At 54.5% G+C, this 56602-nt stretch carries 56 protein-coding genes and 3 pseudogenes (1 of these 59 cut by a window edge); 20 read left to right on the top strand and 39 right to left on the bottom strand.

Annotated elements, in window-relative coordinates; all coding sequences use genetic code 11:
* The 12 genes from AC2LB6_RS17550 to exaC all read right to left on the bottom strand — a co-directional run.
* A protein-coding gene (locus tag AC2LB6_RS17550) for an Hcp family type VI secretion system effector (RefSeq protein WP_039391933.1) crosses the window boundary here: on the bottom strand, positions 1 to 266 show its 5' portion. The gene continues 217 nt to the left of window position 1, outside the view; the window shows 266 of its 483 coding nt (coding positions 1–266); it begins with the start codon at positions 264 to 266; the stop codon falls past the left edge of the window.
* 241 nt (positions 267 to 507) lie between these two features.
* Complete coding sequence (locus tag AC2LB6_RS17545) at positions 508 to 720, bottom strand: hypothetical protein (protein ID WP_490094450.1); 213 nt, start codon at positions 718 to 720, stop codon at positions 508 to 510.
* A 138-nt stretch (positions 721 to 858) separates the two neighbouring features.
* Complete coding sequence (gene tssC / locus AC2LB6_RS17540; protein WP_090962033.1) at positions 859 to 2358, bottom strand: type VI secretion system contractile sheath large subunit; 1500 nt, start codon at positions 2356 to 2358, stop codon at positions 859 to 861.
* Positions 2355 to 2888, bottom strand: coding sequence for a type VI secretion system contractile sheath small subunit (tssB, locus tag AC2LB6_RS17535; RefSeq protein WP_008925979.1), 534 nt, complete (start codon positions 2886 to 2888; stop codon positions 2355 to 2357). The genes tssC and tssB overlap by 4 nt, the downstream gene beginning before the upstream one ends.
* A gap of 79 nt (positions 2889 to 2967) precedes the next feature.
* The gene (gene tssA, locus AC2LB6_RS17530; protein WP_490094463.1) at positions 2968 to 3984 is read right to left on the bottom strand and encodes a type VI secretion system protein TssA; all 1017 of its coding nucleotides are present in this window, start codon (positions 3982 to 3984) and stop codon (positions 2968 to 2970) included.
* Between the two features lie 16 nt (positions 3985 to 4000).
* A complete protein-coding gene (gene tagF / locus AC2LB6_RS17525; RefSeq protein ID WP_090962038.1) occupies positions 4001 to 4717 on the bottom strand; it encodes a type VI secretion system-associated protein TagF in 717 nt (238 codons plus the stop codon).
* A gap of 14 nt (positions 4718 to 4731) precedes the next feature.
* Positions 4732 to 8361: a type VI secretion system membrane subunit TssM gene (gene tssM / locus AC2LB6_RS17520; protein WP_490094449.1), complete on the bottom strand. Its 3630-nt coding sequence runs from the start codon at positions 8359 to 8361 to the stop codon at positions 4732 to 4734.
* 3 nt (positions 8362 to 8364) lie between these two features.
* Positions 8365 to 9603: a DotU family type VI secretion system protein gene (locus AC2LB6_RS17515; protein WP_490094448.1), complete on the bottom strand. Its 1239-nt coding sequence runs from the start codon at positions 9601 to 9603 to the stop codon at positions 8365 to 8367.
* A gap of 17 nt (positions 9604 to 9620) precedes the next feature.
* Positions 9621 to 10961 (bottom strand): type VI secretion system baseplate subunit TssK, encoded by a 1341-nt coding sequence (tssK, locus tag AC2LB6_RS17510; RefSeq protein WP_490094462.1) that lies wholly within the window; start codon positions 10959 to 10961, stop codon positions 9621 to 9623.
* Between the two features lie 5 nt (positions 10962 to 10966).
* The gene (tssJ, locus tag AC2LB6_RS17505; protein ID WP_490094447.1) at positions 10967 to 11464 is read right to left on the bottom strand and encodes a type VI secretion system lipoprotein TssJ; all 498 of its coding nucleotides are present in this window, start codon (positions 11462 to 11464) and stop codon (positions 10967 to 10969) included.
* A gap of 23 nt (positions 11465 to 11487) precedes the next feature.
* Positions 11488 to 12087 (bottom strand): SH3 domain-containing protein, encoded by a 600-nt coding sequence (locus tag AC2LB6_RS17500; RefSeq protein WP_490094446.1) that lies wholly within the window; start codon positions 12085 to 12087, stop codon positions 11488 to 11490.
* A gap of 1048 nt (positions 12088 to 13135) precedes the next feature.
* A complete protein-coding gene (gene exaC, locus AC2LB6_RS17495) occupies positions 13136 to 14656 on the bottom strand; it encodes an acetaldehyde dehydrogenase ExaC (protein ID WP_490094445.1) in 1521 nt (506 codons plus the stop codon).
* 232 nt (positions 14657 to 14888) lie between these two features.
* Between exaC and AC2LB6_RS17490 the strand changes: the two genes are divergently transcribed.
* Positions 14889 to 15452, top strand: coding sequence for a class I SAM-dependent methyltransferase (locus tag AC2LB6_RS17490; protein WP_490094444.1), 564 nt, complete (start codon positions 14889 to 14891; stop codon positions 15450 to 15452).
* On the opposite strand, the gene AC2LB6_RS17485 is transcribed toward AC2LB6_RS17490, so the two are convergent.
* Entirely contained in the window at positions 15440 to 16165 is a 726-nt protein-coding gene (locus tag AC2LB6_RS17485; RefSeq protein WP_490094443.1) for a glutamine amidotransferase, read from the bottom strand. The two genes, AC2LB6_RS17490 and AC2LB6_RS17485, sit on opposite strands and share 13 nt — an antisense overlap.
* Before the next feature lie 172 nt (positions 16166 to 16337).
* Here AC2LB6_RS17485 and AC2LB6_RS17480 point away from each other — a divergent pair, with 172 nt between their 5' ends.
* Together AC2LB6_RS17480 and AC2LB6_RS17475 are read left to right on the top strand one after the other, a co-directional pair.
* Entirely contained in the window at positions 16338 to 17222 is an 885-nt protein-coding gene (locus AC2LB6_RS17480; protein ID WP_490094442.1) for a DMT family transporter, read from the top strand.
* A 46-nt stretch (positions 17223 to 17268) separates the two neighbouring features.
* Entirely contained in the window at positions 17269 to 18648 is a 1380-nt protein-coding gene (locus tag AC2LB6_RS17475) for a CoA transferase (RefSeq protein WP_490094441.1), read from the top strand.
* A gap of 1 nt (position 18649) precedes the next feature.
* Here the strand turns inward: AC2LB6_RS17475 and AC2LB6_RS17470 are convergent, their stop codons facing one another.
* The 4 genes and pseudogenes from AC2LB6_RS17470 to AC2LB6_RS17455 form a co-directional block, all read right to left on the bottom strand.
* On the bottom strand, positions 18650 to 19216 hold the full coding sequence (locus AC2LB6_RS17470; RefSeq protein WP_490094440.1) for a TorD/DmsD family molecular chaperone: 567 nt from the start codon (positions 19214 to 19216) through the stop codon (positions 18650 to 18652).
* A gap of 27 nt (positions 19217 to 19243) precedes the next feature.
* Positions 19244 to 19435 (bottom strand): annotated as a pseudogene (locus tag AC2LB6_RS17465) (phosphatase); the annotation flags it as partial.
* Between the two features lie 469 nt (positions 19436 to 19904).
* A complete protein-coding gene (locus AC2LB6_RS17460; protein WP_490094439.1) occupies positions 19905 to 20594 on the bottom strand; it encodes a hypothetical protein in 690 nt (229 codons plus the stop codon).
* 610 nt (positions 20595 to 21204) lie between these two features.
* Positions 21205 to 21546 (bottom strand): annotated as a pseudogene (locus AC2LB6_RS17455) (phosphatase); the annotation flags it as partial.
* A 203-nt stretch (positions 21547 to 21749) separates the two neighbouring features.
* Between AC2LB6_RS17455 and AC2LB6_RS17450 the strand changes: the two are divergent.
* The gene (locus tag AC2LB6_RS17450; protein WP_490094438.1) at positions 21750 to 22742 is read left to right on the top strand and encodes a hypothetical protein; all 993 of its coding nucleotides are present in this window, start codon (positions 21750 to 21752) and stop codon (positions 22740 to 22742) included.
* A 55-nt stretch (positions 22743 to 22797) separates the two neighbouring features.
* On the opposite strand, the gene AC2LB6_RS17445 is transcribed toward AC2LB6_RS17450, so the two are convergent.
* The 3 genes from AC2LB6_RS17445 to ghrA form a co-directional block, all read right to left on the bottom strand.
* A complete protein-coding gene (locus AC2LB6_RS17445; RefSeq protein ID WP_490094437.1) occupies positions 22798 to 23640 on the bottom strand; it encodes a hypothetical protein in 843 nt (280 codons plus the stop codon).
* 705 nt (positions 23641 to 24345) lie between these two features.
* Positions 24346 to 25083: a phosphatase gene (locus tag AC2LB6_RS17440; protein ID WP_490094436.1), complete on the bottom strand. Its 738-nt coding sequence runs from the start codon at positions 25081 to 25083 to the stop codon at positions 24346 to 24348.
* A gap of 39 nt (positions 25084 to 25122) precedes the next feature.
* Positions 25123 to 26064, bottom strand: coding sequence for a glyoxylate/hydroxypyruvate reductase GhrA (ghrA, locus tag AC2LB6_RS17435; protein WP_490094435.1), 942 nt, complete (start codon positions 26062 to 26064; stop codon positions 25123 to 25125).
* Between the two features lie 210 nt (positions 26065 to 26274).
* Between ghrA and treA the strand changes: the two genes are divergently transcribed.
* Positions 26275 to 27960 carry an alpha,alpha-trehalase TreA gene (gene treA, locus AC2LB6_RS17430; protein WP_490094434.1) on the top strand — a complete coding sequence of 562 codons (1686 nt, stop codon included), beginning with the start codon at positions 26275 to 26277 and terminating at the stop codon, positions 27958 to 27960.
* A gap of 191 nt (positions 27961 to 28151) precedes the next feature.
* Entirely contained in the window at positions 28152 to 30251 is a 2100-nt protein-coding gene (locus tag AC2LB6_RS17425) for a TonB-dependent siderophore receptor (RefSeq protein WP_490094433.1), read from the top strand.
* Positions 30252 to 30318: 67 nt separating this feature from the next.
* Here the strand turns inward: AC2LB6_RS17425 and AC2LB6_RS17420 are convergent, their stop codons facing one another.
* The gene (locus AC2LB6_RS17420) at positions 30319 to 30567 is read right to left on the bottom strand and encodes a GlsB/YeaQ/YmgE family stress response membrane protein (protein WP_013357556.1); all 249 of its coding nucleotides are present in this window, start codon (positions 30565 to 30567) and stop codon (positions 30319 to 30321) included.
* A gap of 210 nt (positions 30568 to 30777) precedes the next feature.
* Here AC2LB6_RS17420 and AC2LB6_RS17415 point away from each other — a divergent pair, with 210 nt between their 5' ends.
* On the top strand, positions 30778 to 31512 hold the full coding sequence (locus AC2LB6_RS17415) for a flagellar brake protein (protein ID WP_490094432.1): 735 nt from the start codon (positions 30778 to 30780) through the stop codon (positions 31510 to 31512).
* A 96-nt stretch (positions 31513 to 31608) separates the two neighbouring features.
* Positions 31609 to 32739 carry a mechanosensitive ion channel family protein gene (locus AC2LB6_RS17410; protein ID WP_490094431.1) on the top strand — a complete coding sequence of 377 codons (1131 nt, stop codon included), beginning with the start codon at positions 31609 to 31611 and terminating at the stop codon, positions 32737 to 32739.
* A 51-nt stretch (positions 32740 to 32790) separates the two neighbouring features.
* Here the strand turns inward: AC2LB6_RS17410 and AC2LB6_RS17405 are convergent, their stop codons facing one another.
* The 8 genes from AC2LB6_RS17405 to AC2LB6_RS17370 all read right to left on the bottom strand — a co-directional run bounded on the left by AC2LB6_RS17405 (position 32791) and on the right by AC2LB6_RS17370 (position 41787).
* On the bottom strand, positions 32791 to 34209 hold the full coding sequence (locus AC2LB6_RS17405) for an L-fucose/L-arabinose isomerase family protein (protein ID WP_490094430.1): 1419 nt from the start codon (positions 34207 to 34209) through the stop codon (positions 32791 to 32793).
* A 20-nt stretch (positions 34210 to 34229) separates the two neighbouring features.
* Entirely contained in the window at positions 34230 to 35717 is a 1488-nt protein-coding gene (locus AC2LB6_RS17400) for an FGGY family carbohydrate kinase (protein WP_490094429.1), read from the bottom strand.
* A 2-nt stretch (positions 35718 to 35719) separates the two neighbouring features.
* Positions 35720 to 36664 (bottom strand): transketolase family protein, encoded by a 945-nt coding sequence (locus tag AC2LB6_RS17395; RefSeq protein ID WP_490094428.1) that lies wholly within the window; start codon positions 36662 to 36664, stop codon positions 35720 to 35722.
* On the bottom strand, positions 36657 to 37487 hold the full coding sequence (locus AC2LB6_RS17390; RefSeq protein ID WP_490094427.1) for a transketolase: 831 nt from the start codon (positions 37485 to 37487) through the stop codon (positions 36657 to 36659). The genes AC2LB6_RS17395 and AC2LB6_RS17390 overlap by 8 nt, the downstream gene beginning before the upstream one ends.
* A 133-nt stretch (positions 37488 to 37620) precedes the next feature.
* On the bottom strand, positions 37621 to 38727 hold the full coding sequence (locus tag AC2LB6_RS17385) for an ABC transporter permease (RefSeq protein ID WP_490094426.1): 1107 nt from the start codon (positions 38725 to 38727) through the stop codon (positions 37621 to 37623).
* A gap of 2 nt (positions 38728 to 38729) precedes the next feature.
* The gene (locus tag AC2LB6_RS17380; protein ID WP_490094425.1) at positions 38730 to 40244 is read right to left on the bottom strand and encodes a sugar ABC transporter ATP-binding protein; all 1515 of its coding nucleotides are present in this window, start codon (positions 40242 to 40244) and stop codon (positions 38730 to 38732) included.
* On the bottom strand, positions 40244 to 40843 hold the full coding sequence (locus AC2LB6_RS17375) for a DUF2291 family protein (RefSeq protein ID WP_490094424.1): 600 nt from the start codon (positions 40841 to 40843) through the stop codon (positions 40244 to 40246). The genes AC2LB6_RS17380 and AC2LB6_RS17375 overlap by 1 nt, the downstream gene beginning before the upstream one ends.
* Before the next feature lie 2 nt (positions 40844 to 40845).
* Positions 40846 to 41787, bottom strand: a complete 942-nt coding sequence (locus tag AC2LB6_RS17370; protein WP_490094423.1) for a D-ribose ABC transporter substrate-binding protein — start codon at positions 41785 to 41787, stop codon at positions 40846 to 40848.
* Between the two features lie 183 nt (positions 41788 to 41970).
* Here AC2LB6_RS17370 and AC2LB6_RS17365 point away from each other — a divergent pair, with 183 nt between their 5' ends.
* On the top strand, positions 41971 to 42927 hold the full coding sequence (locus AC2LB6_RS17365; RefSeq protein ID WP_490094422.1) for a sugar-binding transcriptional regulator: 957 nt from the start codon (positions 41971 to 41973) through the stop codon (positions 42925 to 42927).
* 10 nt (positions 42928 to 42937) lie between these two features.
* On the opposite strand, the gene emtA is transcribed toward AC2LB6_RS17365, so the two are convergent.
* Positions 42938 to 43567 (bottom strand): membrane-bound lytic murein transglycosylase EmtA, encoded by a 630-nt coding sequence (emtA, locus tag AC2LB6_RS17360; protein ID WP_490094421.1) that lies wholly within the window; start codon positions 43565 to 43567, stop codon positions 42938 to 42940.
* A 164-nt stretch (positions 43568 to 43731) separates the two neighbouring features.
* Here emtA and ldcA point away from each other — a divergent pair, with 164 nt between their 5' ends.
* On the top strand, positions 43732 to 44655 hold the full coding sequence (gene ldcA, locus AC2LB6_RS17355) for a muramoyltetrapeptide carboxypeptidase (protein WP_490094461.1): 924 nt from the start codon (positions 43732 to 43734) through the stop codon (positions 44653 to 44655).
* Positions 44656 to 44677: 22 nt separating this feature from the next.
* On the top strand, positions 44678 to 45340 hold the full coding sequence (locus AC2LB6_RS17350) for an MBL fold metallo-hydrolase (RefSeq protein WP_490094420.1): 663 nt from the start codon (positions 44678 to 44680) through the stop codon (positions 45338 to 45340).
* Here AC2LB6_RS17350 and AC2LB6_RS17345 read toward each other — a convergent pair whose 3' ends face one another.
* The 3 genes from AC2LB6_RS17345 to AC2LB6_RS17335 form a co-directional block, all read right to left on the bottom strand.
* Complete coding sequence (locus AC2LB6_RS17345; protein WP_490094419.1) at positions 45341 to 45754, bottom strand: GNAT family N-acetyltransferase; 414 nt, start codon at positions 45752 to 45754, stop codon at positions 45341 to 45343.
* 14 nt (positions 45755 to 45768) lie between these two features.
* Positions 45769 to 46152, bottom strand: coding sequence for a hypothetical protein (locus tag AC2LB6_RS17340; protein ID WP_490094418.1), 384 nt, complete (start codon positions 46150 to 46152; stop codon positions 45769 to 45771).
* Positions 46153 to 46338: 186 nt separating this feature from the next.
* On the bottom strand, positions 46339 to 46518 hold the full coding sequence (locus AC2LB6_RS17335; protein ID WP_490094460.1) for a hypothetical protein: 180 nt from the start codon (positions 46516 to 46518) through the stop codon (positions 46339 to 46341).
* Positions 46519 to 46732: 214 nt separating this feature from the next.
* On the opposite strand from AC2LB6_RS17335, the gene AC2LB6_RS17330 reads away from it, so the two are divergent.
* The 3 genes from AC2LB6_RS17330 (at position 46733) to AC2LB6_RS17320 (ending at position 48715) form a co-directional block, all read left to right on the top strand.
* Complete coding sequence (locus AC2LB6_RS17330) at positions 46733 to 47062, top strand: hypothetical protein (protein ID WP_490094417.1); 330 nt, start codon at positions 46733 to 46735, stop codon at positions 47060 to 47062.
* 61 nt (positions 47063 to 47123) lie between these two features.
* Positions 47124 to 47681 carry a hypothetical protein gene (locus tag AC2LB6_RS17325; protein ID WP_490094416.1) on the top strand — a complete coding sequence of 186 codons (558 nt, stop codon included), beginning with the start codon at positions 47124 to 47126 and terminating at the stop codon, positions 47679 to 47681.
* Between the two features lie 23 nt (positions 47682 to 47704).
* On the top strand, positions 47705 to 48715 hold the full coding sequence (locus tag AC2LB6_RS17320) for a Ppx/GppA phosphatase family protein (RefSeq protein ID WP_490094415.1): 1011 nt from the start codon (positions 47705 to 47707) through the stop codon (positions 48713 to 48715).
* 16 nt (positions 48716 to 48731) lie between these two features.
* Here the strand turns inward: AC2LB6_RS17320 and AC2LB6_RS17315 are convergent, their stop codons facing one another.
* Positions 48732 to 48944: a DUF2767 family protein gene (locus AC2LB6_RS17315; RefSeq protein WP_090962122.1), complete on the bottom strand. Its 213-nt coding sequence runs from the start codon at positions 48942 to 48944 to the stop codon at positions 48732 to 48734.
* Between the two features lie 188 nt (positions 48945 to 49132).
* Here AC2LB6_RS17315 and AC2LB6_RS17310 point away from each other — a divergent pair, with 188 nt between their 5' ends.
* The 4 genes from AC2LB6_RS17310 to AC2LB6_RS17295 all read left to right on the top strand — a co-directional run bounded on the left by AC2LB6_RS17310 (position 49133) and on the right by AC2LB6_RS17295 (position 51472).
* On the top strand, positions 49133 to 49381 hold the full coding sequence (locus tag AC2LB6_RS17310) for an ElaB/YgaM/YqjD family protein (protein ID WP_090962124.1): 249 nt from the start codon (positions 49133 to 49135) through the stop codon (positions 49379 to 49381).
* Between the two features lie 164 nt (positions 49382 to 49545).
* The gene (locus AC2LB6_RS17305) at positions 49546 to 49716 is read left to right on the top strand and encodes a hypothetical protein (RefSeq protein ID WP_175501410.1); all 171 of its coding nucleotides are present in this window, start codon (positions 49546 to 49548) and stop codon (positions 49714 to 49716) included.
* Between the two features lie 365 nt (positions 49717 to 50081).
* Positions 50082 to 51143, top strand: coding sequence for a glycosyltransferase family 9 protein (locus tag AC2LB6_RS17300; RefSeq protein WP_490094414.1), 1062 nt, complete (start codon positions 50082 to 50084; stop codon positions 51141 to 51143).
* Positions 51143 to 51472, top strand: a complete 330-nt coding sequence (locus tag AC2LB6_RS17295; protein ID WP_490094413.1) for a DUF1493 family protein — start codon at positions 51143 to 51145, stop codon at positions 51470 to 51472. The genes AC2LB6_RS17300 and AC2LB6_RS17295 overlap by 1 nt, the downstream gene beginning before the upstream one ends.
* Here the strand turns inward: AC2LB6_RS17295 and AC2LB6_RS17290 are convergent.
* The 4 genes and pseudogenes from AC2LB6_RS17290 to AC2LB6_RS17275 form a co-directional block, all read right to left on the bottom strand.
* Entirely contained in the window at positions 51466 to 52476 is a 1011-nt protein-coding gene (locus tag AC2LB6_RS17290; protein ID WP_490094412.1) for a glycosyltransferase family 9 protein, read from the bottom strand. The two genes, AC2LB6_RS17295 and AC2LB6_RS17290, sit on opposite strands and share 7 nt — an antisense overlap.
* Before the next feature lie 300 nt (positions 52477 to 52776).
* Complete coding sequence (locus AC2LB6_RS17285) at positions 52777 to 52980, bottom strand: hypothetical protein (RefSeq protein ID WP_490094411.1); 204 nt, start codon at positions 52978 to 52980, stop codon at positions 52777 to 52779.
* Between the two features lie 163 nt (positions 52981 to 53143).
* A complete protein-coding gene (locus AC2LB6_RS17280) occupies positions 53144 to 53341 on the bottom strand; it encodes a hypothetical protein (RefSeq protein ID WP_490094410.1) in 198 nt (65 codons plus the stop codon).
* A 376-nt stretch (positions 53342 to 53717) separates the two neighbouring features.
* Positions 53718 to 53852, bottom strand: a pseudogene (locus tag AC2LB6_RS17275) (NADP-dependent isocitrate dehydrogenase); the annotation flags it as partial.
* A 468-nt stretch (positions 53853 to 54320) separates the two neighbouring features.
* Here AC2LB6_RS17275 and AC2LB6_RS17270 point away from each other — a divergent pair.
* Together AC2LB6_RS17270 and AC2LB6_RS17265 are read left to right on the top strand one after the other, a co-directional pair.
* Positions 54321 to 54635, top strand: a complete 315-nt coding sequence (locus tag AC2LB6_RS17270; RefSeq protein ID WP_490094409.1) for a hypothetical protein — start codon at positions 54321 to 54323, stop codon at positions 54633 to 54635.
* Between the two features lie 265 nt (positions 54636 to 54900).
* Complete coding sequence (locus AC2LB6_RS17265) at positions 54901 to 55620, top strand: DUF1828 domain-containing protein (protein ID WP_490094408.1); 720 nt, start codon at positions 54901 to 54903, stop codon at positions 55618 to 55620.
* Between the two features lie 488 nt (positions 55621 to 56108).
* Here the strand turns inward: AC2LB6_RS17265 and AC2LB6_RS17260 are convergent, their stop codons facing one another.
* On the bottom strand, positions 56109 to 56354 hold the full coding sequence (locus AC2LB6_RS17260; protein ID WP_490094407.1) for a helix-turn-helix domain-containing protein: 246 nt from the start codon (positions 56352 to 56354) through the stop codon (positions 56109 to 56111).
* Positions 56355 to 56602 lie beyond the last annotated feature (248 nt).

Below are 56602 nucleotides of genomic sequence, written 5' to 3'. Positions count from 1 at the left end.
GCCTTGCAGATAGAAAGCTCAACTTTAGAAATATGTTTACCGCTAGCACAATATTTAAGAATAGCTGTCGTGGATTTATCGATCAGAGCGTCAACAGAAAGGTCATTGAAATTAACCTTACCTGCACCACCCCCACCACCAACAGCCATATTACCTGGCTGACTTGAACCCCAGGTAAAAGAGGTAATATCAGTCCAACCGTTATGATTAGAATCTTTAGACTCGCCTGTCACACCATCTACTTTTAAAAACATATCAATAGCCATAATATTCACTCTTCGTTGGGGAAAAAAGTTATCGCTTTCGAAAAAGCATTTATATGGCAAAAAGAAAAGCATGGGGCTGAATAAAACAGTCCATATTTTACCTTTGCCTTGCTTCTGAAATATCGTCATAAACAATATTTCAGATACTGCGTTGCCGGGCACCAGACCGGGCAATGTATTTATTCCTTTCTCATGATGAGAAATCGAGGTTCTGACAGGCATTCAGGAAGCAGATAAGCACTTAATAAATTTCTCTTAGCTTATCCGCCGCCCAGTAAAAACCGAACGATGCAGTAAGTGAAATAGTAATCACGATGCCGTTAATTATTTTCCCCATCATCGTGACATTCCAGTCACAGAAGAAAAGGTAATAACCTACACAGGTGATTAAAATAAGAGAAGAAATAAAAACCAGCAGATAATGCAGCAGGTGCAAAGCTGATTTTTTAAGCATCCTGTTCCTCCCTGACATTTATCTCAGCAACCTTTCTATCAGCCATCAGGCGCAAAAACCTTTCGCGCCTGATAAACCTGTAATTCAGAGGATGAATGATGCCAGGTCATCCCCGGCATCACGCCTCCCTTTCAACCCTTACGCATTGTCATTTTTCAGTGACGGCAGCTTAGAGACCAGACGCAGAGAAACCGTCAGCCCTTCCAGCTGGTAGTGCGGACGCAGGAAGAATTTTGCGGCGTAATAGCCTGGATTATCCTCCTGCTCTTCTACATTCACCTCGGCAGCCGCCAGCGGCTTGCGTGACTTGGTCTCCTGCGAGGAGTTCGCCGGATCGCCATCGACATAGTTCATCACCCAGTCGTTCAGCCAGCGTTCCATCTCATCGCGCTCGCGGAAGGAGCCGATCTTGTCGCGCACGATGCACTTCAGGTAGTGCGCGAAGCGGCAGCAGGCGAACAGGTAGGGCAGACGCGCGGCCAGACGGGCGTTGGCGGTGGCATCGGCGTCGTGATACTCCATCGGCTTCTGCAGTGACTGCGCACCAATAAAGGCGGCGAAGTCAGAGTTTTTACGGTGCACCAGCGGCATAAAGCCATTTTTCGCCAGTTCAGCTTCACGACGATCGCTGATGGCGATTTCGGTCGGGCACTTCATGTCCACGCCGCCGTCATCGCTCGGGAAGGTGTGGCACGGCAGATTTTCAACTGCCCCACCCGACTCTACGCCGCGGATCGACGTGCACCAGCCATACTCTTTAAAGGAGCGGTTGATGTTAGCGGCCATGGCATAGGCGGCATTGCTCCACGTGTAGTTGCCGTGATCGGAACCGTCGGTCTGCTCTTCAAAGTCAAAGCTGTCGACCGGGTTGGTACGGATACCGTAAGGCAGACGCGCCAGGAAGCGCGGCATCACCAGACCCAGATAGCGTGCATCTTCCGATTCACGCAGGCTGCGCCAGGCAGCATATTCGGTGTTCTGGAAGATCTTGGTCAGATCGCGTGGATTCGCCAGCTCCTGCCACGACTCCATCTGCATCACTTCCGGCGCGGTGCCGGTGATGAATGGACAGTGCGCGGCCGAACCGATACGCGCCATCTCACCCAGCAGCTCAACATCCTGCGGACTGTGGTCGAAGTAGTAGTCGCCCACCAGGCAGCCAAACGGCTCGCCGCCGAACTGCCCATACTCCTGTTCATAAATCTTTTTGAACAGCGGGCTTTGATCCCAGCCGGCACCCTTGTAACGCTTCAGAGTACGACCCAGCTCCTGCTTTGAGATGCTCATAAAGCGGATTTTCAGCATCTCGTCAGTTTCGGTGTTGTTCACCAGATAGCTCAGGCCGCGCCAGGCGCTTTCCAGCGACTGAAACTCCGGATGGTGAATAATCTGGTTCACCTGCTGCGACAGCTTTTCGTCGATCTCCGCGATCAGCGCCTGAATGGTGCGATAGGCGTCGCTGGAGACGGTGACGGTGTTCTCCAGCGCCTGCTGCGCCAGGGTTTTTACCGCGCTTTCGACCGCGGCGCGTGCCTGATCGCTTTTTGGCCGGAACTCTTTATTCAGCAGCGCGCTGAACTCATCCTGACTGAAACTGGCTGCGCCCTGCGACTGCGGTTGTTGTGAAGTCTGCGTCATGCCTGCGGCTCCTTACCTTCAGTGGCCTCATCCTGCTTTGGCAGATGGGTCAGAGCCTGCAGCAGTGTCGGATCCTGCAGCACCTTACCAATCAGCTCTTCCGCACCGTTTTTGCCGTCCATATAGGTCAGCAGGTTCGCCAGCTGGGTACGCGCTTCAAGCAGCTTGCTCAGCGGCTCGACGTTGCGGGCCACCGCATCCGGTGAGAAGTCATCCATGCTGTCAAAGGTGAGATCGATGTTCAGCTTGCCTTCGCCATTCAGGGTGTTGTCCACCTGGAACGCGGCGCGCGGCTTCAGTGCTTTCATGCGCTCATCGAAGTTGTCGATGTCGATCTCAAGGAATTTGCGTTCGTCGATGCCCGGCTGCGGCTCCAGCGGTTTACCCACCAGATCCGCCAGCACACCCATCACAAACGGGAGCTGGATTTTGCGTTCCGCGCCATAAATTTCCACGTCATATTCAATCTGAACGCGAGGCGCGCGATTGCGGGCAATGAACTTCTGCCCACTGGATTTGCTTGTTGCCATGGTTTTCTCCATCAATGATGCGCGGATTATGTGTCACAGCAGGCGCGCAGGTCCCGCTGCGTGAGTGGGTCACGCCTGCTTAGTCGCGACGTCCGAAAATAGTTTCCAGCTGGTGTACGCCATCGGGTGCCAGTTCGCGGATGATCTCCAGGAAGTCGCGCTCGATTAAACGCTGTACACGGTCGATCATCAGTGGGGCCGGATGGCTCGGCTCATGCTGGGTGAAGTAGAGCTTCACTTTCTCCAGCATCAGCTGCGCGTCGGCGCGGGAACTGATCTGCACCGTGCGCCAGTCAGCGGCAGCACGAGGCATCGCTGTGACAGCCGCCGGTGCAGCAGCTTCTGCAGGCTGTTGCACGGCTGCTGTGGGGATCAGCGCATTGAGATCGGTGGCCTGGCAACGTTCGGCGATCAGCGCAATCTGTCTGCGCAACTGAGTAAGTTCCGGCACCGCGGCTTCGCCCAGCCGTTCAGTCACGGTTTCGCAGATGGTCTGCAGCCGCTCATGAATCTGCAGCACCGCCTCAATACCGGGCTGGTCGCCGCGCGCCAGTTCGTCGATCAGACGCGGCAGGCCGCCAGGGTAGTCCGCCACTTCGGTTTTACTGCCGTCGCACAGGGCGGCCGCATCGCGCAGCGTGATGCCGTCAGAGGGATAGCGCAGCAGCCAGCACTGACGCACCGCGCCGCTCAGAGCAGCTTTGTCACCCAGCAGCGCCAGCGCATTAATGCGGTAGAAGGGATCCTGCTCGCCGAACTCTTCCAGACGGGGCCACAGCGGCTCCCAGTAGAGCAGCAGCGCCTGTTCAATCAGCTTCAGCCCCTGCGCATAGCCCGGCAGCCCTTTCAGTTCGGTCCAGGCGTGAGTCAGCGCCAGCATCACCCGTAAATCTTTGCTGCGGGCCAGCAGTGCGATCGCCAGCTTCTCGACTCTGTTCCAGTCGGCGGGTTCCGCCGGAATGATGGTGTCGCCGAACTGCTGTTCCGCTTTACCGGCACTGGCCTGCTCCATCGCCTGAAAATCGGCGTGGTACTCCAGGTTATCGCCGCCGGGATTGTCCTCGCTGACCGGAGCCAGCAAAGCCTCTGTATTCATCGTCATGCGTGTCGCCTCAGGATTCAAACATCGGGGGATAAAGTCCGTTTCGTCCCGGCTTTGCCCCACCGGCCGGATCAAACAGCAATGAAAAGAGCTGCGCGGTGAAGTTACCGCTGTGGACCTGGGTATAAAGCGGGAAACCGTCGCTTTGATTAGTCCACCAGAAACTGGTGTAGAACTGCGGGTCGAAGTTTTCGCCCGGAAGCGCCCAGTTCAGCGTCGAGGGCGTATCGCCATGCCCGATGACGTTGAGAATATCCGACGCGTCACCCGCTTCCTGCGGTGGTTGCGGCTGCGGAATGCTGATCAGCGCCTGATCCAGCTGCTCCGGTGACCCGCCGCCCTGCACCACCCGCAGCAGCGTATTGCCTACCTGCTGATACCACTCCCCGGAGCGGGCCAGCAGGGCTGGCGACCACTCGGCCGGGGTGAAGTGGCGCAGCGCGCAGAGCGGATAGTTACGCCCTACGCTGTCCCGTGCGGCAATCAGGCAGCCCATCTGGATTAGTTGACTGCCCAGCATCGGCGGCACCACAAAATTCCAGACCGGCGCGTTGAGGAACGGGCGCGACGGGGCGTTTTCACTCTCCTGGCTGCTCTGCCAGTGATGCAGGCCCACCTGAAACCAGCTGGACCATTGGCGATAGAGCACGTCAGGAAAGCGGCGCTTCACAAAGTCACCCGCGCTGGGCAATTTGCCGTACCAGCAGGGTGCAGCGTAATGAGTCATTGTCGGGTCCTGTTTCAGGGGCAGCTAAAGCCGGGAAGCTGGAACGGATTACGAATGCTGCCAGGGGTGAACGACAGCGTGACCTGATGCCCTTCCACGCTGAATGTGGCTTCACGGGTCAGGCCGCCAGCAGCGGTGACACGGGCGCGGTCAAAAAAGCGATTGAGCGCCCAGGGGCCACTGGTGACCAGCGTCGATGTGGTTCCGTTGGTCAGGCCCAGCTGCATCCGCACCTGGCTGGTGCCGCCAGGGCCAGGCCAGCTGACCATCTGCACTGCCTGCGGTCCGTGGCTGTAACGCAGGATCTGTCCATCCACATCCAGCGTCAGGTTGAGAATGTCGTTGTCCATTTTTACGGTGCGCAGTGTGACGCGGAAACCTGGCGTCGTGGCACCGTTGGCAAAGAACGCATCGCGGATTGACTGCGCCTGCTGGAACGGACGCAGTAACGCTTCGCCACCCGGCAGCGTTTTACCGTCGATACCCGGCGTAAAGCGCCACGCCGCGTTGGTGGTATCGACTTTACTGGCCAGGTTGTCGCGGAAGAAGCTGTCCATCATGCCGCTGCCGGGAGCAAACATGCGGGCCAGATCGTCGGGTGTCACCTCACTGCGCGCGGAGCGAACCAGCGGATAACGACCGGCGATCGCCTGACGACAGAAACTGCCCACTTCCATGGTGATGCGTTTGCGGACGTTATCCATATCGCGGCGTTGTGCATCGCTGCTGGCGCCGACCGCCATGCTGGAGACCATATTCTGCAGCGAACCGGGCAGTCGTCCGGCGCTGGCCTGCAGGCGGCTGATCGCATCGCTGGCCGGTGGCGGCATCCCGCTGTTGGCGGCATCCTGCACCGCCGTGAGGTAGCGATAGAGATCGTCAATCTGGTGCAGGAAGTCATCCACTGCCAGCACCTTGCTGCCCTGCTGTAGCGGCTGCGCCAGCTCAAGAACCGGCGCAAAGTGCACGGCAACCGCCTGCTCGGGAGAGACCTGAGTTGCCGCCTGTCCACGCGCGGCACTCGCCTCGGGCGAGGTAAACAGCGCTTCAAGGGTGCGGGTCGCGCTGTTATCCGCTGGCTTCGCCGCCTGCGCGGTTTTCTCATCAGGCTGCGCCCGGTTCAGCGTCAGCAGGTTGCTGAGGTTGATCACCAGCTGACGCAGCGGCGAATGGTTGCCCGACAGCAAACGCGCGGTGTTGATGCGTTGCGAAAGATCGGCACTGCTGTTGAGCTGGATATCGCTCAGGAACTGCTCCCACTGGCGGATGTAGTCCTGCACATAGAGCTGGCGCACCGCGAGATCGGTCTGCTCACTTTTCTGCTGCGGCGCAGCACCGTCCAGTACCCAGAGATCGTCCTGATAAAGCGCCTGCGTCACGGGGACAATCTGCTTATCCACATGCTGCCAGTAGCCATCCGGCGTATAGAGACCTGCCACACCGTCATTGACCGATTTACCGCTTTTGCGGGAAAACACCAGCTCGCTCTGGGGGCCACCCAGCGCCGCCAGCGTAACCGGCTGCAGGCTGTCATCGCGTTTCAGCAGGCGCTTCAGCCGTCCATAGACGCGCTGTGACAGCGGCATCTGATTAATCAGCGCCTGCTCGCGCTTTACCAGCGCTTCATCCTTCGCATACGGCGACGAGTGAATCTGCGTCTCCAGCAACTGTTGCAGGTGCCACGCCAGCTGTTTCACCTGCTGCTGCGTAACGTTCTGCGGCAGCTCACGCGAAAGGTTAAGCATCAGCCAGGCCTGCAGGAATTTGCCATCGTAATGCTTAGGCTGATAGAGCATCTGATACGCCTTCAGCGCCTCATAGCTGTAGTCAGCATCGCTGCCATTATCGTTGCGCAGCCAGCGGGTGATGTTTTGTGCCACCTGCGGCAACAGCAGCTGTTTCAGCGCTTTGTCGTAGAGCGCGCGGGTCGCATCGCTGACCTCGGTGCCGCGATACAGTCCCATACGGCGAGTCAGCGGCGGGGAATCCAGCGAGAAGTCGGCGCTTTCCGGCAGGTGCAACAGGGTGTTGAGATAAGGCACCAGGGCAAAGAGATCGCCATTGACCTGCTGCTGAAGCTGATCGCCAAGCTGCTCCACCTGTGGCCCTTTAGCGGCCATCTCCTGCAGGTAAGTTTTGTTCTTGCTGTAGCTGGTGAGCCACAGCCCGCCGGCAACCAGTAACAACAGCAGCAGCGCCAGATAGCCCGACCAGAGACCGGCGCGGTTGCGTAGTTCCCACCAGCGGTTGCTGCCCGCCAGACCCGACTCCTGGAAAATCACATTTTCCAGCACCCCTTTCAGGAAGAAGCTCTGGCCTTTGTTCTGCGGAATCGGTGACTCTTTATTGACCTGATCCCAGCTTCCCGACTCGCCCGCCTGCTGACCCGGCAGATTCAGTGCGCGGTTCAGCTCGCCCATCACCCGGTCAAACGGCAGCCCTTCCTGGGTACCACTGGCAAAATAGATGCCGCGTGGCGCGAACTGGGTTTCAAAATCAGAGCGGGCAAACAACGTATCGAGCGCGTCTGCCAGCAACGGACGTAATGCCGCAAACTCCTGCGGGAAGAGATAGCTCTCGGCCCGCGCCTGCGCGTCGCTCTCTGTCAGCAGGCGATCCGCCAGTCCGGCATCAAGCCGCTGTTGCAGCAGTGAATACTCCTGCTGGAACTGGCTGTTCAGCTCAAAATCGGCGGCGGACGCTTTCGCCCACGGGAAGGTAAATCCCCAGATCTGTTCACGCTGGGCTTTGTCCAGCGAGGCGAAGTAGCTACGGAAGCCTTTCAGCAGGTCGGCTTTTGTGACCAATACGTAGACCGGGAAACGGATGCCGAGACGATCATGCAGCTCCATCAGGCGCTGACGCAGCGCCAGCGCCTGGTTGCGCAGCGCTTCGGGCGACTGGCTCAGCAGATCGGAGACGCTCAGGGTGACGATAACGCCGTTAATCGGCTGACGTCCGCGATATTTACGCAGCAGGTCGAGGAAATGATGCCATTCGCTGGCATCACTATCCTGCTGACTCTCCTGGGTGCTGTAGCGCCCGGCGGTATCGAGCAGGACGGCCTCATTGGTGAACCACCAGTCGCAGTTGCGGGTGCCGCCAATGCCACGCAGCGCCGACTTGCCGAATTTATCCGCCAGCGGAAACTGCAGGCCGGAGTTGACCAGCGCGGTGGTTTTACCGGCACCGGGTGCGCCGATAATCATGTACCACGGCAGCTGATAGAGATACTGACGACCAAAGCGCTGCGCCCAGAACGGCGTGCCCTTGCTGCTGTGACGCTGGAAGTGCGCCTTTTTCAGCATTTCGGTGGCTTCCGAGAAACGCCCTGCCAGCACCTGCTCTTCGCTGGTCAGCCGCTGACGATCGGCTTCCGGCGCATCGCTTTTGCCCGTTTCCAGACTCGACATCAGCTTGCGGTTGAGCCAGAAATTGTAGAGCCGCGGGATCGCCTGGCCCAGGCCCCAGACCAGATAGAGCAGCGCGATACTGATCATGCGGTTCTGCTCTGGTTCAAGCGGACGCGAATCAACGATAGAGAAGACCGGGCCAATCACCCAGATAATAAATGAGAGCGCGGTAATGCCGACAAAGCCCCACGCGAGGCGGCTGGTCAGCACCGCAAACAGAATATTCAGCATGGATCAGTTCCCTCTCGCCAGGCCGTTGAGTTCGGCATGCGTCGCATCCGGCGCCACCAGCAGTGTGATTTCAACACGACGGTTACGTGCGCGATTTTCTGCGCTGTTGTTTGGCACCAGCGGATTGCTTTCGCCGCGCCCTTCCGCTTTCACCCGTGACGGATCTGCCAGCTGCTGTTGCAGCAGGGACTGCACCGACCGGGCGCGTGCCAGCGAAAGCTCAAAGTTGGAGGCGAAGCGCGCGCTGCGGATCGGCACGTTATCACTGTAACCAATCACCTGAATCTGGCCGCTGACGTTGTTCATGGCGGCGGCGATGCGCTGAATCACGTCGATATAACGTCCGCGCACGTCGGTAGCCGCCGAAGCAAACAGCCCATCCCCTTTCAGCGTCACCACGCTGCGATCCGCTTCGTCACGCACGGCCACCAGTCCGGCATCAATTTCCGGTTTCAGGAAAGCGCGCAGGTTCAGCGTGGCGGGCGGTGGCGGCGCAGGGTTAGCGATCTTCACCTCCGGCAGCGCCGTCTGATAGATGCGGGCCAGTACCGGCGAGGTGTAATCACCCAGACGCCAGTTGAGCACGATATAGAACAGGCAGGCCGCCAGCCCGGCTACTGCAGCGCAGGCCCACAGCGGGATCATCGGTCGCCACAGCTTGCGCAGCACCGGCTGATCGGTAGGATGCGGTGACAGCGCCTCCGCATAACTGCCGCGTACACTTCTGATCATCTGCAACAGACGCTGCTTGATGGTCTCCAGCTGCGAGCGGCCATTGTCCAGCACCCGGTAGCGTCCTTCGAACCCCAGCAGCAGACAGAAGTAGATCAGCTCCAGCATCAGAATGTGACGTCTTGGGTTCTGCGACAGCTTGGCCAGCAGCTGGAAAAACTTCTCGCCGCCCCAGGTTTCGTTGTGAAAGGTGACCAACAGGCCGTTGCTGGTCCAGACGCCGCGACTGCCCCACGGCGTCAGCGCCGCGGCCTCATCCAGCGCGGTACAGAGGCAGTAACGCGCGCCGATGATCACTTCGTAGCCGAGGCCAGACTGCTGGCAGCTCAGCTCAAAGCGGCGAATCTGATCGATCAGTTGCTGGCGCAGTTGCGCCGGGTCTTCATGCGATACCGAATGGCGGATCTGTGGAATCGCGTTAATCAGGGGGTTAGCCGCCGCGACCAGCACATTCTGGTGGCTGGCATCGGGCGCAAGATCGCTGTGTGATTTTTGTTGTTCCTGCATCATGCTGCGTGCTCAGTTTATTATTCTGACTGACTGCGGATGGCCCAGAACTCCATGTTCAGGCCTGGAAACTCACCGGCAAGATGCAGCGCAAAAGCGCCCGAGCGCTCCATCTCTTTCCATAGCTCGCTGTTCTTATCCAGTTCGAAATAGCTGTATCCGGCATGCCACGGGATCTGCGGCGGTGCGCCGGGCATCGCACGAAGTGCCAGACCCGGGAGTTGCAGCTGCACCAGATCGCGGATTTTGCTGACCGGCGCGACTTTCATCTGCGCCGGGAAATGGGTTTTGAGAGTGTCGGCTGGCACGCTGGCTTTCACCGCCAGCACAAAGCCAAAATCGTGCACCATGCTGCTCTCCGGCACGGTGGCGACGTTCAGACCGTGCGAGCGCTGAGTCAGTGGCAGCTGAATCGCGCTCTCTTCCATCACCTGCGACAGTCCCTGGCGAAGTAGCAGCGACAGGCGACTGAAGCAGCTGTGAAGATCATCATGATCGTAGAGCGGCAGCGAATCCGGTGCGCGGGCGGGTGTCCAGGTGCTGAGCTCCGCCGCCAGTTGCAGCCAGTGGCTGTAGAGCGTTTCAGGATGCAGCAATGGCAGATGTTGCAGATGGCTGTGCAAGCCAAGCTGACGATTGAGCAGCGCCAGCAGCATAAAATCGACCATATCGGCGCTGTTGAAGCGGCCGGTGCCCGGTGCGCGCTGACTCAGCTGCTGGCTGCGTTGCAGGATCAGCCCGTGCAGATCGTTAAACATGTTCTGCAGCGGACGGCTGCTGTTCAGGGTCAGCATCGGCGGGATGTAGTCGCTGTCGAGCCGGATGTGATTGTCGCTGCGTTTTTCAATGACCTGCGCCACGCCCATCGCGGTCCACTCAGCCGTCAGATCCTGTTCCAGCATCAGACGCAGGCGCAGCTTGCCGAACTGCACCGTGGCGCTGCCCACCGCCTGGGCGTTGTCATCTTCCACGTCCGCTTCCCAGGCGAGATAGCGCGCCAGAGAATCCTGTGATTCCTGAAAAGCCACCACTTCGCGCCCATTACGCCGGGCCGGAATGGCCAGCACCACTTTGCTGCGGTCAACAGAGGCCGGCAGATCCAGCGGTGCCGGACCGTGCTGTGGCTGGCTGAAGGAGAAGAACGTGCCATCAGGCAGACAGCCGCTGGCAGCACTCAGCGCCAGTTTTCCCTGACGAAGCAGCGCCTCATCGAACTCGAGATCGTAAAAGCCCCACGTATAGGCGCGCTGAGACTGGCCCCACTCACGCAGAGTGCTGAGAAGATAATTTTCTGACTGCTGGAAATGGTGAGGACGCAGAAACATCCCCTCGGTCCAGACCACCTTTTCGGCTCTGTTCATAGACATCACTGTTTTTCCACGCGAAGGCCATTAATCCCCGCCACGATGCGGGCATTCAGCTCGCCATCGTTACGTTTCCAGAACGCCCAGAATGACGGTGACTCGCCTTCGGGAACCGGCAGCGACAGACGCCAGACCTTGCCATCCAGCGACTGATATTCCGCCATGATGCCGATGAAGCGCGCCTCCGGCAGACTCCGGATGCGCAGTGTTTTGCTGCGCTGTTCTGGCGTCAGGAAGAACTGTTGGGTGTAGAGCTGGGCGCTGCCCAGCACGGTTGCGGACTGGTTTTGCAGGGAGTAGAAGTCTGCCGACATGAACTCTGCATCGGAGCTCAGTAACACCACGCGGACTTTCAATGGTGCACCGCCGTTAAGCTTATTCTGTCCCTGCACGTCCAGGTTGTAGTAAGCCACCGGCGGCGTACTGTTGCTGCTGCAAGCTGCAAGCAGCCACACCAGCAGCACGATCAACCCACGACACAGTTGTGTTGTTCTCATCATCAAGCCCTCCCTGCTCAGTGCGATTAGTTAATGATCCAGGTTCCGTTACTGCTGTTCTGACAGGCGGTGCTGTCACCGTTAACCGCGACGCAGGTTTTCTTCTTGCTGCCGCTGCGCACGCGACGTTTTGGCTGATCCGCTTTAACCGTCTGGTCGTAAAGTTCGCTTTTCACCACGGCGCGGAACGGCACATAGCCCGTCAGCTGCACGGTTGCCTGAGGTGCGGCAGGCTGAGCGGCATCTTTCGCGGCAGCGGTGGCGCTGTCCGGTTTAGCTTCTGCTGCGGCCTGAGCGGGTTCACCCAGCGCCAGCCAGTTGTTCTCTACCTGACCAATCACGGTGTAGCTTTCGCCGGTTTTCAGGGTCTCTACGACCTTGCCGCCGTAACCTGGCTGGCTCATTACTGAGCCGGGATAGAGCGCGCGGTAGGTTTCGTTGACCGGGCTGAACTGCGCTGGTGGTTTAACGGCATAACGGTGACTCATCGCAACACCGTCCACCGTACTGGTGACCAGCGTGTCATCGGTCATTTTTGGCGGTGTTTTACAACCGGCGACTGAGAAAACAAACATCAGGCCTAACGCAATGCGGAGTTTCACCATTTTTTTCATGTTGTGTTCCATTCATATCCTGGAGAGGGGCCAGTGGCCGGTTGTCAGTGTTGAAAATCGGGAATAGGTCTTTAGAGAATTTGACTTAGTGCCACGCAAAAAGAGAACCCTTAAACAAACCGCGCAAAATAGTCGCGCAATGAAACGACTAAAGATCAGAATGAGTTAAGTATAAAAAAGCATCAACGGAGACAAAATCGGGAAACAGGAGGAATCTGACCTGGTAATAAACGATCATAAATATGATCAATTTTTTCCCGGCAAATTTGAGAAGGCAGGTAAAACCCAAGCTTTACTTATGCCATCCCTGGTCGTAAAAAAGACTTATTGACTCAGATTTACAATAACAGTGCTATTTGCTAACGAAATAAAATGACTTAACACATCCGCCACAAAACCCATTAAAGCGATCATATTCAACAATTTACGTAGCTTCAATATTTCATAGCTACCGCACGAGCCAGGTAAATCCTGCCCGCAGATCTCAAATTACAATCCATGTGTAAATATAAGCTGCGAGTTTACAGAAGATTGACAAAATTTCAACGGCCCGCTTTTAGAAGATTTTACTTTAGAAATACTTAACAAATTAAGTTAATCCAAATATGTCACGCTTTTAAGCAATCAGTTAGGACAAATCCTAATAACTTGCAAAAATATGAAGTATTTATACACATTCATGACTTTTTCAATGGCCCACCATTAAAAATACTCATGTTAAAAATGGTTCTGATTGTGAGCAGGCAAAATGGGTAAGAGCAGGCAGGGGGAAGTGATGAGCAGTCCTGGTCACCGCACCCGGCAATAAATATATACTTATCAGTTCCTTAACCGTTTAACGTGCAGAGGTGCGGCAGGTGAAAGCGGGAGAGGATGGGACGGAGGTAAGCGAAGCATTAACCGGGTGATTTGCGCGTTCAACAGGACTGTTTAATTCTTCTTTAGAGACGGTGATTGGCGATAATGTTAATTGTGTCAGTAGGTTACAGCGGGCAGGATACAAAAAAACCACGCCGGAGCGTGGTTTGAGTGGGTGTGCCGGGTAAACGGCTTAGGAAGATTAGAAGAACCCTAGTGGTTCAATGCTGTAGCTCACCAGCAGGTTTTTGGTCTGCTGATAGTGATCCAGCATCATTTTATGCGTCTCGCGGCCGATGCCCGATTTTTTATAGCCGCCAAATGCGGCATGCGCCGGATAGAGGTGATAGCAGTTAGTCCAGACGCGACCGGCTTTAATCGCCCTGCCCACCCGATAGGCACGGTTGATGTCGCGCGTCCAGACGCCCGCACCCAGCCCATAAATAGAGTCGTTGGCAATGCTGATCGCTTCCGCTTCATCTTTAAAGGTCGTGATACCAATGACCGGGCCAAAGATCTCTTCCTGGAACACCCGCATGCTGTTGTTGCCTTTCAGCAGTGTCGGCTGGATGTAGTAGCCGCTGTTGAGTGAATCATCCAGCTTCTCTACACCGCCGCCCACCAGTACTTCAGCACCCTCCTGACGGGCAACCTCAAGGTAAGAGAGAATTTTATCAAACTGCTGCTGCGACGCCTGCGCGCCCACCATGGTCTCGGTGTCCAGCGGATCGCCCCGTTTAATGGTTTTTACCCGCTTCATCACGGCCGCCATGAACGGCTCGTAGATCGACTCCTGTACCAGCGCACGCGACGGACAGGTACAGACTTCGCCCTGATTCAGGAAACCGAGCACCACGCCTTCGGCGGCTTTCTCAATAAAGCTCTCTTCCGCCTGCATGATGTCTTCAAAGAAGATGTTCGGTGACTTGCCGCCCAGCTCGACTGTCGACGGAATCAGGCTTTTCGCTGCCAGCTCCAGAATATGACCACCGGTGGCGGTAGAGCCGGTAAAGGCGACTTTGGCGATGCCGGGATGAGAAGCCAGCGCTTCACCCGCCTCTTTACCAAAACCGTGCACCACGTTCAGCACGCCCGGCGGCAGCAAATCTTTAATCAGATCGACAAAGAGAGTGATCGACAGCGGCGTCTGTTCAGCCGGTTTCAGCACCACGCAGTTACCCGCGCCCAGCGCCGGAGCCAGTTTCCAGGCCGCCATTAACAACGGGAAGTTCCAGGGAATAATCTGCGCGACCACACCCAGCGGCTCATGGAAATGATAGGCGGCGGTGAACTCATCAATCTCCGCAGCACTGCCCTCCTGCGCCCGGACACAACCAGCAAAGTAGCGGAAGTGATCGACGGCCAGCGGCATATCGGCCGCCAGAGTTTCGCGCACTGGCTTACCGTTATCCCAGGTTTCATAGACCGCCATGGTCTCAAGATGCTGTTCCAGCCGATCGGCAATTTTCAGTAACAGCAGCGATCGTTGTTGTGGCGAGGTCTTGCCCCAGGCTTCTGCCGCCGCTGCCGCAGCAGCCACAGCGTTATCAACATCGGCAGCGTCTGAGCGCGGAAACTCACCGGCCGCAGAGCCGTTCACCGGGGAGGTGTTGGTGAAGTAGTTGCCGTTCACTGGTGCGACGAATTCACCATTAATGAAGTTGCCATAATTCTTTTGTAGGGTAATCAGAGAACCCTGTTCTCCGGGGGCGGCATAACGCATGATCATTCTCCTGACAGGTGACCGATGTAACAATGATGAAACTTATTATTAACATGAAGCATCATCAAGAGCCTGTCAGGTCTGTTAACCGGAAACTGTGACCGCCCCGAAGGAATGGGTGTTTACGCTTCGCCTTTAGATAATTCCGACTTTTACCCAAAAGGCTGGTCAGTGAGCAACTTGTGCGGCACAAAGGGGTCAACGTGAGGATGAATTCATTCTGGAGATGAGCATGCTGGCTTCAGCTTTTACCCTGATGCGCGCTAAAGCCAATTTCGTGCATCAGTTTATTCGCAACCCTCGCAAGATGGGCAGCATCACGCCGTCGTCAGAGGCGTTGTGCCGTACCATGATCGCCTCGGTGGAATGGCCTGAAAAATTACGCATTGCCGAACTCGGGGCGGGAGATGGGGTACTGACCCGGCGGATACTGGCGCAGATGGCACCCGATGCCACCCTGGATGCCTTTGAAATCAGCAGCACGCTGGCAGACAAGCTTGTAGAGATGGACGATCCGCGCATGACGGTGCGCACCTGTTCCGCAGAGTATCTGAGCGGGGAGTATGATGTGATCTTCTCCGGCCTGCCGCTGCTGTCATTACCCCCTGAACTGCGAGAGGCGATTCTGCGTGCGGTCTATAACGCCCTCGGCCCGAACGGTGTGTTTGTGCAGTTCCAGTACACCTCGCTAACCCAGCCTGACTTGTCGCGCTACTTCACCTGGGAGCGCCAGCGGGTGCTGAAAAACGTACCACCCGCCTGGGTCTATCGCTGTACGCGTCACTACGCGCCCTGAGCACGCCCGACTGCCGGGCGCGTCTGTTGCCAGAACGTCACCAGCAACTCACGCGCCCAGTCTTTCCCCTCAATCTCGTTTGCTCCATCTTCTGTGCAGCCCTGCGGCGTACAGACGTTCATGATGTGCCGTGAAAATTCGGGATGAAACTGCACGGAGAGCGCCTGCGGTGTATAGCGCACGATCTGACAGCCATCGCGTGCAGACGCGGCCAGCACCTGCGCCTGAGGCGGCGCGCTGATAACCGACTGACGATGCGACAGCCAGACGCTGAAATCCTGTGGCAGTTTTTGCAGCAGCGGATCGCGCTGCGTCTGAGCTGAGCAGCGGATCGGTAACAGACCGCGCTCCCAGCCATTGGGGTTATCTGCCACTTCGCCGCCCAGCGCATAGGCCATCAACTGATGACCATAGCAGACGCCCAGCAGCGGCAGATCATGATCAATTGCTGCCCGAATCCATGCGGCGCTACGTTCGCTCCACTCAGCGTGATCGGTGACCATCGCCCAGGAACCGCTGAGGATCGCCCCGGATATCTGATCGAAATCGGGTAACGCCTCACCCATATGGGGCCGGACAATCAGGTACTCATCGGGTTGCAGACCTAACGCGTCGATAAACCAGCGAGGCTGTTCACCGATCTCTGAGACGACGTTTGCGGGTGGGACTTCAAGCTGAATTAACGCAAGGGGTAAGGCGGACGTATAAGTCATACCGAATCGGTTCCTTAAAGAAGTCGTTTCAAATCAGTCTGCCAGTATCGCGCGTGAAAGTCTCATCGGCCAGCGCGCCAATTGCAGAAAAATTGTCGCTGCAATTGGCTGGAATGCTGCTGTTCGTGCCATCATTAGCGGGCTAAGCAAAAATCATCGAAAGGATATTATCGTGGCTGTGCGGCATTTTTTTCTGATTCTGATGGTGGTTTCCATCTGGGCCTTCAACAACGTTGCAGTGAAATGGGGCTTGCTGGAACTGCCGCCCCTGTTTCTGACGTTTATGAGATTTGTGGTCGTGGCCATCGTGCTGGTGCCGTTTTGCCGGATTAACCGTCAGCAGTTTCCCTGGCTGTTGCTGCTGGCGTTTACGTTCGGCTTTATGCACTTCTCGCTGCTGTTTGTCGGCCTGCGCTACACCGATGCCGGCACGGGTGCCATTGTGGTGCAGCTGGGAACCCCGATTGCGATGCTGCTGGCGATGGTGGTGCTGAAAGAGAAGCTGAAGCTGGTGCAACTGATGGGCATTATGATCTCGCTGAGCGGCGTGGTGGTGCTCTCCGGCAGCCCGACGATTCCGTCTTGGTGGGTGCTCTGCCTGCTGCTGTGCAGCGCCACCGGCTGGGCCGTCAGTAACCTGATTGTGAAGAAGTCTCCGCCGATTAAACCGCTGACCATGACCGGATGGATTGCGTTTCTGGCGATTCCGATCACAGGCGCGTCCAGCTTTGTGATGGAGTCGAACCAGCTCTATGCCCTGCAGCATGCGGGCTGGCACGGCTGGTTTGCCATTCTCTACAGCGCCATCGCCTCGTCGATTGTGGCTTATACGCTGTGGTACATGCTGCTGAAGAAATATAACGTCAATCTGATCATGCCCTACTCGCTGCTGACGCCGGTTTTATCGGTGCTGATGGGGATTGTAGTGCTGGGCGACAGCCTCAACAGCTTCAAGATTATCGGGGCATCCCTGGTGATCCTCGGCACGGCTACCGCGGTGATCAATCTGCGTAACCTGCGGATGCATGCCCGCTTCCCGCGCCTGCGGCGGCGTTAATCCCGCGTGCTATGCTTGAGAAATAACTTTTCTCAGGGAGCACAACATGGACTCAAAGCTCGCCGCCTCTCTCTGGCAGCAGATGCAGCAGGGATTGCGGGGTCGCGACGACGCCTTGCCTCTTCCGGCTTTCGTTGATCGCGCCACCTTCTCTTCTGCCTACGCCGTCAGTGAACTGGCGGCCACCAGCATCGGTCTGGCGACCCAGGCTGCCGCTGCACTCATTGCCACATCCCGCCCTGAATTTCCCTCTCCCCCCATCACCGTCAATGTGCGTCTGGCGTCGCGCTGGTTTCAGCAAAGCTTTCACCCGCTTAACCGCGCTGCGCCCGCAATGTGGGATGCGTTTGCCGGTGACTATCGCAGCCGCGATGGCTGGATCCGCCTGCACACTAATGCCGCGCATCACCGGCTGGCGATGGAGCAGGTGCTGGGCGCGCACGCCGATCGCGCGGCGCTGGCGCAGCAGGTCCAGCAATGGCAGGCCAGCGAACTGGAGCAGGCGATTATTGATGCCGGTGGCTGTGCCGCAGAAATGCGCAGCGCTGCTGCCTGGCAGCAGCACCCTCAGGGCCAGGCCGTGCAGCATGAACCGCTATTTAGCTGGCAGACCACACAACAGGCAGCGGCGCCGGAGTGGCCGCTGGCCGAAGCCCGTCCTTTACTGGGCATCAAAGTACTGGATCTGACGCGGATTATTGCCGGGCCGGTCGCTACCCGTTTTCTTGCCAGCTTGGGCGCCAGCGTGCTGCGCATCGATCCGCCCGGCTGGCAGGAGCCGACGCTGGATGAAGAGATGAGCTGCGGCAAGCGACGAGCGGTGCTGAATCTGACTCAGCCCGCCGATCGCGAGCAGTTTATCCACCTGCTGCGTGAAGCAGACGTGCTGGTGCATGGCTATCGGGCAGATGCGCTGGAACGGCTCGGGTTTGACGCGGAGACCCTTCAGTCGCTCTCACCCGGTCTGGTTGATGCCGGCCTGAATGCCTGGGGCTGGCAGGGTCCGTGGCGCAATCGCCGGGGCTTTGACAGTCTGGTACAGATGGGATGCGGGATTGCCGAACAGGGCATGCAATGGCAGCAGAGCGATAAACCGGTTCCGCTGCCGGTGCAGGCACTGGATCATGCCAGCGGCTATCTGCTGGCGGCGGCGGTACTGGAGGGTTTGTGGCGACGTATTACTGAGGGGCACGGCAGCCAGATCCGGCTGTCGCTGGCACGCACTGCGTGGCTGTTGCAGCAGCACCCTGCTGGTCAGCACGCAGGCTCCGGCATTGTGCCGCAGGTAAAAGACAATTTGCCCTGTTACGAATTAACGCCGTGGGGATTTGGCGTGAGGCTAAAGGCGGCCGCCTGGCTGCCCGGCACCCCGCAGATCTTTGCGACGCCAGGCTGTACGCCGGGTACGCACCCGGCGACGTGGTGAATCAGGCGTCAGGCGTCTCTTCGCTGCTATCCAGCAGTTCGTTGTACATCGCCTGAATCGCTTCGCGGCTCAGCATCGCCAGGGTGCGATAGAACGCGGTGGTCGCGTGCGCTTCCACTTTGCCCAGGAACGTACCGCACCACGGCAGCAGGTACTCTTCAAACAGCGCCATTTGCGCTGCGCTCTCATCTTCCGTGGACTGATCTTCAAGCCATGACGCGGCCAGCAGCAGCACACCAAAATGGTCAGCAGGCGCATCGCTTAGCGGCATTCCACGTGAGGTTAAGAAGGCCCGCACTTCCGGCTCCGGTTTGCCTTCCGGCCACTGTGACGCGTACGGCGGCACATTACAGTCGCTGCCAACAAACAGCGCGTTGTAATCGGCGGCCAGTGCCTGCGGATCGCTGTTCTGTTGCAAACGGGTCAGCAGTTCATCCTGCTCCAGCGGCCACTGCGACTGCAGTTTGCCTTCACGCAGCAGCGTGAATAGCGGCACCAGCAGCGGGTCCTGCGGCTGACGATTAAACAGTGAGCCGATCACGCGGCACAGAATGGAAAACTCATTCATGAGTCAGATTTCCTTGAAGCAAGTAAATTAAAAGTCAGCCAGTTCAGCAATAGGTTTGCCGCTACGCATTTCCAGAAAGTCGAGCAGACGACGCGGCGTAACATTTAACACCCGATCCTCGGGAAAATCCACCTCGCGAGCAATACGCAGGCAGTGATCGAAGTGACCTGGCGTAAACGCGGTGAGGGAATCGGAGCCAAATGCCAGTTGTCCACCGGCATCGGCGGACTTAACAACAGCGATGACCGGAACTCTGAGTAATCGACCCTTACACCTGGCTATCTCAGCCAGAAAGTGAGTTCATACTTCAGAAAAAATCTTAAAGCAACTGGTTAATTTTGCATAGAAAACTTCAGAATACATCATCCAGCAACTTCTGATTCTGATGAACTATTAGCCAGGCGGAATGAAGATATGCAATAACAGGCTAATCAAACTCGTAAATTTTCATAAAAAAAATAGAATAAAATAAAAAGCACTTTTCATACGGGGGCTTACCTCCACTAGTAATAGCGAAAATATTTTCCACAAAAATAAATAATTAAAAGGATCCATAGAAAAGCGAACAGCAGACCATATGTAGGAAAGACGCTTACAAAAAAAACGGCCCCGACCAGACCGGCCGCTGGTGGTATAAGTCCAAAGAAGGATTGACTTACCCAGGCATATAGCCAGCGAAGGATCGCCTTCATTTTATCAAAATCTTGTTTAGTAGATTTAAAATATGCTCTTCGCTAGTGGAACCTGAATTTTTCAAATAGATTATTTTAGACATTTCCGGCTCAATCAAATAATAGAACATTTCTAAATTAGCATTATATAAGTCGAAGTAATACTCCGCATCATCGAAGCGTAATTTTCTTGCTGCTTTTGTGGCAATCTCAAACTTACCATAAAATTTAAAAGCGGTTACGGCATACGAACTTGTAGCATTAATTACATTAATATGTGACTGTTTGAAATCCCGGGATTGTGTAATAACGAGAGCGATTAACTGTGCTATAGCAAGTTTAGAGAATTTACCAGAAGCATAATCAGACGCTTTTTCAGCTAACAGTCTCTGTATGTTCTGGATGCCTGTATCACCAATACGGCTCAGTTTTTTTCTGAAGTATATTTCTACCATCTCTAAAACCACGTCCTGCCGGGTAAACAGCATTCTGAGTTGCTTCAGGTATCGCAAATCTTCCTGCTTAAGTTGATTACAAACATCCTTGTAGTCATCAAAAAAGCATGAACCATAGCCGCTTGCACGTTGAGCGCCAGACACAATCCCCCTTCCTGTATCAAGCATTGTTTGATGTAACTCAGCAAGTGCCTTCTCAAAGTTAAGCGCAATGGTTCGCTCTGCCTGAAGTTTAATCTTAAGATAAGACATGCTCATACTCCTCCCTTTGTGTAGAATTCCTTATGCAACGATTGTATACTGAAGTGAAAGGTATGCAAAGAGAATGGCTTATGAAAAGGATCAAGTGGCTGGCTTTATACACCGTATTTACTCTATTTTATCTTATAGTGATCCCGGAAATCATCTTCAGAACCCTTTCGGAAGATGCTTACATGAAGCTCGGTGAAATCGTAAATCCATTTCAAATTTTCCCTTCAACAGCGAATGCATTATTCATAGCAATAATAATTTCAGCTTTGCTATTAGCATGGTTAACTATTAAATTAATAAAGCGCGTTACCAGGCGTGGTAATTCTACGCTTTGATCTAACGCGATCAATAAAGAGCAGAGTAGAACTTAAAGTTTACGCCATTACCCGCCCGGACGAACCGCCCCGTTGACATTGCTAACCCGAACGATTGAGACCATTTTTCAGTTATTAAGTGCTCTCTCAGCTTTAAGCTTCAGGTCTTGCCACACGCCCTTTCCGGGCTGATAAGAGAACAGGTTACGGTAAAATACTCGCCTCAGTCATTATATCCCCGCAGATAAAAGCGGGGATTTTCATCATGGTGAACGTGTTGCTTACCTGGCATGGCGCTAAAAGTCAGCCAGTTCAGCAATATGTTTGCCGCTGCGCAGCTCCAGAAAGTCGAGCAGGCGACGCGGCGTGACATTTAACACCCGATCCTCAGGAAAATCCACCTCGCGGGCGATGCGCAGGCAGTGATCAAAGTGACCCAGCGTAAACGCGGTGTGGGAATCGGAGCCAAATGCCAGCCGTCCACCGGCATCGCGCACGGCGGCGGCGATAGCCCGGCAGTTCGGTTCACTGCCCGGACGCGAATGGGTAAAGGAGGAGTTATTCAGCTCCAGCGCCACATCGTAGTGCGCGGCTGCCTCGGCGATAACCGGGATATCGACCGGGAATTTCGGGTTGCCGAAAGTAATTTGTGAACACATAGTGACGTTTCTCGCAAGTTTGTATACCTGTATCTCCCTTCCCTCATATGAAAAAACGCAAACATTAAAAAATTTTAGGATTTCGCTGATGTTTTATGCGAAATAGCGTTGCTCAAAAAAACCTTGAGGTGTATCTTTAGCACGCTGTTCATTTAAACAGCAAATACTTATAAGGATATGAAATGACTCAACATTCAGAATCTTTTGCAAGCATCGAGCAGATTACCTCTCGCCCAAAATTCTCAGCAAATTTGGAGATTAGTGTAGATAGTTTTAGCTCGCTTATAGGCCGTTATCATCTTGGTGAAAGCGTTCAATGTCAGGTCAAAACAGAACATGGAATCTGTGGACAAAAACATCAAAGAGGATATGTAGGCCTTACCAAGGATGGCAAGGAAGGGCTAATTGGTGGGATTTGTGGTGAGAAATATTTTAAAGAAGATACGCTTTTCGTTCAGGAAAAGAATCGTATTGATGCAGAAATTGATAAAAGAGAAAATGTTGAGAAACTACTTAGCTATAAAGAAAACTTTTTATCACTTTCCAGTAATTTCTCTGAATTCACTAAAAGCACTAAATCCCTCAAAAAGAAAACCGATATCCTCTATAACGGTTTCCCGGACATAGTTTTGGTGTATTTGTATCAAGCACAAAGGACTAAAAATTGGGACCTGAATGTAGACGTATTACGTCATACAAGAGGTGAAAAAGGAATGACAAGCAATTGGTATATTGAGAAACTTTGCACGTTTTCTCCTTTGCCTTCAGCTCAAGAAATACAGAGCCTGATTGGAAAGTTTGAAAACCTTCAAGCTATATTTAACGAAGCATGTTCTTCCAACATAGAAGAGTTGGGTACGCCTAAGTTAAAAGGTTATGTAAGAAGTTTGGCAGAGTTTTCTGAGCATGAATCACTTTTCAAAAAATATTATGCCGATACGGAAAGCTTTACTGCTGAACAAAGTTTAGAAAACTTATATTACGTCTGTGCAAATAATAAAGAAAAATTACTAACTGTAAGAACGATTTTATCCCTATTCACACAAGATCCTTCAGAGCATCAAATCAGATCAAAAATGGATGAAATCGAACGATTAACTAGAGCCAGGTTTGACAATTGTCAAGTAAGATATAATAAAACTGTAATGAAATTTAAGAAAAACAGCCTTGGTTAATTCAAAATAATTTATTTAAAAAATAAAGGCCGTTAGTGAGCGGCCTTTATTTTATTTAAAACACCCTTTCAAAATGCTTACCGATAAAAGGATCTGAATGCTGATAGTTATCCAAAATCGCTTTTAACATATTGAAGCTCATTTGATAACTGCTCATATCTCGTTTCATTTCCTCTAACCAATCTTGATCTAAAGAGTTATAACTTAACTCTGCATTATCTAAGAAAAGCTCTTCTGTCAGCCTAGATGGTTCAGAAGTTCCGAAGAAAATTATCATGAATTTTCTCATGTGCTCAGATACGTAATGAGAATATCTTAGATGTTCTTGAGTCAAATAGATAATTTCATCATACCTATGTTTCTTATCTTCTCTCACTCTCCAACCATAAGTTTCTAGCTCATGCAATTCTCGGTGTAGAACGCCATTAATTTCAAAAAGTTTTAAGTAAGCGTCAAGAAAACTTTTGAAGTTTGCTGAAGCAAACATTATATAGCTTTTCTTAAATCGTTCAAAATTACCGAGCGGTGGAAGTGCATCTCTGAATCCGTTCACGTAAATTACCGATTGGATATTATCGTTAATGGACGGTATCGTTTTATTCTTAATATTAAAAGCTGCTTGATATCCATCTTTAGTTGTCAATTCTGCTAACCAGTTCCTTGCAATCAAAACGCCCCATAAAGCAGCTAATGCCATTGAGAAGTCTGAAATAGCAGATATCCAATCCGTAAAGGAAGGAGAACCATCAGAAAACTTAGAAACAAATAAAAAAATAAGAATTATTATAACTAACCCATAAAAACCAAGGCGGTTCTTTCTTTCACGCAATGTAAGCTTCCTGATCGCTTCAATCGCTGAAAGGATATCTGAAACAATCACACCAAACATAGGTTTCATCTTCCATATCATGACTTAAATAAATTTTAAATGAATTTAGACAAATAGGATAGATATAATTAGAAAACCATCATATAGATGGCTTAACTTTTATAATAGAGTTGAAATTTTACTCAAAGGAACAGATCTGAATAGGTAACCCTGCACGCCCCATACCCCACTTTCAAGCAGGATCGGCAATTCCTCAATGTACTCAACGCCTTCTACTACAACACGGTCACGGTACCTTCTGATGTTAGCAATGAGAGTGCTGAAAGTGGGTTTCTCAACTTCCTGCCTGTAGAACTTACGATCAAGCTTAACTACCTCTTAGCACTGTGTAACGACAGCAGCCATGGATGAGTTACCTGCACCTAAATCGTCTAACCAGAGTATGTTCAGCTTCTCAACAAGACCTTTGATCAATGGGTTTTTCATGCCCTGGCTCAAACCTGCAAAGTCTTCTGAAATCTCTAGCCTGACAAAAGGTAACTGTGACCTGCTCACCGTTGATTAATGCATCTCTATGTTAATCATTTCTTCATTAGCAATGTGAGAACATCTCCATGAGAAAGCAATTTTGCGACGAACAGATCATCACTATCCTTTGCAAATCTAAAAGCGAAGATTCAATTCGGGAACTCAGCCGCCAAAAAGACAATTCAGACCCACCGCTTAACCTTGGTGCAGAAAGTCTGGCGGCATATAAGTTCCCGTCCTAATAAATTAAAAGTCAGCCAGTTCAGCAATAGGTTTGCCGCTACGCATTTCCAGAAAGTCGAGCAGACGACGCGGCGTGACATTTAACACCCGATCCTCAGGAAAATCCACCTCGCGGGCGATGCGCAGGCAGTGTTCAAAATTTCCAAGCGTGAAAGCCGTGTGGGAATCGGAGCCAAATGCCAGCCGTCCTCCGGCATCACGCACGGCGGCGGCGATAGCCCGGCAGTTCGGTTCACTGCCTGGACGCGAGTGCGTAAAGGAGGAGTTATTCAGCTCCAGCGCCACGTCATAGTGCGCTGCGGCCTCGGCGATCGCCGGGATATCGACCGGGAATTTCGGGTTGCCCGGATGGCTGATGATATGAACCAGCCCACCTGCCATGGCGGCGATCATCGCATCAGTGTGATGTTTTCTGTCGCGCGGCGCATAAACCGGTTCGTGAAAACCGGCGACGATCAAATCCAGCGCATCGAGCATCGGGCCGGAACAGTCGATCTCGCCCTGCTGGTTTTTAATATTGGCTTCGATGCCGCGCAGAATCCCCACGCCATCGATCACGCGCGGCCAGACGCGCATATTAATAAAATGCCAGTAGTGCGGTGCGTCGGCCATATCGGGGCCGTGATCGGTAATGGCAAACAGTTTCAGGCCGGTTTGCTTCGCCTGAGTCACGTAATCGTGCAGCGTGCTGTAAGCATGCGTGCTGGCGATGGTGTGCATATGCAGATCTACCGGATACATCCTCTTCTCCTGCTGAGTGCCCCTGACGGGGCTAGTTCATTAATAGCCGCGCTGACGATCCACCCTGCCCTGCGGCGGCTCGCCTGCCTGATCCTGGTGGATGGCGCGGGCGATGTAGTCGATAGCTTCGTCGATCAAGGTTACCGCCGCATTATGGGGGGTGATCGTGACACGCGGATGTGACCAGAGCGGATGCGCCTCCGGCAGCGGTTCAACCTGAAAGACATCCAGCGCCGCCGCTTTCAGCTGACCGCTATTAAGCGCGGCCAGCAGATCTTCTTCCACCACCTGCGCGCCACGCGCGATGTTGAGGAAGAATGCGCCGTGCGGCAGTTGCTGTAAAAAGTGGTGGTCGATAAGATTGATGGTCTCGTGCGTGCTTGGCAGCAGATTGATCACCACCCGCGTCTCCTGCAGAAAGGCAGACAAAGCATCGCGTCCGGCAAAGCTGGTCACGCCGTCGATCGCTTTCGGTGAGCGGCTCCAGACGCGCAGCGGGAATCCCCAGGGTTTCAGGCTCTCCACCACGCTTTGTCCCAGTACGCCCGCGCCCAGGATGCCGATGGTGAACTCTTCACGCGTGTAAGCGGGCAGAGGCTGCCAGCACTGTTGCTGCTGCTGAAGACGGTAGTCGTCAAAACGACGGAACCAGCTCAGCACGCTATGCACCGCATACTCCTGCATCTGCCGCGCCATCCCGGTATCTTCCAGCCGGTAAAGCGGCACGCTCTCGGGCAGCATCTCAGGATGCTGCTGCAGCTGTTTCAGAATCTCGTCAACGCCTGCACCCAGCGCAAAGACGCCGCGCAGCGTGGCGCGTCCCTGCAGCATCTCTGCGGGCGGGGAACGGACCAGCGCGTAATCAGCCGGACCGTCGTCGCCTGGCTGCCAGGCACGCACCCGCGCCAGGGGCAGACGCTGTTGTAAACCGTTAATCCAGGCCGCTGCAGACTGCGACGGGTGATACCAGATGATCTCCATCCTGCTCTCCTTTTTTTCTTTCAGCGTCAGGGAAAAGCGGAGTGAGAGCAAGAAAAAACCGGCGTGATAAAGCGGTTTTTTCCATAAAAATAATTCCCGTGGCTTCACATTTCCGGCTCGCTTCAGGGTGAAGTGGTCAGATAAGGTCTAAAGTTGGTCCTGTGGTCAATGCGTTACGCGCGGCCGCATTTCGGACAAGGAGAAAAACCGATGACAAAAATTGAGGTAAACGCCGACTCACGGCGTCAGCGTTATGCGCCCTTTCTGCTCTCGTTGCTGCTGAGCGTACCCGCTTTCACCACCCATGCCGACGACAACAGCCGCATGCTGAATAATCAGCCGCAGCCGCCGGACGTTCGTTTAGGGCCGCTGTTTAACGCCGTGCAACAGGCGAAGTTCTATCCCGATCAAAAGACCTTTGCGGATGCGGTACCGAAATTCGATCCCGCCTCGATTCTTGCCGACTGGCAGATGCAGAAGAAACAACGCAACTTCGATCTGAAGCATTTTGTTGATACCAACTTTACCCTGCCCGCTGCCGGTGACAAATATGTGCCGCCCGCCGGACAAAACCTGCGTGAACACATTGATGGCCTGTGGCCAGTGCTGACCCGCACCACCAGTAGCGCTGGTCAGTATGATTCGCTGCTGCCTTTGCCTAAGCCCTATGTGGTGCCAGGCGGGCGTTTCCGCGAAGTCTATTACTGGGACAGCTACTTCACCATGCTGGGGCTGGCCGAGAGCGGACACTGGGACAAAGTGCAGGATATGACGGATAACTTCGCCTCACTCCTTGACCGTTATGGCCACATCCCCAACGGCAACCGCAGCTACTACCTTAGTCGTTCACAGCCGCCGTTCTTCAGCCTGATGGTCGATCTGCTGGCGACGCACGATGACGGTAAAGCCTATACCCGCTACCTGCCGCAGTTGCAGAAAGAGTATGACTACTGGATGGCCGACAGCGATAAAGTGGCGGCCGGTGGAGCCAGCAAGCGGGTGATTAAGCTGGCGGACGGTACGCTGCTCAACCGCTACTGGGATGCACGCGACGTGCCACGTACAGAATCCTGGATGGATGACATTGCTACCGCGCAGAAAGCGTCGCAGCGCAACAAAGCTGAACTCTATCGCGAGCTGCGTTCCGGTGCGGCGTCGGGCTGGGATTTCAGTTCGCGCTGGTTTACCGATGCGCACAATCTGTCGACAATCCGCACCACACAGCTGGCCCCGGTTGACCTTAACAGCCTGATGTTCCATCTGGAGCAGACGCTGTCGAAAGGCTACCAGATGAACAAGCAGAGCGATCTGGCGAAGCAGTTTGCCGATCGCGCGGAGAAGCGCCAGGCGGCAATCAATCGCTATCTGTGGGACAGCAAACAGAACTGGTACGCTGACTATGACTGGCAGAAAAAGCAGGTCCATCCGCAGTTGACTGCCGCCGCGTTGTTCCCGCTCTATCTGCAGGTCGCCAGTGACAGGCAGGCTGAAAGCACCGCCAGCGCGGTCGAAAAACAGCTGCTGAAACCAGGCGGTCTGGTGACCACCACCGTGAACAACGGCCAGCAGTGGGATGCACCGAATGGCTGGGCACCGCTTCAGTGGGTTGCCGTGGAAGGTCTGGAGCACTACAACCAGCCGAAACTGGCGAAAGAGGTAGGCTTACGCTTCCTGCAAAACGTCCAGAACACCTATGACCGTGAGCATAAACTGGTTGAGAAGTATGTCGTAGATGGCAAAAATCTCGGCGGCGGTGGCGGCGGTGAGTATCCGCTGCAGGATGGCTTTGGCTGGACCAACGGCGTCACGCTGAAACTGCTGGATAAGTACTGCCCGAAAGATAAAACCTGTAACAGCGCCCACGATATTCCTCAGGCGTCTGCTTCGCAAAACTGATCCACTCTGGATACCTCTGGCCCCGCCGGAGGTATCCGCACCCCATTTCAGCGAATTTTACTTGACCTTCTTACATCAACAGGCAAAATTGCAGCCAATTTACAAAAGGTAATAGTTCTCATTATGATAATGAGATTGCCTATCAATAATTTTATTCACCTGCCTGAACCTTTGCCAAGAAAGGAATTTTGATGAAACTGTCATTGTCGCTGAAAGGTCATATTCGCCTCTGCATCCTGGCGCTGACCGCGCCTGCTCTGAGTTATGCTGCCGATATGGTGGTCACGGCCCAACCGCAGGAAGATTCGACCTCGCCGACCCAGGGCTATCTGGCGACCACCAGCCAGGGCGCAACCAAAAGCGATCGTTCGCTGATTACCACGCCGCAATCGATATCTGTAGTCACCCGCCAGCAGATGCAGGATCAGGGCGCACTGACCCTGAATCAGGCGCTGGGCTACAGCTCTGGTGTCTTCACCAACTTTGGTGGTGCGGCTACCCGTTATGACACTATTGCCCTGCGTGGCTTCCACGGTGGCGATGTCGATAACACCTTCCTCGATGGTATGCGGGTGATGAGCGACGGCGGCAGTTTCAACGTATTGCAGGTGGATAACGCCTTCCTTGAGCGCATCGACGTGATCAAAGGCCCCTCTTCTGCGCTCTATGGTCAGACGGTGCCGGGTGGACTGGTGAACATGGTGACCAAGCGTCCTCAGTTCGCGGAAGAGGGTCATATTCAATTGCAGGCGGGCAGCAACGCCACCACCGGCACGATGTTTGACTACACCAATGCGATCAACGACCAGTGGGCGTTTCGCCTGACCGGCGTGACCCGCAACAGCGATACCCAGTACGATCACACGCGCGAAGAGAAATATGCGCTGATGCCGCAACTGATGTGGCAGCCGGATGAAGATACCCATCTGATCCTGAAAGCCTATCTGCAGAAAGATCCATCAGGCGGCTATCACGGTTCTGTACCGGGAGACGGCAGCCTCACCGAACACAACGGCTACAAGCTGAGCAACGGCTTTTATGAGGGCAACAGCGATCTCGATCAGTTCAAGCGCCACGAACAGATCTACAGCTTCGATTTCGCCCATCGCTTTAACGACGTCTGGTCGTTCTCCTCGACCGGCAGCTACAGCCACTCAAATGTCGATCTCGATCAGGTCTATCAGGTTGGCTGGGATAAAAATAATCCCGATCTGCTGAACCGCTACTACTCTGGCGAGCGCTCATCACTCTCCGCCTGGTCCACAGATAACCGCTTACAGGCAGAGTTCAACACCGGCGAACTGGAGCACCGCGTCACGCTGGGTGCTGAGTATCATCGTTACAAAAATGAGATCAGCGCGGCGGGCGGTTCGGCCAGCCAGCTTAATGCCGTGACCGGCGAGCAGGTGGGTGAGATGCCGGATTACACCTGGGCGGATAAAACCCGTCGCTACTATCAGACCGGCCTCTATCTGCAGGATGAGATGAAGCTGGATCGCTGGCATCTGGATCTCTCCGGCCGTTATGACCGTATCGTCGCCAATAACAGCGGCAGCGATCGTCGTCAGGATGATCACATCAGTGGTCGCGCCGCGCTGCTTTATGCCTTCGACAACGGCATTTCGCCTTATGTGAGCTGGAGCCAGGCGATTACCCCAACCGCGCTCACCGATCCCAATAATAATCTGCTGAAGCCGACCACTGCCGAGCAGTATGAAGCCGGGGTGAAATATCAGCCGGTGGGCACACGCGATCTCTACAGCGTGGCGGTCTATGATCTGACGCAGAAAGATGTGGCAAACCGCAACGTGCTGACAGCAACTTATTCGCCATCGGGCAAAGTCCATTCACAGGGTATTGAGCTGGAAGCGCGTAACCAGTTAACCCCGCGTCTGAGCACCGTGGCGAGCTATACGCTGAATCATCTGCGCTTTAAAGAGTCGGTGGATGGCAACAGTGGGCATACGCCGTATGTCACCCCCAACAGCATGGCTGCACTCTGGGGTCATTATCAGTTTGATTACGGTCTGAGTGCAGGTGCAGGTGTGCGTTACATCGGCAAACAGTGGGCAGACAACCAGAACACCACGCGCGTGCCGTCTGTGACGCTGTTTGATGCGTCAGTGCGGGCCGATCTGGGCGTCTGGAACAGCAGCCTGAAAGGCGCATGGGTGCAGGTCAACGCCAATAACCTGACCGACCGCACCTATGTGGCGGGCTGTTACGGCACGGGCTATTGCTACTGGGGCGCGGAACGCAGCGTGATGGCAACAGTCGGTTACGACTTCTGATAGCAGAGTAAAAGATAAAAAAAGGGGACGAATCGCTTCGTCCCCTTTTCTGTTGAAACTGTTTCGGTTAACTGCGTACTTTGCGGTAAACGAACAGCACCACGATGGCACCGATCACTGCGACAACAAAACTACCGAAGTTAAACCCATCGACGCGGCCGAAGCCAAACAGCGTACTGATCCAGCCACCAACTACGGCACCGATAATACCCAGCACGATAGTCAGAATGAAACCGCCACCGTCTTTACCCGGCATAATCCACTTCGCCAGAATACCCGCGATTAAGCCAAAGACGATCCAGGAAATAATACCCATCTGTTGCTCCTTCCTTTTTATGATTAAATCGTGAACGCCTGATTTATCAAGCGGTTTACCGCGATAATTATAGCCAGCTTTTTGAAAATTGCCTGCCTGCTCACAGTTATTATTCATGAAGGGCAAATTAAAGCTTTTTTTAGTCGCGCCGATAACCGAAACGAGACAAAAAAACAGCATAAAAACAGTAACCCCCTTGTGGAGCAGGACGTGAAAGAAGCCGACCAGGAACAATATCTAAAACGTGGCACGCTGGCGGTTCTGGGCGTTATGAAAGATCTGCTGCGATTGCAGACGCCATTACTGGTGCGCTTTCCGCGCGGGCAGTTTATCAGCCGGATGCTGACTGCCGATAAAGATCGCCTGGTGTTTGACCTCGGCAGTAATAACCTGGATAACGACTATGCCCTGACCAGCGACGATCTCAGTATCACCGCTGAAACTTTCGGTGCGAAGGTGGAGTTCAGCCTCGCCTCACTGGAACGCATAGATTTTGAAGGCTTACCCGCTTTCAGCGCGCCGCTGCCGGACCTGCTGTGGCAGATTCAGCGTCGGGAATTTTTCCGGGTCTGCGCCCCAATGGAGCCGCAGTTCTGGTGTCACACCGTGTGGCCGGATGGCCGTAAAACGCGCCTGCGGTTACAGGATCTCTCCCTGGGCGGTCTTGGCGTGCTGGTGGATGAACCGCTGCCGGAAGGATTGCAGAATGGCGACAGCTTCAATCCGTTCCGGGTCGAGCTGGGCGATTATGGCATTTTTGAAGTGCCGGTAAAGTTGCTGAATATTGGCGAGCGCTGTGTCGTCACCCGCAAAAATGAAACCCTGATTACACCCCGCCTGAGCTTCCGGTTTGCCACGCTGAACCCGGCGCAGGAGCGGCAGCTTCAGCAGATTATTTTTGCCCTTGAGCGCCTGGCGCGCGATAAATCGACCCGCTTCCAGTAACCGCTTTACGGATGCGCCACACAGGTGGACCGCATCCAGGCTATGCTTCTTGCTTGTTTTCTTTTAAACCGGAACCCAGCAAGGAGATCCTCCCCAATGGAAAACTGGCTCTCTTCACGTCGTTTTCAATCCCTCTTTTTTAATCAGGAACTCTGGCTCAACAGCGCTATCGTGGTGGTCGCCACCCTGGTGATTTACTGGGTACTACGTACCCTGATTCGCTTTATCTCCAACCGGATTGCCCTTTACAGCGAACATCGTCATGTCCGCGCCACCGCGATTCTGGTGGAGATACTGCGCAGTACCAGCCAGACCCTGCTGCTGATCTTTTCGCTGCTGATTGCCCTGAAGTTTGTTGATCTGCCCGCCTCCTGGAGCGTGACCATCGCGCACGGCTGGTTCCTTGCGCTGATTGTGCAGCTCGCGCTGTGGATCGACTGCGGCATCCGGCTATGGCTGAAAAGCCTGCTGCGCGATCCGCTGCATGTGCGTAACCCGGTGACGACGGTGATTCTGGGGATCCTGCTGCGGGTGGTGGTCTGGATCATGATGTTCCTGGCGATTCTGTCAAACATGGGTATCAACATTACCGCGCTGGTTGCCAGCCTGGGGGTCGGCGGTATTGCGATTGCGCTGGCGATTCAGACCGTGCTGAGTGATGTCTTTGCGTCGCTGGCGATAGGCTTCGATAAGCCGTTTGAGCATGGCGATTTTATTGTGTTTGGTGATATTGCCGGTTCCATCGAGCATATTGGCCTGAAAACCACCCGCCTGCGTAGTCTGAGCGGTGAGCAGATCGTCTGCTCGAACACCATTCTGTTGCAGCAGACCATCCACAACTACAAGCGCATGCAGCAGCGCCGCATCGTCTTTAAGTTTGGTATCAGCTACGCCACACCGTCTGAGCAGGTCAGAGAGATCAGCCCGCTGGTGAAAGAGATTATTCAGGGCGTTGAGACCACCCGTTTTGACCGCGCCCACTTCCTGGCTTTCGAGGACTCAAAACTGACCTTCGAAGTGGTCTATTTTGTGCTGGATGCGGATTACAACAAATACATGGACATCCAGCAGGAGATTAACCTGCAACTGATGGCGGCGCTGGAAGAGCGCAACATCCGCTTCGCCTTCCCGATTCGTCAGGTGGAATTCAGCGGCGGCAATCTGCCACCGGTAGATCTGGTGGCGGTGCAGAATGAAGATGATGAGGTGCGCAGAATGGCGCGTTAAGTCTGTGCCCGCTCCTCTGTTTAAGGGAGAGCGGGCATTCAGTCTTACCGCCTACTGATGCCGATAGCAGCTCACGCCGAGATATTCACTGAACGCCTCCTGCAACACCCCCGCCGTGGCAGAGTGATTCATCGCCACATGATGCTCGAAGCCATTCCGGCAGATCCACGCCAGCAGCGCCTCAAGCTGCGGCACCTGAATCACCGCACGACAGCCCACCGTGTCCAGCGGATCGGTGACAGACATCCCCTCACCCACATAGGCTTTTATTTCGCCGCTGAAGTCGTCGGTTGAGAGGCGGAAATAGGTCAGATCGCCCTGCTTCATCCGGCCATGCACTGCGCCGCAGGTGTTCTCTTTGCCCACAGTGGTGCCGATGATATCCGCCGTGCCCATGGTCGGTGACTCCAGGCTGGCACTGGCGAAGTTGCCGCAGTGAAACAGCACGCATTTGTCCCGTTCATCGCCAAAGTTGTTGTTCCAGTCCGCCAGCGAAGCGGGACTCAGCGAACAGCTGGCGAGCGCATACATCGACAGCGCCCCCATCACATCCACTTCGCAGGCGCTGGGCATCAGCTGCCCTGACATCACGCTCATGATTGAGCAGACGTTGATCCCCAGATTCTCCTGCAGCGAGGTCCAGCACTGAATGGCGGTGGTATCGATATCGTTGTCGCTGATCCACTCGCTGATCACCACAAACAGTTTGGCCATGGTCACCAGTTTGTCGCCCGGAATGCCGCGCGCATCGGCGTTAGCCTCCAGGATCTCACGCTTCCCGGCTACGCGGATATCGTCATCGCGCAGCCGGTTGGTGCGGGTGAAGATCTCCGATAAATCCAGGGTTTCTACCGCGATGCCCATCTTCTCCAGCAGCTTTTCGCTGTAGCGCACGGTGTTGAATCCAGCGGGACGGGCACCAATCGCCCCGACGCGTACCCGGCGCATGGCATTTACTACCCGACAAAGCTGGCTGAACCGCTGCAGGTCCTGCATAAAGACCTCACCGCTCAGGGCACAGACGTGCTGGCGGGTCAGGGTAAACGGGATGCCATATTGGCGCAGGTTATTGCAGAGCGAAATTTTGCCGCAGAAGCTGTCGCGGCGGGTCGCCAGCCCCATTTTATCCAGGTTGTCCTCTTCCGCCTGCACCAGCACCGGCACATTCAGCCCGGCCAGACGCAGCGCCTCGGCAATGGCCTTTTCATCGCCAAAGTTAGGCAGCAACACCACAATGCCGTGGATTTTCTCCCGGTGCTGGCGAAACAGTGCGGCGCAGGTTTTCGCCTCCTGCCGCGTCTCGACGCCGCCCAGATTGGTCTGGGTTTCATCCAGCATGACCGTATTGATGTTCATCTTTTCAAACAGCGCGACCGCCTGCTGGCGCGCCTCACCCACCAGATAGCTGGGGAAAAAACCCCGGTTGCCAATAATGACACCGAAGGTTAACTGCTGAGGAAGTGTTGACATGGCTCTGCTCCGGATAAGAATTAATGTGGCTGATAACGACAGCGTGCAACGGCGTCGATCCAGCCTTTATAGTTTTCCTGCATACGCTGCGCGTTCTCCTGGCGCGGCATGATGACGCTGCCGCCCTGCAGCGCCTGCATATCACTGCCCTGCTGCCACCATCCCAGCACTTTGCCTGCCAGCAATGCCGCACCCAGCGCGGAAACTTCGGCGGTGGGTACCCGCTGCAGCGGTCGTTGTAACACATCCGCCTGTAGCTGCATCAGCCAGCTATTTTCAGTGGCGCTGCCATCCACACAGAGCGCCGGAAGCTGCTGGCCGCTGGCCTGCTCCATCGCAAAAAAGACGTCGGCGATTTGCCAGACGATCGACTCCAGCGCCACCCGCGCCAGCACGTCGGGTGATGCAGCATCCGTCAGCCCGCACACCATGCCGCGCGCCTGCAGATCCCACCAGGGCGCGCCCAGGCCAGAAAGCGCCGGGACAAAATAGATGCCCTGATTGTCATCGCAGCGCTGCGCCATTGCGGTCAGCTCGCGCGGATCCTGCACCCCAAGCAGTTTGCCCAGCCAGGCAGCACCGGAACCGGTGTGGGTGATGTTGCCTTCAAACGCATAGCGCAGCGTGCCGTCGTGCCACGCCACCGTGGTGCTGAGGCCATTTTCCGTCAGCAGTGGCGTCGCCATGGACATCATCAGTGAAGATCCGGTGCCGTAAGTGGCTTTTACCACTTCAGACTCGCCACGCCGCTGCGCCTGCAGGGCCGCGTGGGAGTCACCAATACGCGCCAGAATCGGTGTGCCTGGCGCTAAGCCGGGAATATCGCTCACCGCCACCACGCCCTGTTCACTGGCTGAGGAGGTGATGCACGGCAGTGCGGCGCGTGGCAGTTGAAACAGCGCCAGCAGCTCGTCATCCCAGTCATTGAGGTGCAGGCTGTAGAGCTGCGTGCGGGAGGCGTTGGCATGATCGGTAATAAAGACTTCGCCCGCGCTGAGCTGCCAGCTGAGCCAGCTGTCAACCGTTCCGATACACAGCTCACCGGCAGCGGCCCGCGCCACGCCGTCCGGAATGACGGCCAGCATGCCGGTCAGCTTGGCGGCCGGAAACATCGGGTCAACGGCCAGGCCGGTCAAGCCGGTGATGCGTGGCGCTTTGCCCGCCTGACGCAGATCGCGACAGAATGACTCGGAGCGTCGATCCTGCCAGCTCACCAGCGGCGTCAGCGGCTGACCATCTCGCCGCTGCCAGATTAATACCGATTCACGCTGATTACTGATCGCCACGGCTGCCACAGGTGCACCGCCGCAATCTGCCAGGCAGTGGGTGATCGCCTGTTTTACCGCCTGCCAGATCGCCATGGGATCCTGCTCGGCCAGTCCGGGCTGCGGATGTTGCAGGGTTAAACTCTGGCTGCCACGCGCCACCACCCGGCCATCGCGATCAACCGCAATCGCCTTAGCATTGGTGGTGCCTTCGTCGATCGCCAGAATCAGAGGTCCCACCATTTTTATGCTCCTGCGCAGATGCGCGCTGCACTGTTGACCACGCTGCGGGCATCAATGCCATGATGAGCGCGGGTCGAGGCGCGATCGCCTGCAATCGCATATTCCCCATCCGGAATGCCGAGCCGTAATAGCCGGATGCCGCAGCCGCCTTCCGCCAGCACTTCAGCTACCAGGCTGCCGACGCCGCCATTGACGTTGTGCTCCTCTACGGTAATCACCGCTGGGTAGTGATTTAACAGGTTGCGCAGCTGTTGGGTATCACAGGGTCGAATCGATGGAACCGCGATCACACCGGCTGAAATGCCCTGTTCAGCCAGTTGCTCAGCGGCGTGAACCACCTCGTGAACCGTCGAACCCATCGCCACCAGCGCGATATCGCTACCTTCACGCAGCACATCGATCGCGCCCGGCCTGAACTGATAGCTTTCATCGTGCAGCTGCGGCAGATCTTTGCCATCCAGACGGATATAGACCGGCCCGACGTGCTCAAGGGCATAGTCAATGATCTGGCGGCACTCCAGCGGACACGAAGGTGCATAGATCTCGATGTTGCCGAATCCGCGCATCACCGCGATGTCATCAATGCTGTGGTGAGTGCTGGCTAACGGACCATAGCTGGCTCCGGAATTCAGCCCGAACAGTTTGACGTTGGTGTTGTTGTAGCAGACATCGACTTTGACCTGCTCATTGGCGCGAGACACCAGAAACGGCGCGGCGTTACAGGTCACCGCGACTTTGCCGCCCAGCGCCAGACCGGCCGCCGTGCCCACCAGCGTCTGCTCGGCGATGCCGACGTTAATCAGCCGGTCGGGAAACGCTTTGATAAAGGGGGCGATTTTGGCGGTGGAGGTAGAGTCGGCCACCACCGGCACCAGATCCACGCCGCGATTTACCGCGTCGATGAAAGCCGTGACCATGACGCTTGCTAAATGTTGTGCATTACTCATCTTTCAGTTCCTCCAGTGCCTGCGCGATCTCTTCGCCTTTCGGCACCCGGTGATGCCATTCCGCCTTGCTCTGGATAAAGGAAACGCCAAATCCCTTCTCGGTATGCGCGACAATGACCTGTGGTTTGCCGTTCTTCGGCAGGTTTTCAATGGTGTCGACGACGGCTGCCATGTCATTGCCGTTGCACTCGGTAACCTCCAGCCCAAAGGCGCGCCATTTCTCCGGCAGCGGATCGGTGTTCATGATGTCGCGGGTTGCACCCGCCAACTGCAGCTTGTTCTTGTCAGTGATGATGATCAGATTGTCGAGACCGTAATGCGCCGCGACCAGTGCCGCTTCCCAGTTGCTGCCTTCCGCCAGCTCACCATCGCCGGTGACCACAAAGATGCGGCGCGAACTGTTATCTTTTTTCGCCGCGATAGCGATGCCCACCGCCACCGGCAGTCCATGACCCAGCGCGCCGGTGTTCAGCTCGACACCCGGCGTTTTCTGCCGAACCGGATGGCCGGGCAGATGCGAGTCAGCATGCTGATAGGTTGCCAGCCAGTCAGTCGGAAAGTAGCCCGCTTCCGCCAGCACGCAGTAGTAGCCGCCCACCGCGTGCCCTTTTGACTGGATGTAGATGTCACGCTGATTGTCATCCGTGCGATCCGGCGCGCAGTTCAGAATGCGGAAGTAGAGCGCGGTGAGGATCTCTACCTGCGACAGATCAGCGCCGGTATGACCGCCAGCCGGACTGCCCGCGTTAAGCTGGATGATGCGGCGGCGGATAGCCCGAGCCCGACGCTCAAGGTCATCGACCGGAAGATTGAAAGGATTCATACACTACCTCTGAATTTTAAATCGGTTATGAATATATATTCATAGTGGTTAAAAAATTTTGTCCGCAAAACTCCCCGTTAATCCGGACAACCCGTTCTCTGCTCACCAGCACGACCAGCCCGGTTAAGTGCCATTAGGGTTTAGCTGGTGCTCCCTCCTCGATTAACGCTTTCTGAGCCACGACCGCTGCCTTCTGCTGCATCCGGCTCTGGGTCTGGTCGATAATGACCGCGATGATGATGACGATGCCTTTAATCACCATCTGCCAGAATTCACTGACACCCATCATGATCAGACCATCCGCCAGGAAACCAATGACGAACGCGCCAATCAGTGTACCGACAATGGTGCCGCGCCCGCCCGCCAGCGAGGTGCCACCCAGCACCACGGCGGCAATCGCATTCATCTCAAACGCGGTGCCGTTCGCCGGATGGCTGGCGACCAGTTGGGAGGAGACCACGATGCCCGCAATCGCCGCGCAGAAGCCCGACAGGGTGTAGACCAGGATTTTCACCTGCCGGGTTTTCACGCCCGACAGTTCAGCGGCGCGCTCGTTGTCACCGATGGCATAAACCTGGCGGCCAAACGGCAGGCGACGGGCGATATAGGCGATGACCAGCGCCAGCACCACCATCATCCAGATGGCGTAAGGCAGTCCGAGAAAGGTCCCGGCACCAATGCGATCAAAGCCGGTGTTGCCCAGCAGCGGATTGCCCTGCAAACCGGGAAAGGTCTCGCCGCCGGAGGTGAGCATCGCCGCGCCGCGCAGGATGTACATGGTACCCAGGGTGCAGATAAAGGGAGCGACGTTGTAGCGGGTAATGATCCAGCCGTTGCCCGCGCCAATCAGCGCCCCGATTATCAGCACCACCGGCACAATCACCCAGACGCTGGGGAAGATAGCGATGCCAAACATCGGCAGCACAATCCCTTTGGTGATCATCCAGCCGGCGACCATGCCGCACAGCCCCAGCGTCGCCCCAATAGACAGATCAATTCCCGCGGTGATGATGACAAAGGTGATGCCCAGCGCCAGAAAGGCGTTGATGGCGATGTGTTTCACCATGATCACCAGACTGCTGGTGGCGAGAAAGTCCGGCACGGTGATGGCGAAGAAGCCAACGATCAGAATCAGCGCAATAAAAGTGCGCAGTTTCAGAAGCAGCAGCAGAATGCTTTCACGTGAACTGAACGCTTTAGCCGGACGTGTGTTCAGCGCGACGCTGTTATTGCTTTTCATCCTCAGAACCCCTGCGCACTTGCTTTTACCAGCGCTGCCTCTTCCGCCTGGTCGCGGGGAAGATCAGCCGTAAGTTTGCCGCCCGACATCACCAGGATGCGATCGGCTACTGCCATAATCTCTTTCAGGTCTGAGGTGGAGAACAGCACCGCGAGACCCTGCTGCGACAGGGCCACCATCATGCGGAACACTTCCGCCTTTGCGCCGACATCAATGCCGCGACTCGGCTCATCCAGCAGCAGCAGACGCGGATGGGTCAGCAGCGCGCGGCCAATCACCACTTTCTGCTGGTTGCCGCCACTCAGTGCGCTGATGGCAACGTCCGGCGAGGAGATTTTGATCGCCAGGTTGCCCACCGTCTGGTTCACCGCCTGCTGCTCCGCTTCGTGCGCAATGGCAAAGCGATGCGACAGTCGCCGCCACAGGCTGGCGATGGTGAGATTACTGGCGACCGACGAGACCGGGAAAATTCCGGCGCGTTTGCGATCTTCCGGCACCAGACTCATGCCCATGCGGATACGATCGGCGGTGGGCAAACGGGTTGGCAGCGGCTTGCTGTCGAGCCACAGCTTGCCCAGATAGTGACGCTGAGTGCCCAGCAGACATTCAAACAGTTCGGTGCGGCCCGCCCCCATTAGCCCGTAAATGCCGACAATTTCGCCGGCCCGCACCTGAAAACTGACATCATCGACCAGGGTATTGCCGTTGGGGCTGACGCAGGTGATGTGCTGGGCCTCAAGAACCGGCGCGCCAAACTCACGCTCATCTGGCAGGAAGGTGGTGACCGGTTCACTGCCCAGCATCTCGCGCACTATCCACGGCACATCAATGGAGCTGACCGGCGCTTCCGCCTGAAAACGGCCGTCGCGCAGAATGGTAATTACGTCGCCAATCGCCATCAGCTCTTCCAGCCGGTGGGAAATATAAATAAGCGTGACGCCCTGCTGCGTCAGGTCGCGGATTACCCGGAACAGGATCTCCACCTCGGTTTTACTCAGCGCCGAGGTCGGCTCGTCGAGGATCAGGATATCCGCATCTTCTGCCAGCGCTTTGGCGATCTCCACCAGCTGCTGCTGACCCACTTTGAGATTGCCGACCCGCTCATTGGGCGAAATCGGCTGGTCGAGACGAGCCATCAGTGCGGCCGTACGCCGTGCCTGTTCCGCCTCATTGATCGGCGCCAGTCCACGCTGGATCTCCCGGCCCAGAAACAGGTTTTCCGCCACCGTGAGATTTTCAAACAGATTCAGCTCCTGATGCACCATACCGATGCCGTGCCGGGCGGCGTCACGGGTACTGCTCAGCGTCAGCGGCTCACCATTCAGGAACAGCGAACCGGCGGTAGGCTGCTGCACGCCCGCCAGAATCTTCATCAGGGTCGATTTGCCCGCGCCGTTTTCCCCGATGATGACGTTAACTTTGCCACGCCAGACCCGGTAGTCGACGCGATCCAGCGCCAGCGTGCCGGGAAACAGCATCGAGATCTGCTCGGCCCGCAGAATGATTTCATCCTCCATCAGGGCGTCCCCCGCTTCAGCTCAATCGCCACCACTTCTTCAACGCTGTTCTGGCCGATGCTGACGGCCAGCAGCGCCTGTACCGGCTGATTGACCCAGCTGGCATCCAGCGGCGGCAACTGCTTCACCGCATGACGGTTCAGCGCCCGGGTCAGCTGGGCGTACTGCACCTGATTCGTGAACTCTTCGAAACGGAAACCGGCGGCATCCCGGATAGCGTTACTGCGCAGCACCGGCCCGACGCTTACCGCCACCGGCTTGCCGTTGATCATCAACGTCAGCGTGCGTTCACGCGGATTACGCTCATCAAAGGCGCTGGCCGTCCCGCTGGCCCGCACGAAGACGCTTTCACGCCCGCCAGATTGAACCGTCTGGCTTTTCGCCTCCATATCAGCCCAGCTCAGCGCGTGGCCGTTCGCGGTGGTCATCACGCGCGGCTGCCAGGTCTCCTCCGCAATCTGCTGCGGCGTCTGGGTGGTATAGCTGGGTTTCGCGTGCGGATCTTTTGGCATGATCGGGTTTCCGTCCGCATCCAGATCCACCACCGTGCAGGCGCTGAGCAGCGCCATACCGGTCAATACCGCCAGTATCCGTTTCATAGTTATTTCGCCAGGTTGAAGTTTTTCAGCTTCGCGGCGTTGCTTTCATCAATCAGCACGCAGTCCATCAGCTGCTTCTCCTGTTTCTGCGCTTTGCCATTCTTCAGGTAGTAATCCGCCTGCGTGACCGCCATCTGCGCCTGATCCCAGCCCGGCTGCAGCACCGTCGCTTTGATATTGCCTTTGTTGAGGATGGAATCGCGGGTATAGTCGCTGCCGTCAAAACCCACCACAATCACCGAGGTTTTTCCGGCGGCTTTGAGTGCGGCTTCCGCGCCCAGCGCCATGGTGTCGTTACCGGAGATTACGCCCACGATGTTGGGGTGTTTCTGCAGCAGGGTTTCCATGCGGCTGAAGGCTTCGGTCTGACTCCAGTTGGCGCTCTGCTGCGCCACCATCTTCATGTCGGTGTAGTCATCCAGCACGTCGTGATAGCCCTGGGACCGCACGCCCGCGTTGGTGTCAGACTCTTTACCCAGCAGTTCAACGTAGTCCCCTTTGCCGCCCAGCAATCTGGCAAACTTCTCTGCACCGAGTTGCGCGCCCTGATAGTTGTTGGAGACGATCTGCGCCACGGCGATGCCGGTTTTGTTGATCTCACGGTCAATCAGGAACACAGGAATACCGGCATCTTTGGCTTTCTGCACCGGCCCGACGGTGGCATCCGCGCCAGCGTTATCCAGAATGATCGCTTTGGCTTTGCGGCCAATCGCGGTCTCAATCAACTGGTTTTGCTTGTTCACATCATCGTCGTGCGACGCCACCAGCGTGGCGTAACCCAGCTCTTTGGCTCGGGCTAAGGCCCCTTCCGCCTCGGCTTTAAAAAAAGGGTTGTCATGGGATGGGGTGATAATCGCCAGCAGGCCTTGCTCAGCCGCCAGCACCGTTGCAGAAAAAGCGATCATCGAAGCCAGCAGGGTCAGTTTAATCAAAGGACGAGTCATTATTATTCTCCGCTTGAATATATATTCACATGCGATTTTATATGCATAATGACTATGCGCCTGCACTGACACGTCGTCCAATGCGCAATCGTTAAAAAGCGAAAACGATCACAAATTAGCCCGCGTTGTGATTTTGATCATCCTGGTTAACAATACCGGGCAGATTCAGAGAGGGAAAAACCGATGGCAAAACAGGATGAACAGCGATTGATGGTGAAGATTGCCACCCTTTACTATGTTGAAGGGTTGAAGCAGTCAGAGATTGCACAGTCGCTGACCCTATCGCAGTCGTTTGTCTCACGCATTCTTAATCGCAGCGTGAAAGAGGGTGTGGTCAAGATCAGTGTGGTACCGCCAGCCAATGTCTATCCGGAGCTGGAAAAGGCGATTGAGCAGACCTATAACCTGCCACAGGCGATTGTGGTGGATGTGCCGGATCAGGCGTCGTCGCTGCAGATTAAGCAGGCAATTGGATCGGCGGCCGCTCACTATCTGGAGACCCGGCTGCGTAATGATGAACTGATTGGCATTTCGTCGTGGAGCGGCACTATCCGGGCGATGGTAGATGCACTGCATCCGCTTAACAGCGCCTGCAAAGGGGTGATTCAACTGCTCGGCGGCGTCGGGGCCAACGGCAACGTACAGGCGACAATTCTGACGCAAAACCTGGCGGCGCTGCTGAACTGCCCCGCCTGGCTGCTGCCGTCGCAGTCGATTGAGCATTCGGTCAGCGATCGTCAGCGGCTGTCGGCCAACGCAGAGGTGGCCGAAGTGCTGAGTAAATTTGATCAGGTCGATCTGGCGATTGTCGGCATCGGCGATCTGGAGCCGTCTGCGCTGCTGCGTAATTCCGGCAACTACTACGATGGTAAAATGCTGCAGACGCTGGCGGCGCGTGGCGCGGTCGGTGATATCTGCCTGCACTATTTCGACGCCTGCGGGCAGCCGGTACTGAAAGCCGAAGAAGATCCGGTCATTGGGATGGAGCTGGCGCAGGTGAAACAGTGTTCGCAGGTTGTGGGTCTGGCAGGCGGACGGGAGAAAGCGCAGGCGATTCGCGGTGCGCTGCTGGGTGGCTACATTAAGGTGCTGATCATCGACTATCCCACGGCGCGGCTACTGCTCACGCCGCAGGATTAATCTTCATCTGTCAGATAGTGCGGTACGCCGTGGTGACTTTCCACAGGTAGCGTGGTGCCTGTGCTGCCGGATGCTTGTTCTGCACATGCTGATAGAACTCATCCGGTGACATGGAATTAATCATCGCAATGGCCCGATCGCGATCGCTGGAGAAGGTCCGCAGCAATGCGCCTGCGCCGTTAGCATAAGAGACGATGGTAGCGTAGCGCAGCGTCAGAGGATCACGAATGCCCGACAGCGCGGAATTCTGCAGAATACGGATATAGGCGGTGCCGATATCAATATTTTTGGCCGGATCGCGCAACTCCGCATTCGACGGCTGACCACGACGGCCCAGCGTGCGATAGACTTCGCGCCCGGCAGTCGAGGCTTTAATCTGCATCAGTCCCACCGCATTGGAACGGCTCACTACGCCCGGATTTCCACCCGACTCGACACTGATAATGGCGCTGATCAACTTCTCATCAACGCCATAATAACTGGCGGCATCTTCGGTAAACATTGCCCATGTCCCATTGACGCTGGACGGGGGTGCCTGAGTTAGCGGCGTGTTGCGTTGCTTAACGGCCTGGTGCGATGGCTCGCTGGCACAGCCTGTCAGGAGTAACGCTGAGAGTATAAGGTGTCGGATTGTCAGCAATTTTTCGTCTCGTAGCTGTTGTGGCGAATGCTATCATACCCATGCAGCCTGAGAGCAAAATTACCGTTTATCCTAAATGCACGAAAATGCGGCGCGTACCGTGACTTCAGTGAGACTTTTCGCCATCATCGCCGTAAGTCAGGCGCTCACAGCAGGAAATTATGATGATTTCACGTTCAGTTCGTCTTATCTCCCCCTCCGGTTACTGTCACAACCAGCCTGCGGCGCTGCAGGGCATTGCGCGCCTGCGCGCGGCGGGCCATCAGGTTGAGAACGATCAGGTGATCACCCGCCGTTTTCAGCGTTTCGCCGGAACAGACGCAGAACGCCTGGCGGATATCAACCAGCTTGCCAGCCTGAGCACCCTGCCCGACGTGGTGCTGGCGGTGCGTGGCGGTTATGGGGCCAGCCGGTTACTGGAATCTATCGACTACGTCGGCCTGCAACGCCGTCTGCTGAATCAGCCGGTGGCGCTGTGCGGCCACAGCGATTTCACCGCGATTCAGCTGGCGCTGCTGGCGCAGGTCGGCCTGATTACCTTCAGCGCACCGATGCTGGCCGGTAACTTTGGTGCCGCGACCTTATCTGAATTTACCCTTCACCACTTCTGGCAGGCACTGACATCACCTACAGTAGAGGTGAAATGGCAGAGCGAAACGCCAGATCAGGGAGAATGGCAGGGCACGCTGTGGGGCGGAAATCTGGCGATGATCTGCTCACTGATTGGCACGCCGTGGATGCCGCAAATCGAAAACGGCATTCTGGTGATCGAGGATGTGAATGAGCATCCGTTCCGCATAGAACGCATGCTGATTCAGCTGCAGCAGAGCGGTATTCTGGCGCGCCAGCGGGCGATCGTCACCGGCAGTTTCACCAGCACGGCTCTGTCAGAGTATGACAATGGGTTTAACTTCGATACCGTCTGGCAGTACGTGCGTGACACCACCGGCCTGCCGGTCATCAGTGGATTAGATTTTGGTCATGCCGCTGATACCGTCACACTGCCGCTGGGCGCCAGCACACGATTAGCGGTCAGCCAGGGCAACGCCCATTTGCAGGCGACCGGGCATCCCGTCCTGCGGGAATAGAGAGCGTTTCAGGAGATCGACATTGAAGCCGTTGTATGACGATTTGTGGATCTCAACCCCGGAATTTCCGGTGGAAGATGCCGTTAATGACCTGATGATGCATGGTTTTATGCTGCGTCATCCGCGCGGCAATCTGCTGATTGGCCGCGTAGAAAACCCGCTCGATCATGAAGTGATTGCCGAGTCCGGCGGCGTAATCCGCCATTATCTGACTCACTGGCACGAATCCGCGCCTGGTGCGGCGGTCATCCAGCAGCGCTTCAGCAGCGCGCTGTATTGCCACAGCCGGTCGCTGGGCCCCATCAGCCGTTTTGCTGAGCCTGATGACACCTTTACGCAGCAGGAGACGCACTTCGGGGATTTCCATCTGCTGCCGACACCTGGACACACGCCGGGCAGCTGTAGCTATCTCTATAGCTCACCGCTGGGGCTGACCTATCTGTTTGTGGGCGATACTGTGACGCGCTCTCATGACAACTGGATCTCGGTGCTGGTGCCGGACAGTAATCCGGCTGAGCTGAGCCAGACGCTGGAGTTTTATCGATCGCTGCGTCCCGACGTGGTGCTGATGAGTACCACGCGCGGGCATCTCTCCTGGAAAAAAGTCACGCTGCAGAGCTGGCTGGCGGCGATTGATGAAGCTGAACAGTATCCGCTGGATTTGCGTCAGCAACCGTTGTTCTGATTAAAGGGCTTTCGTCAGATAGTGGCGCTGATGATGCCGTGGATAGTTATCCAGGCTGAAGCGCAGCGTATAGCCGAGCTTTTCATAAAACGGTCGCGCCTGAAAACTGGCGGTATCCACCTGCGCAAAACGGCAGCCACGATCCCGCGCCTCCTGCTCTGCCGCCTGCATCAGCTCGCTGCCCGCCCCCTGCCCGCGTAGCGCCTCACTCACCCACAGCATATCAATCCGCAGCCAGTTTCCGGCGGTTGATCCGGTCAGTCCGGCCAGCTTTCTGCCCTGCTCATCACGAATAAACACGCCGATCGACCTGATCTCATCAATATTAATATATTTGCTGTTGAACGCAGTCAGACCCAGTCTGACTTCATCCAGATCCTGCGTCGTGACCTTGTCGGTAATCTCGGTTTGCATAGTGGCTCCGGGGGTTAAGTGTCGGAGTGCTGACGATCGTCGTAGCGCTCCAGGCTCAACGCATCAACATCGCGTTTTTCGCTGCGGCTGCAGGGCAGCAGTTTATCGCTGTCGCGGTATACAAAAAAGGTCGCCTGGCTGCGCTGGTTCACAATCAGCTGATCGCCATTGCGAAAGCGGGTAATCGCCACCTTATCACCCGCCTCTAAACGGGTACGCTGCTGACCGGCGGCAATCTGGAAATGCCCCGGCGACCACATTAACGTGGTTAAACCATATTCGGCACGCGAAACGGTCATGGTTGTCCGGCCGGGACAGTTAAGCTGAAATTCCGTCTCGCTCCAGGCGGGTGCGATGTGACAGGCCAGCAGGCCCAGGGCAATTAATGCTGCCTTCATGCTGTGTCTCCGCTGATTTTATTGAGATTTTTTAGCTTAACACATCAAAGGGCAGAGAAGAGGCATGGGAGTAACCCGCAGCAAGACCATTGAAAGATAGAATTGGCGTGCGAAAAAATCTGAAAGTTGAGAAAAAATAAAGTAATCCGGCCAGAGTAACAGGTTGCCACGCTGGCCGGATAGTGATTATTCAGCGGCCACCTCGGCGGCCACTAACATCAGTGCCAGCCCGGCATTCTCGCTATCATAAGCCTGCATTGCTGCACGTATATCGGCTGAACAAGCGAGCACCTGTTGCTTCTTATCGGCTTCTAACTGGTCAATCGCATGGCGAATAATCATTAGACTTGCTTCTTCTTCTTTCATCATTTATCCCTGGATTTGCCTAAGTGGTGCGCAAAGGAGCCAAGAATAACGTTTATTAATAAGCAAAGTCACCCCTTTACATTCCTGTTGCTTAACGATTAAACAAATCACAAACGGGAAGCGCAGCGGAAACTGCTATGATTAAGGAATTAATGGCGCGGCAGGATAGACTCTGCGCCAGAAAACTCCCAGGGATTGAAGCAGGTAAAAAATCATGATGCGATTCAGCATTTTTATACTTATCGCGATGCTGACTGGATGTTCATCTGGCCCGAAAGGGGTGGAATGTCCGGGCGAGGTCTCGACAATTTATGGTCAGTCGATAGGGCAGACCCAGGCCGTGATTTTTGATCTGGTTAATAGCTTCACCGTGACCCGGGATAATGTCAGCGTGAAAAGTGGGCCGCTGCAGTCGCTGGATCGGTTTAAATATGTCCCGTCGGCGGTGACACCCGAAGGCTACTCTGCGCAGCGCCTGTCAGATAAGCAGTTCCGCCTGATTAATCCTTACCAGGACACCCAAATCACCTGGACCTGTCCATAGAGGATGAATCCTGCTGCCAGATAGTTTATTGTCAGGAAACGTCAAGCAGCAGGTCTCCCCAATGGAAAAGCGTCTGGATAACAACGGTTATATCGACTTCCCCTTCCCTGCCACCCGCAATGCGGATGGCTCTGTAAATCCGTGTGGTTTTGATCTGACGCTGGAAACCGGTCGCCTTGAGGAGATCGAGGTGCTGAATCGTTCGGTGAATCTGCGGCGGCTCGTTGAGGAGATCAATCTGCAGGAGGGGCTGTTTATGACCCTGGCCTGTGACTGGCAGCAGCAGCCTGATGCAGTCTGTGGCTTTATCGATGTGGCCTTTCGTCCCGACCTGCCGCAACACGGCCATGAGGAGGCTCTGCTACTGGAAGCGAGTTTTTATCGCTACCTGACCGGGCAGGAGAAGCAACATCAGATGTCTGCGGAGACGCTGGTCAATTATGCCCGTTCGGTACTCGACTGGAGCTGGTCGCCGCTGCGCCAGCGTCAGCGCGACTATGAAAAGATCACCATTCAGTTCTATTGCCCGCAGGCGGATGATGCCGAATGGTGTTTTGATCACCTGCGTCATTTCCTGGTGAGCGTCTACCCGGCCTGCGTCGCCGCTCGTTCACTCTGATCCTCTCTGCCTCCGGAGTCGCTATGCGTTCTGCTGCGCTGTCTGTTTTCACGCTGTTCTGCTCGCTGTTTTTTGCCGCTGCGGCCCAGGCCGATCGTTGCCAGCAAATCCGCGCTGGTCTGGATATCGGTTCCGGCACGACCAAAATTGCAGTTGCCCGCGTCAATGTCTGCCAGTTGCGCATCGAAAAGGTGCTGTATCAGGATCAGCGTGCCGTGGCCTGGAACGACGCATTAGCCCATTCAACGAATAACCAGCTCAATGCGGTGATAGTCCGGGAAGGCGCTGCTGCACTGCAGCAGATGATTGCACATGCACAGCGCTTTCATCCCCAGCGAATCAGCGGCGTGGCCACGGCGGTGTTCCGCAACGCCAGCAACGGTCAGGCCGTCATTGAACAGTTGCAGCGCCAGAGCGGTGCACAAATCGGTATTATCTCGCAGCAGCAGGAAGCCAGACTCGGTTTTCTCTCCGCTAAAGCCGCGCTTAACGATCCGTCGATTCGCGATGAGCAGTTGCTGGTCTGGGACATTGGCGGCGGCTCGATGCAGATGACCGCCTGGCGACAGCAGGCAGGCAAGCCGGTGGCCGATATCTATCAGGGCAAGCTGGCCTCGGTGACGCTGAAAAACTTTATTCTGACGGTGCTGAAGAATAGCCCGGATGCCAAATCCCCCAATCCGATTGGCTCGTGGCGGCAGTCGGTGTTGCGCTTTGTGCAGTTTTACGCAGCTAATGAAGTCAGTCCGCAGATTAAACAGGATGTGGCGGGTCGTCGGGTGATTGGTATCGGGGGCGTGCACGGTTTTTCCATCCGTAATCAGTTACCGGGCAAACCCAACCATTATACGCTGGCGGCGTTAAGCAAGTTGTCGCAGCAGCAGGTCTGGAAAGGTGACAGCGAGCTCTCTGGAGACTACCGTGCCACCGACGTCAGCAATCTGTTGCTGGTGGAAGGCTATATGCAGGCACTGAAAATAGATGATGTCACGATTGTGGAGGCCAGTCTGATTCAGGGCGTGCTGCTGCAGTAGTACGGCGTTTCCCGCGCTATACGTCGGATTTGACCAGCCGGATGGCATGATCCAGCATCCGCTGCTCATCCCGCTCACTGTGGGCGCGCTGCTGACGGGTACGTTTAAGCAGATCATAGATTTCGCCACGTCGGGTGTCATGGCCGCGCTCCATCAGCACGATCACCGCATCACCAATTACCCGGCAAACTTCGTCATAATCATCATCATTCAGCACATCACGTTTCATCGTTTCTCCTCCGGCTGCGCCTGAGTGCGCCTCTCTTTCCAAAGGCTAGACAGTAAATGCCTTACCCGCAAACGCAGCGCCATTAACAGCCAGAAATGATTTTTTAGCCCGATATTCCTCGCTGGAAGAGCAGAATTCACTATCTTTGCTACGCTTTGAGGGTCTCACTCAAAACCAAGGAGCAATAAATGTCAGGAAAAATCGAAGATAAAGTAAAAGAAGCCGCTGGCGCAGTTCAGGAACAATGGGGTGCAGCAACCGGTTCATCTGAGCATCAGGCTAAAGGCGCAGCACGCCGTTACACCAACCAGGCAAGCTATGCTGCCCGCGACGCTGCTGAAACCATCCGGGATCAGGTTCAATCCAATCCTGTAGCTGGTCTGGCCGTTGCTGCAGGCGTTGGCGTATTCATTGGCTTCCTGCTGGGTCGCAAGTAAACCCGCTGAACGTCAACAGAACGGGAGCCACTGGCTTCCGTTTTTTTTGCTCTGACGCTCTGCGTCTGCTGAGAAATATCTGAAAGATAAGCCTTTTCAGGCCAGCTCGCAGTAAAACTCTATGCTTAATTACGTTCTCTTTCTGACAACATCAAGGTGACCTTATGAAAACAATTTCTGCTCTGCTGCTGGTTGCAGCAACTTTCACCTCTCTGGCAGGCTGCTCGCAGAAGAGCGACGCGATTAAAGATGATGGCCGCCCTCATGCACCAAGCGGTCAGTCTTCACCAGGCGGTACACTGGGTTCCGGTCCAGTGGGTCAACCTCAGTCGTAGTCCCCTGCCCCGGCATGCGTGCCGGGGTTTGCTCAGATCGTTTTTTTCATTGCTACATAGAACCCAAAAAATAAATCCACTAATAATTAACTCCCTATTAATGTTTGCCGAAATTAAATTAATCCCTCTCATTTCATTTTTATAAGAATCATCCCATCTCTTTTCGATAATCCCTTACTCTTTTTACACAATCCTGTATATATACCCCGAATAAACAACATTAAATTTGTGGAAACAATTTAAACAGATATTCTACGAACACGAAAAAACAATTCCTCAAAATGAACTTTAACGGTAAGAATATTCTCTAATAATGCACAACACCTTTTGTTAAATATTATTTATACGTTCAAGAGAATTCAGACGTGAAGAAAAAAAAGATTTATCTGATAGACCGACTTTTAACGCTTTATTCTCGATTTTCCAGCAGAACAAAACCGCAGGCCTTGCAGGCACTGGCACCCGCGACGGTGGTGATATACTCCACTACTGCATTGGGCGACTTTTTGATGAATACGCCGGCTATCTGGAGCCTGAAAAATCGTTTTCCTACCAGTAAATTTGTTCTGGTCTCCAGCAAGAAAAATAAAGACCTGGTCAGCCGTTATAACTGGTTCGATAAGATTTATATCTGGGATAACAAGATTGCGAATTTCCTGCCGCTGTTTTTCAAACTGCGCCGCCATAAACCTGACCTGTCAGTGATATTACACGCCCATTTCCCGTACGATATTATGAGTTCGGTACTGACCGGCAGTAAGGTGATTGTGCGTGATCATTACGGCCGCGAGTCGCCTGTGTTAAATAAATACCTTGATCACTACTCAGGCTATTTCGACGACCACACCATCAAGCGTAAGCTGAAACTGATTGAAGCCCTGGGCGCAGAAACAGAGCAGACCCGGATGCATCTGCCCGAGTTGAACAACACTTCCACTGCTAAGACTGGCCATCGTCGTATCGGTTTTCAGTTAGGGGCATCAAAAGATATTCGCCGCTGGCCGCTGGCCTCTTTCAGCCAGCTGGCGACAGCGTTGCTTGAGCGCTGGCCTGACACTGAGATTATCGTTACAGGCACCGCCGCTGAGCAGCCTCTTGAGAAGCAATTTATCGAAAGCCTGCCACTGCACTGCCGTGCGCGCGTGACGCCAATGGCGGGTAAAACGAATCTCGGCGGGCTGATTAGCCTGATTCAGACGCTGGATGTGCTGGTTACCGGTGATACCGGCCCGCTGCACATTGCCGTGGCCGCGCAGACGCCGACGGTCAGCCTGTTCTCCACCGCCAATCCGCGCTATACCGGCCCCTGCCAGGACAGCGATCGTCACATCATTATTCATCGTCCGGATAAAACCTCGTCAAAGCATCCGATGGCGTCGATCAAGGCCGATGAGGTTGAGCAGGCTGTGGCTAAGCTGGTGGGGTAATGAACGACCTTTCTCAAGCCATCATTGCGCTGATTGAATACCACAATCAGCCAACCTTACTGGGCTGGTTCCATAAAATGGATCGGGCAGGTTTTCATCTGCAGCAGTTACCGCTGAATGAGGTGGAATTTGCGATTCTGATGAGTGATTTTTTTAGCACATTCAACGTCAGCTCTGAACATTATGATGAAACACGTTATTTTCCGGCGTCGCGCCCGCGGCGCTTTACGCCTGCCGGGTGGTTTAACGCATGCGCATATTGTCCATTAACGGTAGACATGCTGTGTGAAGCGGCCAGCCTGGGACGCTGGCCTAAAGAGGATCACTGAATAATGGTGTGGGCGAAGGCGTCATAAACCTCGCGGCTGCTCAGCGCGTTGACCTCACGTGATGCCGGTTGCAGTATCTGATAGTTAACCTGCCACGGATGCCAGCACGCCGGATCGCTGTCACCAAACAGCGCCACCACCGGCAACCCCAGCGCAGCACCAATGTGCATCGCCCCGCCATCACTGCTCACCAGCCCCTGACACAAGGACATTGCTGCAATCAACTGCGGCAGGCTGGTGGTAGTCACCGCCTTGATGGGCAGGTGCGGACAGAGCGCCATAATTTCACGCGCTTTCTCATCATCACCCGGATGACGCGGATTCTCGCGGCTGCCAGGCGACCAGAGCAGCATAATCTGGCAGGGATGACGCGCCGCAATTTTTTCAGCCAGCCCGGCAAACTGCGTTGCCTCCCACTGCTGGCTCGGCTTGCGGGCGCTGATCTGTAATGCATAGACCGGCACAGTGGAATCAATCGCGTAGGTATCACGCAGGCTGGCGGCAATCGCCGCATCCGGCCGCAGGGTCAGTTTGCCTGGCGCTGTGGCGCTAAGATTGAAAGGGCGCCCAAGGCTGAACAGGGTTTCGCTGATATGACACGGTGACTGGCTGGGCGGCGGTAATAGATCCGTAATCAACGGATGCGACTGTTCACCCAGTGCAATCACTTTGCCGGGCCGCACCGTTTTCACCCACTTCATACCATGCTGATCCCAGCGGCTTTTTGCCAGGATCACCGCGTCGTAGCGTTGCTTTTTCAGGTTCAGCATCAGCTTCAGTCGCTGTAATACGCAGGCCAGTCGCCCATGCCCCGCCTCACGATGATGCAGCTTGGTGTAATAGAAGAGCTGCCGGATATCGGGATTGTGCTGCAGTACGGGCGCAGCGTAATTGTTGGTCAGCACATCGACCTGATACTGGCCCGACTGCGCCAGCTCACTGATCAGCGGCGTGGTCAGCAAGGTGTCACCAATATTATCCCGACAAATAATTAAAACCCGCATCTCTGACATCCTCTGCGCACAGGCTACGCCGTACTGGCTGAATAAAAGTGAGACTCGCCCGGTTAACGTTCTGAAAACGATAACGTAACGATATAGTCAGCAAATTAGTCAGCTAAGTGTCAGATTGGTTCCATGGTTGCGATAGTGTTAAAGGGCGAGGCTGCAACAAAAGACCTGCTGCTCGCCTGAATGATTAGCCCGGCTATTGATTTAAAATGATCAGCACTGTCGGGTTCGCGTAAGAGAAAGAAAAGGCCACCGAGGGCGGCCTGAAGTAGTCGCGATGCAGACCGGAATCTTTTAGTCGGTGCTCCTGGATAGCAGGCTGATAGCCAGTGTCATAACGGGTTCCGTTTCCGGGTTGATGGCGGTAAACATTTGATGAATTTTTTCAGAAATGGCTTCACGGGTTACCCGCTTATCTTCAGTCACAATTTCCATTACAGCCTGCCCGAATAGCAGTCGACATGCCGCAATGGCATCACTCAGAGCTTCATCATCCATAATATTCTCCCTGTTTATTGGCAGAAGAGTACACATCTGCGGCAGCAGGATCATGTGCAACTGTTCTTTTTGCGGCACAGGTTACAAAAATGAATCGGCTGTAACGATCAGAAAGCCTGTCCTGACACATTTATTGCCAGGCGCTTACCTGTTACGAAGTTTATTAACAGAGAGTGTTGTTTAATAAATCAAGTGCAACGCTGTAAATCAACTCAGGCTGAGCATCCGGTAACATCACCTTTATTTTTTCTTCCAGGGCTCGATTTGTAACCGGTTGATTATCTGCTAGTAACTCCAGCACTGCCTGACCAAAGATGAGGCGGCAGATATAAATCGCGTCTTTCGTATATTTAGTTTCCATAAATACCCCTTATGAGTGAGCTATTACAGTAGCGAGATTCAGACGCGGGCGGATGAAAGATGTACGATTCCCCTCTTTTTTTGCAGTAGCATCGGATAATGCAATTTGCAGAAATATTAAAACGCAATGCAGCGAGGATTGATTTGTCAGCATGCTGATCAGGAAAGGACTTTTACACTGCGGTGCGAATGTATTAAGTGCGCATTATTCTCTACGATCATGAGGTGTACATTTGTCAGACCCGCAATGAGTGAAGATATGACGCGAAGGGAATGCAAAACCGTGAAAAGCAGACACAAAAAAGCCCGCATAGCGATTAACGCTATGCGGGCTTGAACAGGCATTACATATTTTCGATGATCGCGTCACCAAACTCTCAACATTTCAGCAGTTTAGCGCCATCCATCAGGCGTTCGAAATCGTAAGTCACGGTCTTGTTAGCGATAGCGCCTTCAACACCTTTAACAATCAGGTCAGCCGCTTCGAACCACTCCATGTGACGCAGCATTACATGATTATAAGGAGGCTAAGCAATTGAATTTAAATAATTAAAATTAATTACCGCGGTCATTTACTATGCTTTTTGAATAAAAAAATAATCCATATAGATCAATGAGATTATGATTGTTTTGCAGAATGATTAGAGAAGTGAGCTCCTCGTAAACCACTGGCTGTACACACAGATTTTCGGGGAGGCATTGATAATCATCCCAGCGGCCCATCAAAATGTCCGCTTTGCATGTATAAATTCACACTAACCGCTGGACTTCAACGAGAGGTAATATCTGATGCTAGGCGCTGAGTGGCTAGAAGGGAAGTTAATGGCCCATGGTGCCGGCGAACGGTAACTGCAAGGTTTTGGGTGTAGCGATTGAGACGAAGATGCGTTTGGTTTAAGGCTTAGCAGCCGGAAGAGGCGTTTGGGTGAGAGTCTCTAGCTTAATTTCTTAAAGATACTAATTCAGGATGATTAAATTTAGTGGCTAAAAAAGGTGACTTTAGACCGACACAGAAAGAGGTCGACGATGCCATAAACATTCCAAAGCAGGTGACGTTTTCGGGCACCTCATGGAGTGGCAGCGAGGGACGTCAGCCGATTTGGTTCAAGCTAGATTTAAAGCCATTTGATCAGAATGGTATTCCTCTTCAAGGAATTAGATTTTTACTTGATTGGCGCAACCCCTTGGTACAAGGGGCGGATACAATAAAATTGTCCTTCGTTATGCTGATGCAAGACAGAAGAATTTATGCTCTTGACCCTATCCTTCTGAAAGGCATAGGAATAGAGTCGTAGTTGCTCACCCTGATTTTGTTGAAGTAGCTATTGGCCCGCACTACCACATGTACTTTGAATCAGTGGGTGAAGCGGTTGCTTTGAAGCTTGAAACAACCATCAAACCAGATGACTTTTTAGGCTACTGGAATTACTTCTGTTCTAAGCTTAATATCACATACACAGGCAATCCGCCGTTACCGAATCAGGACAATTCAGGCCAGCTATCATGGGAAATGTAACGTGTTCAACAGTAATATATAAGCTCGGGTTTGAGTGCCAACCCATGAGCGATACACTGCTGCGCGTCATTAGCCCGTTCACTTACTATGATGATAGCGAGCAGATCAGTGTGTTTGTCCAAGAGATGAGCGGCCAGTATCGTATTACTGACTACTGCGACACATTGATGAATATTGAGTCCAGAGGGATCAGTTTGACCAAAAGGAAAATTGACCTCATTAGGGCATCATTAGCTTCTCAAGGAATCACTCTAGATGATTCAGGAGAAATCTCTGCATGGGCTAGTGAAAGCACAGTTGGAGCCATGACGGCCAATGTAATCCGCGGGGGATTGTTAGCTTCAGCGCAATCATCTGAATGGTATGCCGAAGTAAAGGATGACAAATTTGAAAGGTGTGTCATTAGCTACCTGAAATCGCAGGGGTTAGGCGCAAGACTCTCTCTTAAGGAAAAAGTTAGGGGCATTAGCGGACACGAGATCACTGTGCCTATCACTCTAAAGCAGGAATCACCACTAGCTCTGCCAAAGAGAGGGTTTACAGTAAGCTTAGCCAGCTCTAGAGGATGGAACACCGCGCATTCCACGGTTGGTAAGATTGTTGATATATCACCGTCTGTACCAAATCTCAGTGATCGCTTTGTGATTGTAGATAGCGAAGGGCTTAGTGCTGAGTTGCAGCAATTGTCATTGTTGTTTAACGACAGTGCAATTGTTCTGCCTTTTCACAACAGAGCATCATGGATTGAGACTTTAGTAGCCTAGCAGCCATAACCCGGCCACCGCGCCGGGTTTTTCAAGCCTGCAACATCGATAGCACGCAACTGAGCGGGCATTTTACACTTACCTTATGAGCAAAAAACTAACACTACTGTTCAAGCGAGAACGACTAAACCTGAAGCCTTGGGAGCCAACACCCCTTGAAGGTCTTCACCGAATAGCCGCTAAATGCAGGCGGGACGAAATCGCAGAGATACATATCAGATTGCGGTATTTTCAGGCAGAGAGAGCAATGACGCCCGAATGGGATGGCGACACTCAGGACGACATCTGGAAAGCTGGTAATGAACTCCGACAGATACTCAAGTTAATTTCTAAAAGCTAAGAGCCCGCCACTGTGCGGGCTTTTTTGTGCCTTAATGTCCAGATCTGCCTTAGTAGGTTTAAAAAGATTCCCACTTACTGTTCATGTGGAAGATCTTCTTTTCGTTCTTATTTTTAGCAAATCATGTAATTTTTCACTTGTTTCATTTTTACGGAAAATGTTTTAATCTTTTTTCACTTTTAATTCTCTGAACCTTTTCGTGTTTGTAGGGGTAAGCCGTAACTGCTTGCAACGCAGCCAAGCAATCTTCCCTTGTAAAAAGATAAGGTGATTTCAGATTATTGCCTTTCCGATAAGCTTTTAAACGACCCTCTGACACCCATTTTGATAAGGTCACAATAAAGATACCGAGCAATTCAGCAGCTTCTTTCTTGGTCAGAGTTACCTTTTCCATGGAGGCCTCGTTGGGTCAACATTGAGTTTCTGCTAAGCATACTTAATTTGTTAGCGAAAGGTCTGAGTTACCCACCCCGTAGCCTGCTCAGACAGGAGCGGATGAGTAATTGCCCGGTCGCCGGTTTTTTTTATGCTGGCTTATCAGGCCAGCTAATCTTGGGCGCAGTGGAAGTGTAAGTATCCCGCTTAACCGGACCATTCACTTTTAGAGATCTTCCGACATACTGATTATGTCCTTCGAGGAGA

The organism is Pantoea sp. RCC30.1 (assembly GCF_058148845.1).
Note: the sequence above shows the minus strand (reverse complement) of the source record. Positions and strands in the feature narration are given on the sequence as shown.

Coding starts and splice junctions, on each gene's coding strand:
- AC2LB6_RS17545 (WP_490094450.1), bottom strand. CDS start 720: ATGCTTAAAAAATCAGCTTTGCACCTGCTGCATTATCTGCTGGTTTTT.
- tssC (WP_090962033.1), bottom strand. CDS start 2,358: ATGACGCAGACTTCACAACAACCGCAGTCGCAGGGCGCAGCCAGTTTC.
- tssB (WP_008925979.1), bottom strand. CDS start 2,888: ATGGCAACAAGCAAATCCAGTGGGCAGAAGTTCATTGCCCGCAATCGC.
- tssA (WP_490094463.1), bottom strand. CDS start 3,984: ATGAATACAGAGGCTTTGCTGGCTCCGGTCAGCGAGGACAATCCCGGC.
- tagF (WP_090962038.1), bottom strand. CDS start 4,717: ATGACTCATTACGCTGCACCCTGCTGGTACGGCAAATTGCCCAGCGCG.
- tssM (WP_490094449.1), bottom strand. CDS start 8,361: ATGCTGAATATTCTGTTTGCGGTGCTGACCAGCCGCCTCGCGTGGGGC.
- AC2LB6_RS17515 (WP_490094448.1), bottom strand. CDS start 9,603: ATGATGCAGGAACAACAAAAATCACACAGCGATCTTGCGCCCGATGCC.
- tssK (WP_490094462.1), bottom strand. CDS start 10,961: ATGAACAGAGCCGAAAAGGTGGTCTGGACCGAGGGGATGTTTCTGCGT.
- tssJ (WP_490094447.1), bottom strand. CDS start 11,464: ATGATGAGAACAACACAACTGTGTCGTGGGTTGATCGTGCTGCTGGTG.
- AC2LB6_RS17500 (WP_490094446.1), bottom strand. CDS start 12,087: ATGGAACACAACATGAAAAAAATGGTGAAACTCCGCATTGCGTTAGGC.
- exaC (WP_490094445.1), bottom strand. CDS start 14,656: ATGCGTTATGCCGCCCCCGGAGAACAGGGTTCTCTGATTACCCTACAA.
- AC2LB6_RS17490 (WP_490094444.1), top strand. CDS start 14,889: ATGCTGGCTTCAGCTTTTACCCTGATGCGCGCTAAAGCCAATTTCGTG.
- AC2LB6_RS17485 (WP_490094443.1), bottom strand. CDS start 16,165: ATGACTTATACGTCCGCCTTACCCCTTGCGTTAATTCAGCTTGAAGTC.
- AC2LB6_RS17475 (WP_490094441.1), top strand. CDS start 17,269: ATGGACTCAAAGCTCGCCGCCTCTCTCTGGCAGCAGATGCAGCAGGGA.
- AC2LB6_RS17470 (WP_490094440.1), bottom strand. CDS start 19,216: ATGAATGAGTTTTCCATTCTGTGCCGCGTGATCGGCTCACTGTTTAAT.
- AC2LB6_RS17460 (WP_490094439.1), bottom strand. CDS start 20,594: ATGTCTTATCTTAAGATTAAACTTCAGGCAGAGCGAACCATTGCGCTT.
- AC2LB6_RS17450 (WP_490094438.1), top strand. CDS start 21,750: ATGACTCAACATTCAGAATCTTTTGCAAGCATCGAGCAGATTACCTCT.
- AC2LB6_RS17445 (WP_490094437.1), bottom strand. CDS start 23,640: ATGAAACCTATGTTTGGTGTGATTGTTTCAGATATCCTTTCAGCGATT.
- AC2LB6_RS17440 (WP_490094436.1), bottom strand. CDS start 25,083: ATGTATCCGGTAGATCTGCATATGCACACCATCGCCAGCACGCATGCT.
- ghrA (WP_490094435.1), bottom strand. CDS start 26,064: ATGGAGATCATCTGGTATCACCCGTCGCAGTCTGCAGCGGCCTGGATT.
- treA (WP_490094434.1), top strand. CDS start 26,275: ATGACAAAAATTGAGGTAAACGCCGACTCACGGCGTCAGCGTTATGCG.
- AC2LB6_RS17425 (WP_490094433.1), top strand. CDS start 28,152: ATGAAACTGTCATTGTCGCTGAAAGGTCATATTCGCCTCTGCATCCTG.
- AC2LB6_RS17420 (WP_013357556.1), bottom strand. CDS start 30,567: ATGGGTATTATTTCCTGGATCGTCTTTGGCTTAATCGCGGGTATTCTG.
- AC2LB6_RS17410 (WP_490094431.1), top strand. CDS start 31,609: ATGGAAAACTGGCTCTCTTCACGTCGTTTTCAATCCCTCTTTTTTAAT.
- AC2LB6_RS17405 (WP_490094430.1), bottom strand. CDS start 34,209: ATGTCAACACTTCCTCAGCAGTTAACCTTCGGTGTCATTATTGGCAAC.
- AC2LB6_RS17400 (WP_490094429.1), bottom strand. CDS start 35,717: ATGGTGGGACCTCTGATTCTGGCGATCGACGAAGGCACCACCAATGCT.
- AC2LB6_RS17395 (WP_490094428.1), bottom strand. CDS start 36,664: ATGAGTAATGCACAACATTTAGCAAGCGTCATGGTCACGGCTTTCATC.
- AC2LB6_RS17390 (WP_490094427.1), bottom strand. CDS start 37,487: ATGAATCCTTTCAATCTTCCGGTCGATGACCTTGAGCGTCGGGCTCGG.
- AC2LB6_RS17385 (WP_490094426.1), bottom strand. CDS start 38,727: ATGAAAAGCAATAACAGCGTCGCGCTGAACACACGTCCGGCTAAAGCG.
- AC2LB6_RS17380 (WP_490094425.1), bottom strand. CDS start 40,244: ATGGAGGATGAAATCATTCTGCGGGCCGAGCAGATCTCGATGCTGTTT.
- AC2LB6_RS17375 (WP_490094424.1), bottom strand. CDS start 40,843: ATGAAACGGATACTGGCGGTATTGACCGGTATGGCGCTGCTCAGCGCC.
- AC2LB6_RS17370 (WP_490094423.1), bottom strand. CDS start 41,787: ATGACTCGTCCTTTGATTAAACTGACCCTGCTGGCTTCGATGATCGCT.
- AC2LB6_RS17365 (WP_490094422.1), top strand. CDS start 41,971: ATGGCAAAACAGGATGAACAGCGATTGATGGTGAAGATTGCCACCCTT.
- ldcA (WP_490094461.1), top strand. CDS start 43,732: ATGATTTCACGTTCAGTTCGTCTTATCTCCCCCTCCGGTTACTGTCAC.
- AC2LB6_RS17345 (WP_490094419.1), bottom strand. CDS start 45,754: ATGCAAACCGAGATTACCGACAAGGTCACGACGCAGGATCTGGATGAA.
- AC2LB6_RS17340 (WP_490094418.1), bottom strand. CDS start 46,152: ATGAAGGCAGCATTAATTGCCCTGGGCCTGCTGGCCTGTCACATCGCA.
- AC2LB6_RS17335 (WP_490094460.1), bottom strand. CDS start 46,518: ATGAAAGAAGAAGAAGCAAGTCTAATGATTATTCGCCATGCGATTGAC.
- AC2LB6_RS17330 (WP_490094417.1), top strand. CDS start 46,733: ATGATGCGATTCAGCATTTTTATACTTATCGCGATGCTGACTGGATGT.
- AC2LB6_RS17325 (WP_490094416.1), top strand. CDS start 47,124: ATGGAAAAGCGTCTGGATAACAACGGTTATATCGACTTCCCCTTCCCT.
- AC2LB6_RS17320 (WP_490094415.1), top strand. CDS start 47,705: ATGCGTTCTGCTGCGCTGTCTGTTTTCACGCTGTTCTGCTCGCTGTTT.
- AC2LB6_RS17315 (WP_090962122.1), bottom strand. CDS start 48,944: ATGAAACGTGATGTGCTGAATGATGATGATTATGACGAAGTTTGCCGG.
- AC2LB6_RS17310 (WP_090962124.1), top strand. CDS start 49,133: ATGTCAGGAAAAATCGAAGATAAAGTAAAAGAAGCCGCTGGCGCAGTT.
- AC2LB6_RS17305 (WP_175501410.1), top strand. CDS start 49,546: ATGAAAACAATTTCTGCTCTGCTGCTGGTTGCAGCAACTTTCACCTCT.
- AC2LB6_RS17295 (WP_490094413.1), top strand. CDS start 51,143: ATGAACGACCTTTCTCAAGCCATCATTGCGCTGATTGAATACCACAAT.
- AC2LB6_RS17290 (WP_490094412.1), bottom strand. CDS start 52,476: ATGCGGGTTTTAATTATTTGTCGGGATAATATTGGTGACACCTTGCTG.
- AC2LB6_RS17285 (WP_490094411.1), bottom strand. CDS start 52,980: ATGGATGATGAAGCTCTGAGTGATGCCATTGCGGCATGTCGACTGCTA.
- AC2LB6_RS17280 (WP_490094410.1), bottom strand. CDS start 53,341: ATGGAAACTAAATATACGAAAGACGCGATTTATATCTGCCGCCTCATC.
- AC2LB6_RS17265 (WP_490094408.1), top strand. CDS start 54,901: ATGAGCGATACACTGCTGCGCGTCATTAGCCCGTTCACTTACTATGAT.
- AC2LB6_RS17260 (WP_490094407.1), bottom strand. CDS start 56,354: ATGGAAAAGGTAACTCTGACCAAGAAAGAAGCTGCTGAATTGCTCGGT.